Below are 54,201 nucleotides of genomic sequence, written 5' to 3' on the forward strand. Positions count from 1 at the left end.
TTGACCGCCAGGATGTCGACGTCCTTGTCGGAGGCGATCTCGACCGATTGCTGGTGCAGCACGCGCGACAGCGCCGACATCTGGTTGCGCAGCTCGGCCGCCTGCTCGAATTCCAGCTTTTCGGCGTGCGCCATCATGCGTGCCTCGAGCTGGGTGAGCACGGCCTGCGTGTCGCCCATCAGGAAGGCCTCGGCGTTGGCCACGTCCTGCGCATAGGCCTCGGGCGTGATGTAGCCCACGCAGGGGCCGGTGCAGCGCTTGATCTGGTAGAGCAGGCAGGGCCGCGTGCGGTTGGCGTAGACGGTGTCTTCGCAAGTGCGCAGCTTGAACACCTTCTGCAGCAGCTGGATCGACTCCTTCACCGCCCAGGCGCTCGGGTACGGGCCGAAGTAGCGATGCTTGCGATCGACCGCGCCGCGGTAGTAGGCCAGGCGCGGGAAGGTGTGCGATGCGATCTTGAGATAGGGGTAGCTCTTGTCGTCGCGAAACAGGATGTTGTAGCGCGGCTTGAGCGTCTTGATCAGGTTGTTCTCGAGCAGCAGCGCCTCGGCCTCGGAGCGCACCACCGTGGTCTCCAGGCGGGCGATCTTCGAGATCATGTGGCCGATGCGCGTGCCGGCGTGGTTCTTCTGAAAGTAGTTGGCGACGCGCTTCTTGAGATTGCGCGCCTTGCCCACGTACAGCACGGCGCCTGCCGCGTCGAAGTAGCGGTAGACGCCCGGCAGTTGCGGCAGTGCCGCCACCTCGCTGAGCAGTTGATCGGAATGCGTCTCGGACATCTGTAGAGTATCTCGCGATGCGCTGGGACATCTTCTGCAAGGTCATCGACAACCACGGCGACGCCGGCGTCTGCTGGCGGCTGGCCCGCGGACTCGCCGCCGGGGGTGAAACGGTGCGGCTCTGGATCGACGACCCGTCGGCGCTGGCCTGGATGGCGCCGGGGGGATGCAAGGGCGTCGAAATCGTCACCTGGAACAGGAGGGATGCCGCGCAACGGGCCGCCGCCGGCCCGCCGCCGGATGTGCTGATCGAGGCCTTCGGCTGCGATCCCGAGCCCGAGCTGATCGCGCGTTTTGCCGAGCCCGTGCGCCCGGGCGGCGCACGCCGCGTGTGGATCAATCTCGAATACCTTTCGGCCGAACCCTATGTCGAGCGCCTGCACGGCCTGCCCTCCCCCGTATTCAAGGGGCCAGGTACCAGCCTGACCAAGCACTTCTTCTACCCCGGCTTCACGCCCGCGACCGGCGGGCTGCTGCGCGAAGGGGACCTGCTCGAACGCCGCCAGCGCTTCGACCGCGCCGCCTGGCTCGCGCAGCAGGGCATCGCATGGCACGGCGAGCGCCTTGTCTGCCTGTTCTGCTACGAGCCACCGGCCCTCGATGCACTGCTCGCGCAGTTCGAGAGCGCCGGCGAGCCCACGCACCTGCTGGTGACCGCCGGCCGCGCGGCCCGTGCCCTGCCGCCGGGCCCGGCCCGGCGCGGCGCGCTTTCCATCACCTGGCTGCCGCATCTGCCGCAGACCGACTTCGACCACCTGCTCTGGGCCTGCGACCTGAATTTCGTGCGCGGCGAAGACTCGCTGGTGCGGGCTCTCTGGGCCGGGTCGCCCTTCGTCTGGCAGATCTATGCGCAGGACGACGACGCCCACCACACCAAGCTGGGCGCCTTCCTCGACTGGCTGGAAGCCCCGCCTTCGTTGCGCCGCTTCCACCACCTGTGGAACGGGATGGCCGAGGGCGAACTGCCGGCGCTGGACGATGCGGCGCTGGCGTCCTGGGGCGCCGCCTGCGCCGCCGCGCGCGCGCGCCTGCTCGCGCAGGATGATCTTCTGACCCGCTTGCTGCGATTCGTCGCCCAAAAAAGCTAAAATTGTGGGCTTTGCGGATTTCCGGCCGGGGTCAGCCCCGTTTGCCGCACCTTCCGCTGAACCCGCCGCGGTGAATGTGTCAAAGGGATATACGAACCCGATGGCACACCGAGCGGCCAACATCCAGAGACCCTGATTATGAAAATCGCTCAAGAAATCCGCGCCGGCAACGTGATCATGCACGGCAAGGACCCGATGGTCGTCCTCAAGACCGAATACAGCCGCGGCGGCCGCAACTCCGCAACCGTGCGCATGAAGCTCAAGAGCCTGATCGCCAACTTCAACACCGAAGTCGTGTTCAAGGCCGACGACAAGATGGAGCAGATCGTGCTCGACAAGAAGGAGTGCACCTACTCCTACTTCGCCGACCCGATGTACGTCTGCATGGACACCGAGTACAACCAGTACGAAGTCGAAGCCGAGAACATGGGCGACTCGCTCAACTACCTCGAGGACGGTATGCCGGTCGAAGTGGTGTTCTACGACGGCAAGGCGATCTCGGTCGAACTGCCGACCAGCGTCGAGCGCGAAATCACCTGGACCGAACCGGCCGTCAAGGGCGACACCTCGGGCAAGGTCATGAAGCCGGCCAAGATCGCAACCGGTTTCGAGATCGGCGTGCCGCTGTTCGTTGCCCAGGGTGACCGCATCGAAATCGACACCCGCACCGGCGAATACCGCAAACGCGTCTAAACGCCTGCTGCGCCGACAAGGAAGGCTCCCGAGGGAGCCTTTTTTGCGTACGCTTCGTGCCATGAGCACAGCTTCTGTTCGCACCGAGATCGACGGCCCCGTCAGCACCATCGTCATGAGCCGCCCGCGGCAGCGCAATGCGGTGGACCGTGAGATGGCAAGGCAGCTGCGCGAGGCCTTCGAGCGCTTCGAGGCCGACGACAGCCAACGCGTGGCGGTGCTCTGGGGCGAACACGGCGTGTTCTGCGCCGGCGCCGACCTGAGCGCGGTGAACGACCCGGCGCGCCGCAACGAGGTGGATCCCGAAGGCGGCGGCACCGGACCGATGGGGCCGACGCGCATGGCACTGGCCAAACCGCTCGTCGCCGCCATCAGCGGCCATGCCGTGGCCGGCGGCCTCGAACTCGCCCTGCTGGCCGACCTGCGCGTGGCCGAAGACAGCGCCGTGCTCGGCGTGTTCTGCCGCCGCTGGGGCGTGCCGCTGATCGACGGCGGCACCGTGCGGCTGCCGCGCATCGTCGGCATGGGGCGGGCGCTGGACCTGATCCTTACCGGCCGGGCCGTGGCCGCCAGCGAAGCGCTCGCCATGGGCCTGGTCAATCGCGTGGTGCCCGACGGCGGCGCGCGGCAGACGGCTGAACAGCTTGCGCGCGAACTGGCGGCCTTTCCGCAGCAATGCATGCTGGCCGACCGCGCATCCACCTATGCCCAGTGGGACCTGCCCCTGGCCCAAGCCTTGCAGCAGGAAGGCCGACTGGGCGCACCGATCGTCGCCACCGAGGGTGCGGCCGGCGCGGCCCGCTTCGTCGGCGGCGCGGGCCGGCACGGCCGGTTCTGAGCGACCGCGCGCACAATCCAAGAAAAACCCTTCGCCAGACCATGCACAACAGCACGCACGACCTCCACGACAAACGCCTCGCCGACGCCTGGGCCACCCTTCAGTCCCACGCTGACAAGGGCCTTCCCCTCCATTCCGATCCTTCGCGCCTCGCCTTTGCCGACCCCGAGTTCCTGCTGCGCCGCGAAACGCGCGGGCTGCGCATGCAGCTCGAGCTGATGAAACCTGACCTCGAGATGCGCGCGCACGGCATCGAGAACACGGTGGTGGTGTTCGGCAGCGCCCGCTTTCGCAGCGAGGAGGAATCCGGTGCCCTGATCGCCCAGGCCGATGCCGCCGGCGACGCGGTGGCGGCGGCCCGCTGGCGCAGGCTGGCGCGCAGCTCCCATTACTACGAGAAGGCGCGCGCCTTCGGCAAGCTGGTCGCACAGTACAGCGACGACAAGGATCCGGCGGACAAGCTCTTCGTCTGCACCGGCGGCGGCCCCGGCATCATGCAGGCCGCCAACCGTGGCGCCTACGAAGGCGGCGGGCTCTCGGTCGGTCTTGCGATCGCATTGCCGATGGAAGAGGAAGCCAATCCCTACGTCACGCCGGCGCTCAGCTTCAAGTTCCATTACTTCGCGATCCGCAAGATGCATTTCATGATGCGGGCGAAGGCGCTGGTCGCGTTTCCGGGCGGTTTCGGCACCCTGGACGAACTGTTCGAGGTGATCACGCTGGTGCAGACGCGCAAGGCCAAGCCGGTGCCGATCGTGCTCTTCGGCTCGGACTACTGGAAGCAGCTGATCAATTTCGACTTCCTGGCCGAGGAGGGCGTGATCTCGCCCGAGGACGTGAAGCTGATCGAGTACGTGGACGCGCCGCAGGACGCCTGGGACGCGATCAAGCGCTTCTACAAGCTCTGATCGTGCCGGGGCAGCTGCAAGCCCCACACCGCTCGCGCGCCCAGGGCCACTGCCCCGCCGACCAGCCAGAACACGCCCGCGACGCCGATCAGCGCACCGACCGAGCCGAACAGCATCGGCATCGCGACGCTCGAGGCATTGATGGCCATGAGCCGCAGCCCGAGCGCTTCGCCGTGGCGTGCGTGCGGGGTGATCTGGTGCAGCATGCTCATCACCATCGGCTGCACGGCGCCGAGCGCGAAGCCCAGTACCACCGAGCACACGCCCATCGCCAGCGCCGACGACAACAGCGGATAGACCGCGAACACCAGCGCGGTGACGACCGTCGACGCGGCAATCACGCTGCGCTCCGACGCACGCGAGGCCACGAGCGGCAGCACGATCCGTATCACCGCGGCCGCGATCGCGAAGGCGCCGAGGATCGAGCCGATCACCGAAGCGCCCAGCCCGCGCTCGTGGCCGAGGATGGGCAGCACGAAAGCATGCACGTCCCAGGCCGAAGACTGCAGCCAGTTCACGAACAGCAGGCGCCGGAACATCGACTCGCGCAACAGATCCCAGGCGCGCGGCCTGGCGCCGCCGGCCGGCAAGGACACGCGCGGCAGCTCGGGGGTCTTGCGCGCGAAGAACCAGCCCGCAAGCGGCAAGAGCGCCAGCGCCGCGAATGCGATGCGAAAGCCTGGCAGGTCGGCCGGGGTTCGGCCTGCATGATCGATCAGCAATCCGGCGCAGAAGGGCCCCACGAAGTTGGCCACGGCCGGCGCGATCGCGAGCCAGCTGAACACCTTCTTGAGCTGCCCCGGATCGGCCGCGGCCCGTCCGACATGGCGCTGCAGCGCGATGACGGCCGCACCGGTGGCGCCGCCGGTCATCAGCGCCGCGAGGCACATCACCGAAAACCACGGAACGACGGCCACGAGCGCCGTGCCCACGGAGGCGGCGATCACCGACAGCATCAGCGGCCGCTTGAGCCCATGCCGGTCGGCAAAGCGACCGGCCGGGAGCGCCAGAAAAACCTGCGTGAGCGCGAACAGCGCGATCAGCAGGCCCACCGCCGCCGCGCTGTAGCCCTGCTGGAGCGCGAGCAAGGGGCCCGCCAAGCGCAGGCCGGTCATTGCCGCATGCAAACAGATCTGGGCCGCGATGAGCTTCAGCAGCTCCGGGGTCATGCAGTCTTGGGGCTCACGGGGCTCCGTCGTCGGTGTCTTCGGGCGATGGCAGCAAGGCCTGCGACTGGGCCTCGGGCAGCGCCTCCACCTTGCGCAGCGCCAGGCGCATCTGCTTGGCGCGCGTGTCGGCCTTGTCGAGCGTGTCGGAGGCCTTGGCCACCTGCTCCTTGATGCGCGCGACCCATTCGCCATAGCGCTCGAACTCGGTCTTGACCGCGCCGAGCACCTTCCACACTTCGGAAGCCTGCTGCTCCAGCGCCAGCGTGCGGAAGCCCATGTGCAGGCTGTTGAGCATGGCCAGCAGCGTGGTCGGGCCGGCCAGCGTCACGCGGTGCTGGCGCTGGATCGCGTCCATCAATCCGGGGCGGCGCAGCACCTCGGCATACAGGCTCTCCACCGGCAGGAACAGGATCGCGAAGTCGGTGGTGTGCGGCGCGGCCAGGTAGTTCTCGGCGATCGATCGCGCCTCGCTGCGGATGCGCGCCTCCAGCGCCTTGGCCGCGAGATCGGCGGCGCCAGGGTCGACGCGCTCGTGGGCATCGAGCAGCCGCTCGTAGTCGTCGCGCGGGAACTTGGCATCGATCGGCAGCCAGACCGGCGCGCCGTCGCCGCCGCGGCCCGGAAAGCGGATCGCGAAGTCCACGCGCTGCCCGCTGCGCGGCTTGGTCTCGACCTGCTTCGCATACTGGTCGGGCGTGAGCACCTGCTCGAGCAGGGCCTCGAGCTGCACCTCGCCGAACACGCCGCGCGTCTTCACGTTGGTCAGCACGCGCTGCAGGCTGCCGACGCCGACCGCGAGGGTCTGCATCTCGCCCAGGCCCTTGTGCACCTGTTCGAGCCGCTCGGCCACCTGCTTGAAGCTCTCGCCCAGGCGCGCCTCGAGCGTGCTTTGCAGCTTCTCGTCGACTGTCTTGCGCATCTCGTCGAGCTTGGCGGTGTTGCTCTGCTGGAGTTGCGCGAGCTGGGTTTCCATGGTGGCGCGGACTTCGGCAAGCCGCCGTGCATTCGACTCGGAAAGGCCCTGCAGCTGGGTATTGAGCGTGTCAGCCAAGCTCTTCTGCAGCAGCGTGAGTTGCTGCGCGAAGGCATCGATCTGGGCGTTCTGTGTGCGCGTGGCTTCGGCGCTCTGCTGCACCAGCGCCTGCTGAAAGGTCGCGAAGGACTGAGCAGTCTCCTGCCGCGCGCCGCGCGAGGACTCGCCGATCTCGTGGCGCAGCTCGCGTTCGATGCGTTCGTTGGCCGCGCCCAGCGTGGCGATCAGCGTGCTGTGGTCGAGCGCCGGCGGCTTGCGCAGCAGCAGCCAGACGACGAGGATGAAAGTCAGGGCCGCGAGGGCCAGGAGGATCCAGGGTTCCAACGGGGGCATTGCGTCTACTTGCTCGCAAGCACTGCAGGGTTGAGCGGCGTCACCGGCTTGTTGTGGACCAGGAAGCCGATCAGGTTGTCCACCGCCAGATCGGCCATCGCGCGCCGCGTCGGCACGGTGGCGCTCGCGATATGCGGCGTGAGCACGACGTTCGGAACCTGGAGCAGTTCGGGATGCACCTTGGGTTCGCCCTCGAACACGTCGAGTCCCGCCGCGGCGATGCGCTTGTCGCGCAAGGCAGCGGCGAGCGCCGCGTCGTCGACGATGCCGCCGCGCGCGATGTTCACCAGCGTGGCCGTCGGCTTCATCAGCGCGAGCTCGGCGGCGCCGATGGTGTGGTGCGAGGCCGGCGTGTAGGGCACCACCAGCACGACGTGGTCGGCGGTCTTGAGCAGCTCTTCCTTGCTCACGTAGCTGGCCTTGCATTCGGCTTCGAGCTTCGCCTCGAGCCGCGAACGGTTGTGATAGATCACCTTCATGCCGAAGCCCAAGGCACCGCGACGCGCGATGCCCTGCCCGATGCGCCCCATGCCGACGATGCCGAGCGTGGCGCCGTGGATGTCGGAGCCGGCGAACATGTCGTAGCTCCACTTCTCCCACTTGCCTGCGCGCAGGAAATGTTCGCTCTCGGTGATGCGGCGCGCGGTGGCCATCAGCAGCGCGAAGCCGAAGTCGGCCGTGGTCTCGGTCAGCACGTCCGGCGCGTTGGTGGCGAGCACGCCGCACGCGGTCATCGCATCGACGTCGAAGTTGTTGTAGCCCACCGCCATGTTGGCGCAGATCTTCAGCTCGGGGCAGGCCGCAAGCACCTCGGCATCGATGCGCTCGCTGCCGGTGGTGAAGGCGCCCTGCTTGCCCTTGAGCTTGTCGATCAGCTGGGTCTTGCTCCAGCTCTGGTCGCCCTGGTTGGACTCGACCTCGAAGTGTTCTTCGAGGCGTGCGATGGTCTCGGGAAAGATCGAACGTGCAACAAGGATTTTGGGTTTGCTCATGATCAACGGAAGAAGATGAAGGTGGAGACGACGAACAGCGGCACCAGGATGGCACCCGACCACAGCATGTAGCCGAAGAAGCTCGGCATGCGCACGCCGCGGCTTTCCGCGATGGCCTTGACCATCAGGTTGGGCGCGTTGCCGATGTAGGTGTTGGCGCCCATGAACACGGCGCCCGCCGAGATGGCGGCCAGCGTGGTGGCGTAGGTGGTCATCAGCGCCTGCGGATCGCCGCCGGCGGTATTGAAGAACACCAGGTAGGTGGGTGCATTGTCCAGGAAAGAGCTCAGCACGCCGGTGCCCCAGAAGTACATCGCCGGATCGGGCTGGCCGTCGGGGCGGGTCACGGCGGAGACGACTGCGCCGAAGGGTCCATTCACGCCCGCCTTGAGCATCGCGATCACCGGGATGATGGTCAGGAAGATGCCGGCGAACAGCTTGGCTACCTCGGCCATCGGCTCCCAGGCGAACTGGTTGGCGGCGTGCACCTGGGGCGCCGTGATCTTCAGCGAGAGCAGCGTGATCGCGATCAGGCCCGCATCGCGCACGAGGCCCGGCAGGCCGACCTCGGTGCCGTGGACGTCGAAGCTGACGGGCGACTTCCAGAAGCCGCTGAGCAGCACGAAGAAGATCACGCCCGCCAACAGCCAGAAGTTGACCGCGCCGTCGAAGCCGATCTTGCGCGTGTCGGGCGTGGGGTCGATCGTCAACACGCCTTCCTTGCGGTAGTACCAGGTGTCGATCGCATAGAACAACGCGAGCAGGAGGCCGACGATGAACAGCGTGTCGGCAAGGATGTTCTGTGCGGTCCAGAAGAAGTCCACGCCCTTGAGAAAACCCAGGAACAGCGGCGGATCGCCCAGCGGCGTCAGCGAGCCGCCGACGTTCGACACGATGAAGATGAAGAACACGATCACATGAGCCCTGTGCAGGCGGTTGTCGTTGGCGCGGATCAGGGGGCGGATCAGCAGCATGGAGGCGCCGGTCGTGCCCATGAGGCTCGCAAGCACCGCGCCGATGGCGAGGATCGCCGTGTTCAACCCCGGCGCACCGTGCAGGTTGCCGCGCACATGGATGCCGCCGGCCACGGCGAACAGCGCGGTGAGCAGGATGACGAACGGGATGTACTCGGCCAGCAGCGCATGGACGAACTGCGCCCCCGCCAGCGCGACGCCGTAGATCACGGCAAAAGGCAGCAGGAAGGCCAGCGCCCAGCCGGCAGAAACCTTGCCGTAGTGGTGGTGCCAGAACGACGGCGCCAGCAGCGGCATCAGCGCGATCGACAGCAGGATGCCGGCGAAAGGCAGGCCCCACAGGGGCGACAGCACGCTGCCGTCGAAATCGGCAGCGAAGCTCGTTGCGGGGGCCAGCGCCAGCAGCGCGATGGCCATCGGCCGGTGCAGAACGCCTCTCATCGCGCCGAGCCAGGCCGCTCGGCAGGCTGGGCAATCTCGAACACCTGCCGCAGATAGGCCAGGTACCTCTCGTCGTCGCACATGTTCTTGGAAGGCGTGTCGGACAGCTTGGCCACCGGCTGGTCGTTGCAGCGGACCATCTTGATCACGATCTGCAGCGGCTCGTAGCCCAGGTCGTTGGTGAGGTTGGTGCCGATGCCGAAGGCCAGCTGGCAGCGCCCCCGGAACTGCTGGTAGAGCTCGATGGTTCGCGGCACGGTGAGGCTGTCGCTGAAGATCAGGGTTTTGGTGCGCGGATCGACGCGATTCGCAATGTAGTGGGCCAGCATGCGCTCGCCCCACTGGAAGGGGTCGCCGCTGTCATGGCGCGCGCCGTCGAACAGCTTGCAGAAGTACAGGTCGAAGTCGCGCAGGAAGGCGCTCATGCCGTAGACGTCCGACAGCGCGATGCCGAGGTCGCCGCGGTATTCGCGCGCCCACGACTCGAAACCGAAGACCTGGCTGTCGCGCAGCCGGGTCCCGAGCGCCTGGCAGGCCTGGAGGTACTCGTGCGCCATGGTGCCCAGCGGGATCAGGCCGAGCTTCATGGCGTACAGCACGTTGCTGGTGCCGGCGAACTGCGGCAGCTTGGCGGCCCGCTGGGGCGGCGAACTCACGGCGCCGAGCCTGGCGCTCAAAGTGCGCAGCACCTCCTCGTGCCAGTCCTTGGAGAAACGCCGGCGCGTGCCGTAGTCGGCGATCTTGAGGTCCTCCAGCCCATCACCCTGCAACTGCGCGATCTTGGTTTCGAGGCGCCGGCGCCCTTCGGCAATGTCCGGCTTCGGTTGCGTGTTGCGGAAGTAGACCTCGTTGACGATCGCCAGCACCGGGATCTCGAACAGAATGGTGTGCAGCCACGGCCCCTCGATGCGGATGTCGAGCTCGCCCGAGGCCTGCGGGATGATCTTGATGTACTTCTCGTTCAGGCGGAACAGGCCGAGAAAGTCGACGAAGTCGCTCTTGATGAAGCGCATGGAGCGCAGGTAGCTCAGTTCGGGATCCCTGAACTGGAGCGAGCAGAGATCGCGGACCTCTTCGCGGATCTGTGCCGCGAACTGCGCCAGGTCGACGCCGGGGTTGCGGCACTTGAAGCGGTACTCGACGCGGGCGCCCGGAAAGTGATGCAGCACGACCTGCATCATCGTGAACTTGTAGAGGTCGGTGTCGAGCAGGCTTTGAATGATCATGGTGCGGCGCGCTGGTGTCCGGGTTCGGCGTGCGGTCGATTATCACGGGCCGCGTCGGCATGTGCCTACGGCCCCTTCCCCGAGCGTCCTACCGTTCGATCCACCCCCCCACGCCAGAGTCATTTCACGCCGGCCACAAGCATTCGGGCAGGCGACAAAACCCGCTTATCTGAAGGAGATACGTCGATGAACAAGGACACCGTCGAAGGCAACTGGAAACAGCTCAAAGGCAAGGTGAAGGAGCAGTGGGGCAAGCTCACCGACGATGACTTCGACGTCATCGCCGGCAAGCGCGACCAGCTGCTGGGGCGCATTCAGGAGCGGCACGGCATCAGCAGGGAAGAGGCCGAGAAGCAAGTCAGCGAATGGGAGACGCGCGATGGCCGCAAGCCCGCTGCGCTGTGGTTCGAGAAGTATTGAGTTCGATAACGCCAAAGGAGTACATCCCATGAAAAAACATCTGCTCATGCTCGCGGTCGCATCCTCCTGCCTTGTTGCAACGCAAGCCGGTGCGATGAGCCAGGACGAGTACAAGGTCGCCAAGGAAAAGATCGAAGCCGACTACAAGGTCGACAAGACCAAGTGCGATGCCATGAAGGACAACGCCAAGGACGTCTGCGGGAAGGAAGCCAAGGGCAAGCAGAACGTTGCCAAGGCGGAACTCGAACAGCAGTTCAAGCCCAGCGAGAGCAATTCCCGCAAGGTAGCTGAAGAGAAGGTGAAGGCCAGCTACGAAGTCGCGAAGGAAAAGTGCGACGACCAGAAGGGCGACGCCAAGAACGCTTGCGAGAAGGAAGCCAAGGCCGAGGAAGCCAAGGGCAAGGCCGACATCCGCGCGATGGCGAAGCCCGCCAAGATGCAATAAGCCTTCAAGCCGGTTGCCGGGCCGAGCGGCGTCTGCGGACGCCGCTTTTCTTTGGGCGACTCAGGCGCGCAGTTCGTCGACCACAGCCAGCAGCGCCGCCGGCAGCTTGACCGGACGTTGCGTCGCCCGGTCGACGTACACGTGGATGAAGTGGCCCTGCGCTGCCGCGGTCTCGGCCCCCTCGGCGAACAACGCGATTTCGTAGCGCACGCTGGAGCCGCCCGCATGCGCGACCCTGACGCCCGCCTCCACCGTCTGCGGGAACGCGAGCGGCGCAAAGTAGTTGCACTGGGTTTCGACCACGAAGCCGATGGTGTCGCCGCCATGGATGTCGAGCGCGCCGCGCTCGATCAGGAGCGCATTGACGGCGGTGTCGAACCAGCCGTAGTAGACGACGTTGTTGACATGGCCGTACATGTCGTTGTCGGCCCAGCGCGTCGGGATGCTGCGAAAGGCGCGGTAGCTGCTGCGGTGGTGGGGCGTGGGTCTGGCGCTCATGGGTGCGATCTCGGCGCGGCATTCTGCCACCGCCGCCAGTAGTCGAAGGCCACGCGGAAGGTGCCGAGCTGCACCTGCACGGTCTCCGCAATGTCGCTCGCATAGCCGCCGGCCATCGCGAACGCGAGCGGAATCCGGCGCTGCCAGGCAAAGTCGAACACGCGCCGGTCGCGCGCCTCCAGGCCATCGAAGCTCAGCTTGAGGCGTCCCAGCCGGTCGCGCTCGAAGGGATCGGCGCCCGCGAGGTAGATCACGAGGCCGGGCGAGAAGCGCCGGTCGAGTTCGTCGAGCGCGTGCTCGAGCGCTGCCAGGTACTCGACATCGCCACAGCCGTCGGGCAGTTCGACGTCGAGATCGCTCGCCTCCTTGCGGAACGGGAAGTTCTTCTGCCCATGCATCGACAGCGTGAACACGCTCGGATCCTCTCGGAAGATGCGCGCGGTGCCGTTGCCCTGGTGCACGTCGAGGTCGATCACCGCCACCTGGAAAGGCAGGCGCCCCCGCCTGCCGTGCTCCGCCTGCATGAGCCGCGCGGAGACCGCCGCATCGTTGAAGACGCAGAAACCCTCGCCCCTGTCCGCGCTCGCATGGTGGGTACCGCCGGCCATGTTGGCCGAGATGCCTTCCGCCAGGGCCGTCCGGCAGGCAGCGATGGTGGCGCCGGCCGATCGGCGCGAGCGCTCTGCCATCGCCTCGCTCCATGGAAAACCGATTTCGCGCATGGCCTGCGGATCGACACTGCCGTCGCTGATGGCGGCAATCCATTGCGGCGTGTGGGCCAGCGCCAGTTCGCCGTCGCTGGCGCGCGGTGCCTCGAACATCTGCACTGCGGGCAAATGCTGCTGGAGCCGCTCGCGCAGCAGCGCGTACTTCCCCATCGGAAACCGGTGGCCGCTGGGAAGCGGCAGCACGAAATGGCCTGAGTAAAACGCACGCATCGGAACATTGTCGGCGGCGCCTCTGCCTTTTAGAAAGCGCGTTCTAAATTGCTGCATGGCAACAAATTTTCACTTGATCGAAACGCTTGGCTGCCTATACTTCAGGCCATGCTGCACCGCAACAAAATAAAGAGGGGCAGCTCATCCGCGACCGACCTCTTTCATTCATCAACTGGAGCATCCACATGGCACTGACCGCTGACCAACTCATCGCTTCCCACAAAGCCAACCTCGAAACCCTGTTCGGCCTGACCACCAAGGCCTTCGAAGGCGTCGAGAAGCTGGTCGAACTGAACGTGACCGCCTCCAAGGCTGCGCTGGTCGAAGCCGCCGGCACCACGCAAGCGATTCTCAGCGTCAAGGACGCGCAAGAGCTGCTCGCCCTGCAAGCCGGCCTGTTCCAGCCCCTCGCCGAGAAGACCGCTGCCTACAGCCGTCACCTGTATGACATCGCCCAAGGCACCGGCGCCGAGTTCACCAAGGCTTTCGAAGCGAAGACTGCTGAAGCCCAGCAAGCCTTCGTCGGCCTGGTCGACAGTGCTGCCAAGAACGCCCCCGCCGGTTCGGAAACCGCCGTCGCCGTGATGAAGAGCGCCGTGGCTGCTGCCAACAACGCTTTCGAATCGGTCCAGAAGGCCGTCAAGCAAGCGTCCGACGTCGCCGAAGCCAACTTCCAGGCCGTTTCGACCACGGCCGTGAACGCTGCCAAGAGCACCGCTCAAACCGCTTCCCGCAAGCGCTGATTGTCTCCTTGGGTCCTTCGGGATCCAATTCAGGGCCCTGTTCTCGGACGGGGCTTTTTTTTTGCGCTCTATGATCGCCGGCAACGTTTTTTCAGGAGACATCCCATGCAGATCGACGGCAAGGTTTTCATCGTCACCGGCGGCGCGTCGGGCCTCGGCGAAGGCACCGCACGCATGCTGGCGGCGAACGGCGGCAAAGTGGTCATCGCCGACATGCAGGCCGACAAGGGCGAAGCGGTCGCCAAGGAAATCGGCGGCACTTTCGTCAAGTGCGACGTGAGCCAGGAAGCCGACGGCCAGGCCGTGGTGGCTGCCGCCCAGAAGCTGGGCAAGCTGATGGGGCTGGTCAACTGCGCAGGCATCGCGCCGGCCGAAAAAACCGTCGGCAAGACCGGGCCGCACGCGCTCGCCGTGTTCAGCAAGACCGTCACGGTCAACCTGATCGGCAGCTTCAACATGATCCGGCTGGCGGCCGACGCCATGAGCAAGAACGAGCCCGAGGCCACCGGCGAGCGCGGCGTGCTGATCTCGACCGCCTCGGTCGCGGCCTACGACGGCCAGATCGGCCAGGCGGCCTACAGCGCCTCCAAGGGCGGCGTGGTCGGAATGACGCTGCCGATCGCACGCGACCTGGCGCGCAACGGCATCCGCAACATGACGATCGCACCCGGCATCTTCGGCACGCCGATGCTGTTCGGGATGCCGAAGGAGGTGCAGGATGCGCTGGCCGCCAGCGTGCCCTTCCCTTCGCGCCTCGGCACGCCCGAGGACTACGCGAAGCTCGCCAAGCACATCATCGAGAACGACATGCTCAACGGCGAGGTGATCCGGCTCGACGGGGCGATCCGGCTGGCGCCGCGCTGACCTTCGCGATCTCGGCCGGCAGCGGAGTCGCGTTGCCGGTGCGCTCCAGCCGCTCGTACTGCGCGATCACCTGGGCGCCGAACAGCACCAGCGTGGCGGCGATCTCCAGGCTCAGCATCACCACGATCGCGGTGGTCAGCGAGCCGTAGACCACGTTGACCTGCGACAGCGTGGCGAAGTAGAGCACCAGCACGCGGCGCGTGCCCTCCCACAGCAGTGCCGCGGTCACGCCGCCCAGCAGCGCGTGCCGCAGCCGCAGCCGCCCCACCGGCATCACCAGGTAGAGGGAGGTCAGCATGAAGATCTCGCCGCCCAGCCCGAGCAGGTACAGCAGCACCCCTGACACGCCCGACAGCGACCAGCTGCGGCCGAACAGCTCGACGCTTTCCTGCCCGATCACCTGCAGCGCGCCGGACACCAGCGTCACCAGCAGCAGCCCGACGCACAGGCACAGGATGTAGATGTAGGGCATCACCGCAGAGATCAGGAAGTGGCGGGAATGGTCGGCCTTGCGGTGGTGGAAGATCACCGCCATGGCGCTTTCGAGCACGGTGAAGGCGAGCGAGCTGAAGAAGATCATCGTCACCAGCAGCACCGGCCCCAGCACGTCCCGATGGGCCAGGAAGTTCGACAGCTCGGCGACGATGGCCCGCGACTGGCCCGGCAACAGCCACTCCAGATAGCGTCCGACCGCGCTCAGCAGTTCTCCCTGGTCGATGAAATGCGACAGCGCGATCACGCTCACGATCAGGAGCGGCACGATCGACAGCAGCGCGTAGTAGGCGACCGCGCCGGCCAGCAGCAGGCCCTGGTTGGCCCGGAAGGCCTTGAGCGCCTCCCAGGCGAACCGGAGGGGATGGCGCAGCAAGGGCACTGCGTGGCGGACGGTGTGGCGAATCATGCGGATGCGGCGCGGGATTCGAAGCGACCAGTATGCCGCCGGCCCGCGGTGGCATGAGGTCTTGCGTATGATTTGCCGCTCTCCGCCTACATGACCATCCCCGCCTCTTTCATCCAGGAACTGATCGCGCGCGCCGACGTGGTGGAAATCGTCGGCCGCTATGTCCAGTTGAAGAAGGCCGGCGCCAACTTCATGGGCCTGTGCCCGTTCCATGGCGAGAAGTCGCCTTCGTTCTCGGTCAGCCCCACCAAGCAGTTCTATCACTGCTTCGGCTGCGGAGTGCACGGCAACGCCATCGGCTTCCTGATGGAGCACGCCGGCATGGGCTTCGTCGAGGCGGTGCACGACCTGGCCGGCCAGTACGGCCTGCAGGTGCCCGAGGACGACGCCTCGCCCGAGGAGCGCGCCCGCGCTGCCGGCCAGCGCCAGAAGCAGGCCACCCTGTCCGAGGTGCTCGAGAAGGCCGGCGACGCCTACAAGAAGCAGCTGCGCCAGTCGCCCGCGGCCATCGACTACCTCAAGGGCCGCGGCGTCTCGGGCGAGATCGCCCGGCAGTTCGGCATCGGCTACGCCCCCGCGGGCTGGCGCACGCTGGCCGGCGTGTTCCCCGACTACGACGATCCGCTGCTCGCCGAGAGCGGGCTGGTGATCGCCGGCGAGCCGGACGACAACGGCGACGGCAAGCGCTACGACCGCTTCCGCGACCGCGTGATGTTCCCGATCCGCAACGTCAAGGGCGAGTGCATCGGCTTTGGCGGGCGAGTGCTCGGCGACGAGAAGCCCAAATACCTCAACTCGCCCGAGACCCCGGTGTTCAGCAAGGGCCGCGAGCTCTACGGCCTCTACGAAGCCCGCGCCGCCTTCCGCGAACGCGGCTACGCGCTCGTGACCGAGGGCTACATGGACGTGGTGGCGCTGGCGCAGCTGGGCTTTCCGAACGCGGTCGCGACGCTGGGCACCGCCTGTACGCCGGAACACGTTCAAAAGCTGTTCCGCTTCACGGAATCGGTCGTGTTCAGCTTCGACGGCGACGCGGCCGGCCGGCGCGCCGCCCGCAAGGCGCTCGACGGCGCCCTGCCCTATGCCAGCGACGTGCGCAGCGTCAAGTTCCTGTTTCTGCCGGCCGAGCACGACCCCGACAGCTTCATCCGCGAGTTCGGCGCCGATGCCTTCGCGCGCTTCGTGAACGAAGCCACGCCGCTGAGCCGCTTCATGCTCGAAGCCGCGCGCGAAGGCTGCGACCTCGGGACGGCCGAGGGGCGCGCCCACATGGCCAGCAATGCGCGGCCGCTCTGGAGCGCGTTGCCGGAAGGCGCGCTCAAGCGCCAGCTGCTCGGGGAGATCGCCGAGATGGTCCAGTTGAGCACCCAGGAGCTGTCTGAACTGTGGACGCCGGCGGCTGCCGCACGCGCCCCGGCCTCCTCGCCTCGCGAGCGGGGCGAGCGCGAGGGCTATGGCCGGCCGCGGGAGGGCCGCCGCGCTTCCGCCCCCCGGCGGCCCTCCCGCGGCCGCACGCTGCCGCCCGGCCGGGCGGATGTGGCCGCGCGGCTGCTGCTGTCGAACATGGCCGAATGGGAGGGGCTTTCCCATGAGCTGCACGGCCTGCTGTGCGACCTGCCGGGCGAGCACGGGCAGCTCTTCGCCTGGCTCGACAGCCAGTTGCACGAGCACGGCGTGCAGCCCTGGGCCGCGCTGCGCGAAGGCATGCGGGGCACGGCCTTCGAGGCCTTGGCCGAGCGCGTCATGACCAGCCCCGACGGCGGGCCCATCGGCGAGGCGGAGGGCGAACAGGCGGCCGATGCCGCCCGGGAACTGCGCAACGTGCTCGACTTCATGCTGGACGACCTGCTCAAGGCTCAGCAAAGCGAGGCCATTGCCGCCGTAGGGAGCGATCCGCGTGCCCTGGAGCGGTACAAGGCGTTGGAGGCGCGCCGCCTGGAGCTGCGCGCACGGCTCCAGGCCGGATCGAACCTTGCTTGAAAAATGCGCAACGCGCTATAATTTAAGGCTTCGCTATACGCGAAACGGCAAGAGCGACAGCAGCACCTCCGGGCCGACCCTCCAGCGCAACGCACTTCCCCACGGGAAAAGGGTCAATACACCGCAAGGACTGCACACCAAATGTTCGCCCGACATCTTGCCTTTTTGAAGCGTGCTTGAGGATTTGCCTCCTCTTCGCCCCATTGTTTGTGCTCCCGCCCGCGCCGGCTTGTAGGCGCCTGTGATTCCGCTTGTTCATTCTTGTTGTACCGAGGTTGTATGCCCAGTTCAAAGAAGCCTGCCGTGTCCGCCGCCAAGAAGCCCATTGCAGAAAAACCGTTGAAAGCGGCCGCCCTGGCGGCAACTAAGTCAGATGCCGCCGCGTCCAAGGCGACAGCCGCAACGAAAGTGAAAACCGTGCCCACGAAATCGACCCCCATCGCCGAAGCCCCGAAACCCGCCGCCAAGAAGGTCGGTCGTCCTCCCAAGGCCGCCGGCGCCCCCGCCGCTGCAGGCGGCGCCAAGCGCGGCCGCAAGCCCAAGGCCGGCAACGAGGCGCCGGCGAGCGACGTCGACCTGTCCGACATCGAAGACGAGTTGATCGGCGACGAACCGGCGGCGACGACCGAAGAAAAGGTCAAGCCGCTGCGCATGAAGATCAGCAAGGCGAAGGAACGCGCCTTGATGAAGGAGTTCGGCCTCGACGAGACCGTGCTCTCCGAGGAAGACCTGGCCAAGCGCCGCTCGCGCCTGAAAACCCTGATCACGCTGGGCAAGACGCGCGGCTACCTGACGCACGGCGAAATCTCCGACCACCTGCCCGACAAGCTGGTCGACGCCGAGACCATGGAAGTCGTGGTCACCATGCTCAACGACATGGGCGTGGCCGTCTACGAGCAGACGCCGGACGCCGAAACCCTGCTGCTGAACAACACCGCGCCGACGGCGACCACGGTCGAGGAAGCCGAGGAAGAAGCCGAAGCGGCCCTCTCGACCGTCGACAGCGAATTCGGCCGCACCACCGACCCCGTGCGCATGTACATGCGCGAGATGGGCACGGTCGAGCTGCTGACGCGCGAAGGCGAAATCGAGATCGCCAAGCGCATCGAGGGCGGCCTGATGGCCATGATGGAAGCCATTTCGGCTTCGCCCGCGACCATCGCCGAGATCCTGCGCCTGGGCCAGGAGATCCGTGACGGCAAGGTCGTCATCTCGACCATCGTCGACGGCTTCTCGAACCCGAACGAGGCCGACGACTACGTGGCCGAAGAAGACTTCGACGAGTTCGACGAGGAAGACGACGACGACGGCAAGGGCGGCTCCAAGGCGCTGACCAAGAAGCTCGAGGAACTCAAGCGCGACGCGCTGGAGCGCTTCGATCGCATCGCCACGCTGTTCGAGAAGGTCCACAAGATCTACGACAAGGAAGGCTACGGCACGCCGGCCTACCAGAAGGCGCAGCATTCGCTGTCCGAAGAGCTGATGACCATCCGCTTCACGGCCCGCACGATCGAGAAGCTGTGCGACCTGGTGCGCACGCAGGTCGACGACGTCCGCAAGAAGGAGCGCGAGCTGCGCCGCATCATCGTGGACAAGTGCGGCTTCCCGCAGGAAGAGTTCATCCGCGACTTCAGCGGCTACGACAAGAACGGCAACCGCGTGGCCTCCAACCTGCTCAACCTCAAGTGGGTCGAGAAGCAGGCGGCCGCCGGCAAGCCCTGGAGCACGGTGCTGGCACGCAACATCCCGCCGGTGCAGGAGCTGCAACAGAAGCTGACCGACATCCAGTCGCGCGTGGTGGTGCCACTGGCCGAGCTCAAGGACATCAACAAGCGCATGAACGAAGGCGAATCGTCCTCGCGCGATGCCAAGAAGGAAATGATCGAGGCCAACCTGCGCCTCGTGATCTCGATCGCCAAGAAGTACACCAACCGCGGCCTGCAGTTCCTCGACCTGATCCAGGAAGGCAACATCGGCCTGATGAAGGCGGTCGACAAGTTCGAATACCGCCGCGGCTACAAGTTCTCGACCTACGCGACCTGGTGGATCCGCCAGGCGATCACGCGCTCGATCGCCGACCAGGCGCGCACCATCCGCATCCCGGTGCACATGATCGAGACCATCAACAAGATGAACCGCATCAGCCGCCAGCACCTGCAGGAGTTCGGCTTCGAGCCCGACGCCGGCATCCTGGCCGCGAAGATGGAGATCCCGGAAGACAAGATCCGCAAGATCATGAAGATCGCCAAGGAGCCGATCTCGATGGAAACCCCCATCGGCGACGACGACGATTCGCACCTGGGCGACTTCATCGAGGACAGCAGCAACACGGCGCCCATCGAGGCCGCGATGCAGGCCGGCCTGCGCGACGTGGTCAAGGACATCCTCGACAGCCTGACGCCGCGCGAAGCCAAGGTGCTGCGCATGCGCTTCGGCATCGAGATGTCGACCGACCACACGTTGGAAGAAGTCGGCAAGCAGTTCGACGTGACGCGCGAGCGCATCCGCCAGATCGAAGCCAAGGCGCTGCGCAAGCTGAAGCATCCGAGCCGTTCCGACAAGCTGCGCAGCTTTATTGATACGCTCTGATCCTTCAGCGGATCTTCGAGCCCAAACGCCCGCTTTGCCTTCACCGGCGGCGGGCGTTTTCTATTCCCGCGCACAACAAGCAAGAACGGAGACCTCTCGCATGAACCCCGACGCAGACAAACTCTGGCACGCTCCGCGCTGGGCGCTCGCCGTGCTGCTGGCGGTGCTGGGCATGCTCGGTCCGTTCTCGATCGACACCTACATCCCGGCCTTCTCGGGCATCGCCAGCAGCATCGGCGCGACGCCGGCCCAGATGCAGCAGACGCTGTCGGCCTACCTGTTCGGCTTCGCCTTCATGAACCTGTTCCACGGCGCGCTGTCGGACAGCTTCGGCCGCCGGCCCGTGGTGCTGTGGGGCCTGGCCGTTTTCACCATCGCCTCGCTGGGCTGCGCGCTCGCGCAGACCATCGGCCAGCTGGTGCTGTTCCGCGCGCTGCAGGGACTGTCGACCGGCGCCGGCATCGTGGTCTCGCGCGCCGTGATCCGCGACATGTTCCCGCCGGCCGAAGCGCAGCGGGTGATGAGCCAGGTCACGATCTATTTCGGCATCGCGCCCGCGATCGCGCCGATCGTGGGCGGCTTCCTGTTCGTGCACCTGGGCTGGCACAGCGTGTTCTGGTTCCTGGTGGCGGTGGGCGTGGTGCTGTTCGCCGCCAATTGGAAGCTGCTGCCCGAAACGCTGCACCAGAGCCAGCGCCAACCCTTCGAGGTGCGGCACCTGATGCGCGGCTACTGGGACCTGTGTTCCGATCCGCGCTTCCTGCTGCTGGCGCTCGCGAGCGGCGTGCCTTTCAACGGCATGTTCCTCTACGTGCTGGCCGCGCCCGCCTTTCTCGGCGACCACCTGGCGCTCGCGCCCACCCAGTTCTTCTGGTTCTTCCTGCTGACCATCGGCGGCATCATGGCCGGCGCCTGGGCCAGCGGCCGCATGGCAGGCAAGGTCGCGCCCAAGCGGCAGATCCGCGACGGCTTCGTGATCATGCTGGCGACCTCGCTGCTCAACGTGGTGGCCAATGCCTTGTTCGAGCCGCACCCGGCCTGGGCGCTGTGGCCCATCGCGGTGTTCGCCTTCGGCTGGGCGCTGATGGTGCCGGTGGTGACGCTGCTGGTGCTCGACCTGCATCCCGAGCGCCGCGGCATGGCCTCCTCGCTGCAGGCGGTGATCGGCTCGACCGCCAATGGCATCGTGGCCGGCGTGATTGCGCCGCTGGTGATGCATTCGACGCTGGCGCTGGCGTTGACCTCGCTCCTCATGATGAGCGTGGGCCTGGTTGCCTGGGTCTGGCTGCACGGGCGCTGGCCCGAGATCGGGCGCAGGGTCGTCGGCGAGGTGGCCTGACAACGATGCGCTGGGACGATCTGCGGACTTTCGCGCGCGCCTGGCTGCCGGCGCGCACCAACGTCAACGCACGCGAAAGGCTGCGCGCCGTCGCCGGCGCGGGGCTGGGGCTTCTGCTCACGGCGCTGCTCTCCCAGATGACAGGCTCTTCCATCGACAGCCGCTGGCTGGTCGCCCCGCTGGGCGCCAGCGCAGTGCTGGTGTTCGCGCTGCCGGCCAGTCCGCTGGCCCAACCCTGGTCCGTGATCGCCGGCAACACGTTCTCGGCGCTCGTCGGCGTGGCCTGCGCACGCTGGATGCCGGACCCGGTATGGGCCAGCGCACTCGCGCCCGCGCTGGCCATCGCGCTGATGTTCGCGATGCGCTGCCTGCACCCGCCCGGCGGCGCGGTGGCGCTGTTCGCCGTGCTGAGCCACACGACGCATTTCCCTTTCTCGCTCTATCCGGTGCTGGCCAACTCCGTGCTGCTGGTGCTCGCCGGCGTGCTCTACAACAGCCTGACCGGCCGGCGCTACCCGCATGTGCAGCTCGCGCCGCGCGAACCCAAGGCCGATGCGCGCTTCAGCTCGGCCGACATCGATGCGGTGCTCGCGCGCTACAACCAGGTGCTCGACATCAGCCGCGACGACCTCGAATCGCTGATCCGGCAGACCGAGCTCGAGTCGTACAAGCGCCGCCTCGGCACCGTGCGCTGCGCCGACATCATGTCGCGCGACCCGGTGATCGCCGAGTTCGGCACGCCGCTGCAGGAGGCATGGTCCTTGATGCAGCAGCGGCGCATCAAGGCGCTGCCGGTGATCGACCGCACGCGCCGCGTGGTCGGCATCCTGACGCAGGCCGACTTCTTCCGCCACATCGACCTGGAGCATCACGAGGGGCTGGGCGGACGGCTGCGCGATTTCGTCCGCGCGACGCGAACCGTGATGTCGAGCAAGCCCGAGGTGGTCGGCCAGATCATGACGCGGCAGGTGCGCGTGGCGAGCGAGGAGCGGCCGATGGTCGAACTGGTGCCGCTCTTCTCCGAGGGCGGCCACCACCATATCCCGATCATTGATGGCGAAAGGCGGCTCACCGGCATGATCACGCAGTCCGATTTCGTGCGCGCGCTGTACCGCGCCGTCGGCCCGGAAAGCTGAGCCGGCTACTCCAGCGTCACGTTGGCCTTCTTCACGAGCGCAGCGTACCTGGCGGCCTCGCTGCGGAAGTACTTCGCGGCCTCTTCCGGCGTGCTCGGCTTGATGATGTTGCCCTGCTTGGCCATCGCCTCCTGCACCTCGGCGCTGGAGAACGCGGCCACCACCGCATCGTGCGCGCGCTTCACTTCCGCCGCCGGCAGCTTGGCCGGTCCGATCAGCGCGAACCAGCCTTCGACGCTGTAGTTGGGCAGCCCCTGCTCGGCAATCGTCGGGATGTCGGGCGCGGCCGGCGAGCGCGCGGGCCCGCACAGGCCGATCGCGCGCAAGGCGCCGCTCTTGATGTGCTGCTGCACCGCCGGCAGCGCGACCACGCCGATCTCGACCTGGCCCGCGATCATGTCGGTCACCATCGGGCCGGTGCCCTTGTAGGGGATGTGACGCGCCTTGACGCCGGCCTCGTCCATGAACATCTCGCCGGCCAGGTGAATGATGGTGCCGTTGCCCGAGGACGCGTAGTTGTAGCCGTCGGGCTTGGCCTTGAGCAGCGCGACAAGTTCCCTCACGTTCTTCGCCGGCACCTTCGGGTTCACCAGCAGCACCAGCGGCGTCGCGCCGACCACGCTGATGGGCGTGATGTCGTTGATGGCGTCGAAGGGCATCTTCTTGTAGACGCTCGGGTTGATCACGTGGTTGTTCGACACCATGCCGAGCGTCTGGCCATCGGGCGCGGCCTTGACGACGACCGAGGCGCCGGTGATACCGCCGGCGCCCGGCAGGTTCTCGATCACCACCGGCTGGCCGAAGGCCTTGCCGAGCGCCGGTGCGACGGCGCGCGCAATGGTGTCCACGCCCGAGCCGGCGCTGATCGGCAGGATGATGCGCACCGGCTTGTCGGCGCCTTGGGCGAATGCGGGAAGCGCCGCGGCCGCCAGCGCGGAAGCGCCAAGGCCGAGCACCGTGCGACGCGAAAGGGTGGGGTTCATCTTTTGTCTCCTTGGTCTCGAAAACCTATGTCAGGCAGCTTCGCGTGCCGCCAGTTGCGACAGCACTTCCTCAGTGTGCTCGCCCACGCGCGCCAGCGCTTGCCGCACGCCGGGGCGACGGCCGCCCATCAGCAGCGGCAGCAACACCACCTCGGTCATGCCGCCATCGTCGCACTCCATCGGTACCAGGCCGCCGCTGGCCTTGAGGTGCGGATCGTCCGTCAGCTGGTCGGGCCGCACGATCGGCGCGTAGGGAATGCCGGCTTCCTCGAGCTTGGGCGCCAGTTCCTCGACGCGATGCCGCGCGAGGATCTCGCCCAGCCGCTTCAAGAGCGCCGGCCGCACCGCGACGCGCAACGCATTGTTGGCCAACGCCGGATCCGCGGCGAGTTCAGGCGCATCGATCACGCGGCACAAGGTCAGGAACTGCTTGTCGCTCACCGCGCCGATGAAGAGCTGCTCGCCTTCGGCCAGCGTGAAGACGTCATAGACGCTCCAGGCCGACACGCGCGAGGGCATCGGCGGCGGCGGCTCGCCGGTCATCGCGAACTGCTGCATGTGCTGCGAGGAGAGGAACACGCAGTTCTCGAACAGGGCGCTCTGCACCTCCTGCCCCCTGCCGGTGCGCTCGCGCTCGCGCAGCGCGGCCAGCACGCCGATCGCACCGAACATCCCGCCCATGATGTCGTTGACCGAGGTGCCGGCGCGTAGCGGCCGGCCTTCGGGGCCGGTCATGTAGGAGAGCCCGCCCATCATCTGCACCACCTCGTCGAGCGCCAGGCGGTTCTCGTAAGGCCCGGGCAGGAAGCCCTTGTGCGTGACGTAGATCAGGCGCGGGCATTTCGCCGAGAGCGTCTGGTAGTCCAGGCCGAGCTTGCCCATCAGCCCCGGGCGGAAGTTCTCCAGCACCACGTCGCATTGGCCGATCAGCTCGGTTGCGGTCGCCCGGCCTTCTTCCGTCGTGATGTCGAGCACCACGCTCTTCTTGTTGCGATTGAAGGAGCGGAAGAAGCCGATGCCCAGACCCGGCAGCTTGCGCGTCTTGTCGCCGCCGGGTGGCTCGATCTTGATCACCTCGGCGCCGAGGTCGGCCAGGATCATGCCGCAGGTCGGGCCCATCACCATGTGCGTGAACTCGACGACGCGGACGCCGGCGAGCGGGAGCTTGTTGTCTTCAGCGTTCATGAGGGGCTTTCGGTCAGGCGAGCGCGGTTTCGGTGGCAAAGGTCTTGGGCAGGCCGGCGCGCCAGAGCGTGCCGTGCAGCGTCTCGCCGCCGAGCCACTCGGCCACGCGCTGGCGCAGCGCGAGCAGCTCGTCGATGTCGACCCCGGTGGCGATGCCCATGCTGCCCAGCATGTAGGCCAGGTCCTCGGTCGAAACATTGCCGCTGGCGCCCGGCGCATGCGGGCAGCCGCCGATGCCGGCCAGGCAGGCATCGAAGCGCGCGACGCCGACTTCGAGCGCCGCATAGACGTTGGCCAGGCCCAGGCCGCGCGTGTCGTGGAAGTGGCCGCACCAGAAGCGATCGCCCGCGATCTTCAAGGCCTCCTCGAACAGCTCGCGCACCATGGCCGGATCGGCATAGCCGACCGTGTCGGCCAGGCTCACGCGGTCGGCCCCGGCATCGAGCAGGGCCTGCATGAGGCGCAGCACCTCGCGCTTCTCGACCAGGCCCTGGATCGTGCAGCCGAAGGCCGTGCCTACGCCGCCTTCGATCAGCGTCTTCGAGCCGGCCGCGTCGCGCGCCGCGCGGATGCGGGCGACTTCCGCCACCACTTCGTCGGGCGTCTTGCGCAGGTTGGCAAGGCTGTGGGCATGGCTGGCCGACAGCGGCACGATCATCAGGTCGGCCTGGCCGGCAATGGCGCCCTCGGCGCCGCGCAGGTTGGGCACCAGCACCGAGACGAAGAGGCCCGGCAGCGTCTTCGCGAACGCGAGCAGTTCGGCCGTGTCGGCCAGTTGCGGCAGGAGCCTCGCCGGCACGAAGGAGCCGACCTCGATCTCGCGCTGGCCGGCGGCATGCGCCGCGCGGATCCATTCGCGCTTGTGCTCGGTGGGCAGGATGGTCGCGATGCTCTGCAGGCCGTCGCGCAGGCCGACTTCGCGAATGACGGCGGCGCGCGGCAGCCGCGGGTTGGGCATTGGCATGAGTTCTTGTCTCCAGGCGCATCGGCACGGGCGCCGATGTGATGCGTGGACTTTAGACATTCCGTATTGCTTGCAAAAGCGGTAATCTGGAACGCCCAACATTCCGAACTGGAACTTCATGCGCGACCTGGACCTCACCAGCCTGCGCCTCTTCGTCGCGGTCTGCGAAACCCGCAACATCGCCCGCGCCGGCGAGCAGCAGCACATCGTGGCCTCGGCGATCAGCAAGCGCCTGGCGCAGCTCGAGGACGTCGTGGGCGAGACGCTCTTCGAGCGCCGCCGCCGCGGCGTGACGCCGACCGCCGCCGGCGAGATCCTGCTGGAACACGCGCGTGCCATGCTCGCGAGCGCCGACCGGGTGGCGCGCGACATGGCCGACCATGGCCGCGGCGTGAAGGGACAGGTGCGCGTGCTGGCCAGCATGTCCTCGATCGCCGAGTTCCTGCCCGACGACATCGCGGACTTCCTCCAGACGCCGGCGCACCACGACATCCGCGTCGACATCGAAGAAGCCGTGAGCCGCGACTTGGTGCGCGCGTTGCGCGAAGGCTCGGCGCCGGTGGGCGTGTGCTGGGATGCGGCGGATCTCGAAGGGCTGCAGGCCTGGCCCTACCGGCGCGACCGGCTGGCCATCGTTGCGCATCCTTCGCACGCCATCGCGCGCCGGCGGCGCTGCAGCTTCGAAGAGACGCTGGCGTTCGATCACGTGGGCCTGCCCGCCTCCACCGCGGTCCACACCATGCTGGCGCGGGCGGCCGCGATCATCGGCCGGCCGCTCAGCTACCGCGCGGCGGTGTCGACCTTCGACGCGGCGCTGCGCTGCGTGCGCGCGAACCTCGGCATCGCCGTGGTGCCGCGCGAGGTGATCGATCCGCTCGCGGCCAGCTTCGGCCTGCGCGTGGTGCCGCTCTCCGACGCCTGGGCCGAGCGCCGCTTCGCGATCTGCTTTCGCAGCGAGGCCAACCTGTCGCCCGCCGCCAAGCTGCTGGTTGCGCATCTGCGCGGCCGCGCCGCGGCGTCTGCGCTCAACGCTTCTTCCTGAGCGTCGCGGCTGCGGCCGGCGGCCAGTAGCGCGCGTCGGCAAAGCGCGCCGCCAGAAAGTCGAGCATCGCGCGCAGCGCGGCCGGCATCTGGCGGCGTGAGCTGTAGACGCCGTAGACCCCCATCGTCTGGGGCTGCCAGTCGGACAGGAGCGCGACCAGCCGGCCGCTTGCGATCAGCGGCGCGGCCGAGTACTCCGGCTGCATCGCGATGCCCGCGCCTTCGAGCACCGCCGTCAGCAGCACCGACGATTCGTTGGCGCTGAGATTGCCGCCCACCGGCACCGCGATCTGCCGGCCCTTGTGCTCGAACTGCCACAGGCTCTTGCCGAAGTACGAATAGGTCAGGCAGTTGTGAAGGGCAAGCTCCTGCGGCGCGCGCGGCGTGCCGTGCTCGGCAAGGTAGGCCGGCGTCGCGCACACCACCGAGCCGCAGCTTCCCAGCGGCCGCGCGATCAGGTTGGGATCGAGGTCGTTCGTGATGCGGATCGCGAGGTCGATGCGCTCTTCCACCAGGTTGACGGTGCGGTCGCTGATGTGCAGGTCGATGGCGGTTTGCGGATGGCGGCGCAGGAAGTCCGCCACGGCCGCGGCCAGCACGTCCTGCGCGATCGACTGGGCGCAGGTCAGGCGCAGCAGGCCTTGCGGCACATCGGCCTGCGCATCCACGGCAACCTGCATCTGCTCGGCGACCTCGAGCATCTGCCGGCAACGCGACAGGGTCTGCTCGCCTGCGGAAGTGAGGCTGATCCGCCGCGTCGTGCGATGCAGAAGGCGCGCGCCAGCCCATGTTTCCATGTGCGCGAGGTAGCGCGTGACCATGGCGCGCGACATGTCGAGCGCCTCGGCCGTGGCCGTCATGCTGGCGCGCTCGGCGACGTTCACGAACACTTTGGCGGCGGTGATGCGGTCCATGATTTGATCGATTCAAGCAATAAACATTTGCATCGTATGCGGTTTTTTGATCGGATTAAGAAACATAAGATTCCGTCCATTCCCACCCATCAGGCGCCACATGATTCGCAGAACCCTCCTCGCCGCAGGCATGGCCTCGCTCGCAGCCGTTCACACCCTGCCGGCCTCGGCCGCCGAAGCTGCATTGCAGCTCGAGGTCTACAACCCGGGCGACAAGGCCATCTTCCCGGTGTCCTCGGAAATCGTAAGCGGCCGCAACGAGGCCGTGCTGATCGACGCGCAGTTCCAGCGCAACGACGCCGAAGCCCTGGTGCAGAAGATCAAGGCCGGCGGCAAGACGCTCAGCACCGTCTACATCAGCCACAGCGACCCCGACTTCTACTTCGGCCTGGACGTGATCAAGGCCGCCTTTCCCGACGCGAAGATCGTGGCCACGCCGCAAACGGTGGCGGCGATCAAGGCCTCGATGGACGGCAAGCTCGCGTACTGGACGCCGATCCTCAAGGACAACGCGCCCAAGGCGCTGGTGCTGCCCGAGCCGCTGGAAGGCGACACCATCCTGCTCGAAGGCCGCAAGCTCGAAGTGAAAGGCCTCCAGGGCCCGAGCCCGGCGCGCAGCTATGTCTGGATTCCTTCGCAGAAGACCGTGGCCGGCGGCGTGCCCGTGTTCCACAACACCCATGTGTGGGTGGCCGACACGCAGACGCCGGCCTCGCGCCAGGCCTGGCGCAAGACGCTCGACAGCATCGCTGCGCTCAAGCCCGTGACCGTGGTGCCGGGCCACTACCTGGGCGATGCGCCGAAGGGGCTGCAGGCCGTGAAGTTCACCGCCGGCTACCTGGAGACCTTCGAGCGCGAAGCCGCGAAGGCCAAGGATTCGGCAGAACTCATCGCCGCCATGAAGAAGCACTACCCCGGCCTGGGTCAGCAGTCGTCGCTCGAGCTGAGCGCCAAGGTCATCAAGGGCGAGATGAAGTGGCCGGCGCAATGAGCCGCCGGGCCGTTCCCAAGGCGAATACCGTAGCGCGCAGCGCGGAGGTTGTTCAATGAGCGACAGCCCCATCCTGCACTACCTGTTCGACCCGCTGTGCGGCTGGTGCTACGCGGCCGCGCCGCTGGTCCAGGCGGCACGCACGGTGCCGGGCCTCGCGATCGCGCTGCATGGCGGCGGCATGATGACCGGCGCCAACCGCCGGCCGATCACGCCCCAGTGGCGCGACTACGTGATGCCGCACGACCGGCGCATCGCGCAACTCACGGGCCAGCCCTTCGGCGAGGCCTACTTCGAAGGCCTGCTGCGCGACACCACGGCGGTGATGGATTCCGAACCGCCGACCACAGCCATCCTCGCGGCCGAAGCGCTCGGCGGCCGCGGGCTCGATCTGCTCCAGCGCCTGCAGCGTGCCCACTACGTCGAGGGGCGCCGCATCGCCGACACGGCGGTGCTGCATGAACTCGCGATCGACATCGGGCTCGACGGCGACGCGTTTGCGGCCCTGTTCGCACAACAGGCGGGCGAAGGCACCCGGCAACACATCGCCGACAGCCGTGCGCTGCTGGCACGCGTCGCCGGCGGCGGCTTTCCGACCTTCGCGCTGGCGCGCGGCGACGGCCGCCTCGAACGCATCGACGCCAGCGCGTGGCTGGGCCGGCCCGAGGCCTGGCGAGGGCAGCTGGCGCAGATGACGCAGCAAGCAGCCTGAGCCCTCGACTTTTTCCGTTTTCGTTCAACCAGGAGTCATTTCATGAGCAACATCGCCATCCTCGGCATCACGGGCCGCGCCGGCTCGCGCATCGCTACCGAACTGCTGCAACGCGACCACACCGTCACCGGCATCGCGCGCAACACCGCGAAGGCCGAAGCCAAAGCGGGCCTCAGCCTCCAGCAGGCCGACGCCACGCAGCTCGACGCGCTGGTGCCGCTGCTGCGCGGCCACGACGCCGTGATCAGCTCAACCCACTTTGCGGGCGGCATCGATGCAGCAAGCGCCATCGCTGCCGCGAAGAAGGCCGGCGTGCCGCGCCTGCTGGTGGTCGGCGGCGCCGGCAGCCTCGAAGTAGCGCCCGGCAAGGCGCTGGTGGACACGCCCGAATTTCCCGCCATCTACAAGACGGAAGCGCTGGCGGGCCGTGCGTTTCTCGAGGCACTGCGCGCCGAAAAGGAGCTGGACTGGACCTTCATCTCGCCCTCCGCGTTCTTCGAGCCCGGCGAGCGCACCGGCAGCTACCGCCTCGGCGGCAACCAGTTGCTGGCCGACGCCAACGGCAAGAGCTGGATCTCGATGGAGGACTACGCGATCGCGATGGCCGACGAGATCGAAAATCCGAAGCATCCGCGTCAGCGGTTCACCGTGGGGTATTGACCAACCCCCAGGCTTGCTCGCTTCGCATAGCCGCCAACCCCCTTCCAGGGGGCGCCGCCTGCGGCCCGGCGAAGCCGGTTCCGCGGCGGCTCCCGATGGGAGCGCGCCGCTAAGCCTCCAGCGTCATCTTCATGACGCGCATGCCCTCGTCGATCATCGCGCCGATCGCGCCTGCCGCCTCGTGCGGCAGCAGATCGGCGATCCAGACCATCCGGCTGCGCTGGTCGCCCTCGGCGAACACCTGCATCGATGCGTTGTAGTGCGTGAGCTGGCCGCCGGTCGCCGACCACGCCAGCCGGCGCGCGGCATCGTCGAGATCGACGATCGCCTCCCGCACCACCAGGCCGTTGCCGAAGGTGACGATGCGGGCCTCGCCCTGGCTCTCGAGCCGGCAGTCGGTCACGAAGCCCGGCACCAGGCGGTGGTGAATTTCGCCGATGTCGCGCACGACTTCCCAGATCTGCTCGGCGCTCGCCGCGACCTGTATTTCGCGTCGAATGGATGCCATGGACGTTCTCCTTTCAGTTGCATGCGAAGGATGTCTCATTCCAGAAACACCGCGGAACCGGCTCCGCCGGGCCGCTGGTGTTGCCCCCCGGCGAGGGGGTTGGCGGCCACGCGAAGTGGGCAAGCCTGGGGGTGAGCCTCACCTCAGCAGTTGATCGACCAGGCGCTGATCTTCGTCGTAGATCCAGCACTCGGCGAGCCGGCCGTCGCGCACGCTGTATCGCAGCAGCCGCTCCAGCACATGCGTCGCGCCGTCGCGCTCGAACTGCTCGACCGCGACGATCACCCCGAAGTGCTCGCCCGCGAGCACGTCGCGGATGGACACAAGCCGCCGGTTCGTCTTCTCCTTCACCTGCTTGAGCAAGGCCAGGCAGGCCGCCTTGCCCTGGTGAACGCCAGCCAGCGGCCCGCCGCCGAAATAGTGGAAGACCACCTCGTCGTGGTAGCAGTCGAATATGGTCTTCAGATCGTTGGTCGCCCAGGCGTCTGCGTAGCGCCTGACAACCTCGCGCACCGCGCTTTCGGATGACGAGCTCATGAATCCTCCAGACGGATGAACCGATCCTAGGCGTGCAGGGCCAGGCGTTCTTGGAAAATCTTGCGGTCGCCGCGCGCCGCCTGCCTGAAGCGCCGCGGCGACACGCCGGCCGCGCGATGAAAGCTGCGCACGAAGTTCGAGAGATCGCTGAAGCCGACGTCGAGCGCCACCTCCGTGACCGGCCGCGCGCCCGTTGCCAGAAGTTGCGCGGCATGCCGAAGGCGCGTGCGCACCAGGTACTGGTGCGGCGTGACGCCGAGCACGCGCGAGAACAGGCGCAGGAAATGGAAGGAACTGAGGCCGACCTGCTGCGCTGCCTGGTCGAGATCGATCGCTTCGTGCGAGCGGGCCTCCAGCCAGAGCGCCGCCTCGACCGCCCGGCGCCGGTCGAGGGCAGTCACCTGAATCGCGCCGGGCTCGCGTTCACCGGCGAGTGCGACGAAGCGCGCGGTGAACAGCAGCGCGACCTCGTCGAGCCCGAGGTCGTTGCCGCCCTCGATCGCCGCCTGCGCCAGTTCCCCCAGCACCATCAGTTCAGGCAGCGGCGGCAGGCCGACGGTGCGCCAGATGCCGCGGCGTGAACCGATCTCGTCCATCAATTCCGGCGACAGATGAAAGGACAGGCACTCGTCGCCGCGCTGGTGGTGCTCGTGGGTGCAGACGTACTCGTCGCCCGAGCGGCCGACCAGCACCGAGCCGGCGACCATGTCGAACAAGCGGCCGCCGCAGCGGTAGCCGAAGCTGCCCTTGCGCACGTACGAGACCGAGTTGTTGCAATGCAGTTCGGCAAACACCAGGTCGGATGGACCCGCGTCGCAGCGGTAGTCGATGACCGAAATCGAACCTTGATGAAGCGCCTTCGTCGTGACCATGATCGAGCCAGTGTAGGCCCGATCATTGTTCAGCGCGCGACGCCCAGCAGCCGCTCCAGCACCTCGGGCTGCGTTCGCAGCGTGGCCGCGCGATCGGCATGCACCACCGTGCCGTGGTCGAGCACCACCGCCTCGTCGGAGATCGCGAGGATGGCCTGCGGATGCTGCTCGACGATGATCGCCGCCAGCCCTTCGTCCTGCGTGATGCGGCGGATCGCGCGCAGCAGCTCTTCGACGATGATCGGCGCCAGGCCTTCCAGGGGCTCGTCGAGCAGCAACAGCCGCGGGTTGACCACCAGCGCGCGCCCCACCGCCAGCATCTGCTGTTCGCCGCCCGACAGCTGCGTGCCGAGATTGCTCTTGCGCTCGGCCAGGCGCGGGAACATCTCGTAGACGCGTTGCGGGTTCCACTTGCCTGGTCGCTCGACTGCGCTCAGGTTCTCGTGCACCGTGAGCGACTTGAAGATGTTGCGCTCCTGCGGCACCCAGCCGATGCCGGCCGCCGCGCGCTGGTGTGGCGAGAGCTTGTGCAGCGCCACGCCGCCGAGCGCGATGCTGCCGCCATGCTGGCGTGTCGCACCGGCCAGCGTATTGATCAGCGTGGTCTTGCCGGTGCCGTTGCGGCCCAGGAGCGCCAGGGTCTGGCCTTCGCCGAGGGTGAGCGCGATGTCGTGCAGCACCACGGCTTCGCCGTAGCCGGCACTGAGCTTCTCGATGCGCAGCAGCTCAGACATGGACAGCCCCTTGACCCAGATAGACCTCCTTGACCTTCGGATCGTTCGCGATCGTGTCGGGGTCACCCTCGGTGAGCAAGGCTCCGTTGACCAGCACCGTCATGCGGTCGGCAAAACTGAACACCAGGTCCATGTCGTGCTCGATCAGCAGCACCGACACGTCGGCCGGCAAGGCCGCCACGGTCTGCAGCAGCTCCTCGCGCTCGCCGGCCGGCACGCCGGCCACCGGCTCGTCGAGCAACAGCACGCGCGGTTCGCAGGCCAGCGCGATCGCGATCTCGAGCAGGCGGCGCTTGCCGTAGGCCAGCTGCCGCGTCTGCTGCTGCGCAACGTCACCCAGATGAAACTGCTCCAGCAGCTGCGCAGCCCGCTCCGACACCCTGGACGAAGAGCCCAGCGGCCGCCACCACTGCGCGGCCAGCCCGGCCTGCTGCGAGATCACGAGCGCCAGCGTTTCCAGCGGCGTCATCGAGTCGAAGAGCTGGTTGATCTGGAAGGTGCGCACCATGCCGCGCGCCACGCGACGGTGCGGCGCCAGGCGCGTGATGTCCTCGCCCTCGAGCACGATGCGGCCGGCCGTGGGCGTGAGCACGCCCGTCAAGAGGTTGATCAGCGTGGTCTTGCCGGCGCCGTTGGGGCCAATCAGCGCGTGGCGCGCGCCGCGCTTCAGGTTCAAGGTCACGTTGTCGGTGGCCGTGATGCCGCCGAAGCGCATCACGAGGCCGGTGGCCGAGAGAACGATGTCGTTCATGGCTTGGCACTCCGGCGCGCGCCGAACCAGGTCCAGGGCTTCAACAAGCGGTCGCGTCCTACCAGCACCAGCAGCACCAGGATCAGCCCGATCCAGAACATCCAGTACTGCGGCGTCACCGCCGAGAGCCAGTTCTGCAGCAGCTTGAACACGATCGCGCCCGCCACGCCGCCATAGAGCCAGCCGACGCCGCCGATCACCAGCATCAGCAGCACGTCGGCCGAGCGGTCGAAGGCCAGCACGTCGAGCGAGGCGAAGCCGGTGGTCTGCGCGAGCAGCGCACCCGCGGCGCCGGCGACCGCGGCGGCCACGGTGTAGATCACCGCGATGCGCGAGATGACCGGAACGCCGATCGCCATCGCGCGCAGGCGGTTGTCGCGAATGGCCTTCAGCGTGGCACCGAAGGGCGAATGCACGATCCGCCGCATCAGCAGGAACAAGACCCCCATCACGGCCAGCGAGTACCAGGCCGCCGTGCGGCCGTAGAGATCGAACTCGAACAGTCCCAGCACCGGCCCCATCACCACGCCCTGCAGGCCGTCGGCGCCGCCGGTCAGCCAGTCGAGCTTGTTCGCAAGCTCGAGCAGCAGCAGCGCGGTGCCGAGCGTGACCATGAGCCGCGTGAGATCGCTGCCGCGCAAGATCGTGATGCTCGCCAGCGCGCCCAGCACGGCGCAGAGCAGCACCGCAACGACCAGGCCCACCGTCGGATCGGGCATCACGAGCTTGGCGAACAGCGCGGCCGTGTAGGCGCCGAAGCCGAAGAAGGCCGCATGCCCCAGCGAGACGATGCCGGTGTAGCCCAGGATCAGGTCGAGCGACATCGCGAACAACGCGACGATCGCGATCTCGTTGATCAGCAGCGCGTGCGACGGAAAAATACCCGGCAGCACGAAGGCCACGGCCCAGACCGCCAACTCCCACGGCCGCCAGCGCGCCTTCTGCACAAGAGACTTCTGGAAATCCATCACTTCCCTCCCCTGCGCGTGAACAGGCCCTGCGGCCGCCACATCAGGATCAGGATCATCAGCAGGTAGACCGTGAAGGCGCCCATCTTCGGAATGAAATACTTGCCCGCCACGTCGGCAATGCCAAGCAGCAGCGCGGCCAGCAAGGGCCCTGTGATCGACGAGGTGCCGCCGACCGAGACCACGATCAGGAAATAGATCATGTACTTGAGCGGGAAGGTCGGGTCCATGCCGAGAATCTCGGCGCCGAGCGCGCCGCCCAGGCCCGCGAGCCCCGAGCCGACCGCGAAGGTCAAGAGGAACACCACGTTGACGTTGATGCCGAGCCCGGCCGCCACGCGCGGATCGTCCACCGCCGCGCGCAGCCGGCTGCCGAAGCGCGTCTTCGACAGGATGAGCTGCAGCACCACGGTGAGCACCGCGCACACGGCGATGATGAAGAGCCGGTAGTGCCCCATGCCCAGCAGCCACGGATCGGCCCCGATCTCGGTGCGGCCGCGCAGCCATTCAGGCAGGTGGATGTTCTGCTGCGAGGAGCCGACGAAGTAGTCGATGGCGGCCACCGCCATGAAGGCCAGGCCGATCGAAAACAGCACCTGGTCCAGGTGCGGCTTGCCATACATCGGCCGGTAGAGCGTGCGTTCGAGCAGCGCGCCCGCCAGGCCGACGACGATGAAGGCAAGCGGCAGGCATGCCAGGAAGGGCAGGCCCAGCTTCTGCATCGCGAACACCGTGAGATAGCCGCCGGCCATCGCGAAGGCGCCGTGCGCGAGGTTGATGAAGTTCATCAGGCCCAGCGTCACGGCCAGGCCGACCGCGAGCACGAACAGCAGCATGCCGTAGGCGATGCCGTCGAAAAGAATGGTCAACATACAAAAGGCCGTTCGGGCTGAGCTTGTCGAAGCCTTCGACAGGCTCAGGCCGAACGGGGATGGGCCGAACGACGGGGCCTCACTTCGCCTTGCCCGGGTCTTTGACCGCCTTGATCACGTCGAACTCCACGTTGTAGAGCTGTCCGTCCTTCTTCTCGACCTTGCGCAGATACACGTCCTGCACGATGTCGCGCGTCTGCGCGTCGATCAGCACCTGGCCGCGCGGGCTCTCGAAGATCTGGCCCTTCATCGCGGCGAGCAGCGCATCGCCGCCGCCCTGGCCCTTGGTGGTCTTGAGCGCCTCGTAGATCACGCGCATGCCGTCATAGCCGCCCATGGCCATGAAGTTGGGACGCATGTTCTTGTTGGCCTTCTGGAAGGCCTCGACGTACTTCTTGTTGAGCGCCGAGGGGTGCGCGGCCGAATAATGGTGCGTGGTGACCACGCCCAGCGCGCCCTCGCCCATGTCGTTGAGCTGGTCGTCGTCGGTCACGTCGCCGGTGGCGATCATCTTGATGCCGGCCTTGTCCATGCCGCGCTCGATGAACTGCTTCATCACCGCCGCGCCGGCACCCGAGGGCACGAAGACGAACAACGCATCGGGCTTGGCATCGCGCACCTTCTGCAGGAAAGGCGCGAAGTCGGGGTTGCGCAGCGGCACGCGCAGCGAATCGATCACCTTGCCGCCGTTGAGCTGGAAGCGCTCCTTGAAGTACTTCTCGGCGTCGTTGCCCGGGCCGTAGTCGGTGACCAGCGTGACGACCGACTTGATGCCGTTCTTCGGTGCCCAGTCGCCCATCGCGACCGAGACCTGCGGCAGAGTGAAGCTGGTGCGCACGATGTAGGGCGAGGCCTCGGTGATGCTCGAGGTGGCCGCCGCCATCACCACCATCGGCGTCTTCGACTGGGTGGCGATGGGCGCGGTGGCCATGGCCGAGGGCGTGATGCCGAAGCCGGCCAGCACGTTGACCTTGTCGTTCACCACCAGTTCCTGCGCGAGGCGCTTGGTCACGTCGGGAAGGCTGGTGTCGTCCTTGACGATCAGCTCGATCTTCTTGCCCGCCACGGTGTCGCCGTTCTGCGCCATGTAGAGCCGGGCCGCGGCCTCGATCTGGCGGCCGGTGGTGGCCTGCTGGCCCGTCATCGGCAGCACCAGGCCGATCTTGAAAGTGTTGCCCTGGGCCTGGGCCAGCGGCATGGCCAGCGCAATGGCCGCAAGGCTCGCGGCCTGGACAAGGTGGCGACGTTGCATGGAAGTCTCCTTTTTGCTGAAAGCGGAATGCTGGCTATTGTGAACAAACGAAACTGCGATCGCGCCGAGGCAAACACCTAGCGCTGCGCTGGGGCTGCATGTTTCTGCGCGATTAGCCAACGGGGCGCGCGATGATCGCGCAAAGCCTTTCGGCGCTTCATGGACTTTCGGGACGCCATGCCGAATCGATGGTGATCGTTCCGACCGCGCGCGATACGCAGGCGCAGATGCGCTGGCCCTGCTCTTTCTCGTGCTCGCTCAGGAACACGTCGCGGTGGTCGATCTCGCCCTCGACCGCAAGCACGTCCATCGCGCACAGCCCGCATTCACCGCGCCGGCAATCCCAGAGGGTCTGCACGCCGGCGGCTTCGAGCGCCTCGAGCAGGGTGCCGTCGGCCGGCACGGTGATCGCCAGGTCGTGGCGCGGAATGCGCACCTCGAAGGCCTGCGCCGCCAGCCGGCCGCTGCTGCCGAAGGTCTCGAAGCGCAAGTCGGCCGGCACGCGGTCGGCGGCGGCCCAGGCGCGCTTGACGGCTTCGAGCATCGGCACCGGCCCGCAGGTGTAGAGCTGGCCGCCGGCCGGCAGGGCCGCGATCTCGGCGGCGAAGTCGATCGGCGCGCTGCCGGTGTGGGCCTGCACGTTGGCGCCCAGCGCCTCCTGCAGCGTGGGCAGGTAGGCCAGTTCCTCGGCGCTGCGCGCCCCGTAGAGCATGCGCACACGCACGCCGTTGCGCTCGGCCAGCGCGCCCAGGCGCTGCGCCATGAAGACCAGCGGCGTGATGCCGATGCCGCCTGCCACCAGCAGGTAGCCCGGCGCCGTGGTGTCCAGGCCGAAGTGGCTCTGCGGCTCGGCGACGAGCAATCGGTCGCCGATCGCCAAGCGCCACATCGCGAGCGAACCGCCGCGGCCATCGTCCAGGCGCTTGACCGCGATGCGCCAGGAACGTTCGTCGGGCTCGCCGACGACCGAGTAGGAGCGCGTCTGCATGCGCCCCGAGCCCGGTGCGCCGACCAGCACCTGCACCTGCAGATGCGCGCCGGGCTCGTGCGTCGCGGCAATGCCCGACTCGGGCGTGATCTCGAACTCGCGCACAGTCGGCGTCAGGTCGCGCAGGGCAGTGATGCGCGCGGGCATCCAGTGGGTATCGCTTTTCATCAGGCTCTGCGGCGAATCAATTGCACGCCGGGCAAGGGGTGGTTCTGCGCGCCGTGCAGCGCCTCGCGCAGGTTGCGCTGCGCGAGGCGGCTGTGCTCGCGCATCAGCGCCTCGGCGCGCGAGCCTTCGCGGTTCTCGATCGCATCGAGCACCTGGCCGTGCTGGTCCTGCGCGATCAGCAGCATGTCGCGCGCGGCCGGCGAGTTCGCCTGCACCACCACGAAACCCGAGGGCGAAGCGAAAGGCAGGTTGATCACGCGTTCCAGCTGCTGCGCGATCAGCGGACTGCCCGCCATCTCGGACAGAAGCCGGTGGAACTGCTCGTTGAAAGTCACATAGCGCGAGAAGGCCGCATCGTCGAGCGCGGGCTCCTTCAGCAGTTCGTCGATGCGCTTCAGGCAGGCACGCGCCTCGCGCAGCACCACCGGCGCCGCGCCGCGCTCGGCCGCGAGCCGCGCCGACAGGCCTTCGAGCGTGCCGCGCAGCTCGATGGCGTCGGACACGTCGCGCTCGGAAAAAGTGCGCACCGCGTAGCCGCCGTTGGGCAGGGCTTCGAGCAGGCCTTCCTGCTCGAGCCGCATGAGCGCGCTGCGCACCGGCGTGCGCGACACCCCCAGCAGCTCGGAGATCGCCACCTCGGCGATGCGCGCGCCGCCGGGCAGCTCGCCGGCCAGCACCATCTCGCGCAGCCGCAACTGGGCCTTGACGGCTTGCGAGCTGCCGACTTCCGAAGGCTCGGTTGCGACGATGCTCACGTGCGCTCCCCCGCCGCTTCGGCCGCGGGCCGGATCGGAATGGCAGCTGTTCGCGGCCTTTCCTTCGCGATCATCTGGTCGATGAGCCGTCGCGCCCACATCGCGCCGGCGTCGATGTTGAGGTTGTAGAAGCTGTAGTCGGGCCGCTCGTCGATGGCGCGCTGCTGGGCTTCGAGCACCAGCTCGTCCTCGCGGAAGATGCCGGCCACGCCTTCGCGCAGCTCGTGCGTGAGGCGCTGCTCGCCGATGCAGTAGTTGCGCGCGAAAGCCCAGAAATAGAGGCAGCTCTTGTCGGTCTCGGGCGTGATGGTGTTGAGCACGTAGCCGTTGACGCCCTGGCTGCGGTCGCCCGCCGCGCCGTCGCGCGGCACCGCGCCGCTGCCCGCCTCGGCCACGCCGACATCGATGTTGACGGTGCAGGGACCCTCGAAGCGGATGATCTGCCAGCGGTCGACCTTGCCCTGGTAGCCGTGGGCATGCCGGATCTGCGCGGCCCAGAAGGGCGGCGCATCGATGTTCTCCATCCAGCGCGTGACGGTGGCCGAGCGGTCGCCGTGGGTCGCGACGAAGGGCGCCTCCGCCACCGCGCGGTTGCCGATCGAGGAGCCGTGCACGAAGGTCTCGTGCGTGAGGTCCATCAGGTTGTCGACCACCAGCCGGTAGTCGCAGGCCACGCGGATCATCTTGCCGTCGCCGGCCCAGGCCGGGTCGTCGTTCCAGTGCATGTCGGGCACCAGCGCCGGGTCGGCCTTGGCCGGATCGCCGGGCCAGACCCAGACGAAGCGGTGCTTCTCGACCGCCGGGTAGGCGCGCACGCAGGCCGACGGGTTCAGCGTCTCCTGGCTCGGCATGTGGGTGCAGCGACCCTGGCTGTTGTAGACCAGGCCGTGGTAGCCGCAGACCAGCTCGTCGCCATCGAGGCGGCCCATCGACAGCGGCATCAGCCGGTGCCAGCAGGCGTCTTCCAGCGCGGCGACCTGGCCGTCGGTGCGCCGGTACAGCACCAGTTTCTGGTTGCAGACGGTGCGTGCCAGCAGCGCGTGCTTGAGCTCGACGTCGTAGGCGGCCGCGTACCAGGCGTTGAGTGGAAAAGGGCTTGAAGAGGTGCTCATGGGATACTCAATGTATACATTTGAACCGGTATTTCCAACACTTTTCGGCTAAAACGAGGGTAAATACCGACTCCGCTGTATCCAGCGCTGTCCATCGTCATGAGATTACGATCGACCGTACTTTTTCTGATTTCGACGGAGCACCCCATGTCCCAGCACGCCCGCCTGCCTGCCCGCTACGACCACGTCGGCAGCTTCCTGCGCCCCAAATACCTGCTCGAAGCCCGCGAGCAAAAAGCCAAGGGCGAGATCACGCCCGAACAGCTTCGCAGGGTCGAAGACAAGGCCATCACCGAGATCGTGAAGTTCCAGGAGGACATCGGCCTCAAGAGCATCACCGACGGCGAGTTCCGCCGCACCTACTTCCACATCGACTTCCTCGAGCAGCTCGGCGGCGTGAAGACCGACATCCCGGTCACCATCAAGAAGCCCGACGGCACCGAGGAGCTGGCACCGCCGGTGATGCGCGTCATCGACAAAGTGACGCACGCGAAGTGCATCCAGCTCGCGGACTTCGAGTACCTCAAGAGCCAGGTGTCGGCCGGCAACACGCCCAAGGTCACGATCCCCTCGCCCACCATGCTGCACTTCCGCGGCGGCCGCGCCGGCATCAGCAAGGTGGCCTACCCCGAACTCGACCCGGAGTTCTACGACGACGTGGCCAGGGCCTACGGCGACGAACTGCGCTCGCTGGCCGCGGCCGGCTGCACCTACGTGCAGATGGACGACACCAACCTCGCCTACCTGTGCGACGAGAAGATGCGCGAAGCCGCCCGCCAGCGCGGCGACGACCCCAACGAGCTGCCGCACCGCTACGCCGCCTTCATCAACAAGGTGGTGGCGCAGAAGCCCGAGGGCATGATCCTCGCGATGCACCTGTGCCGCGGCAACTTCAAGAGCACGCATGCGGCGGCCGGCAACTACGAGCCGGTGGCCGAGGCGCTGCTCAAGGAGATGGACCTCGACGCCTACTTCCTCGAGTACGACGACGCCCGCTCGGGCGACTTCCGGCCGCTGCGCTTCCTGCCCAAGGGCAAGACCGTGGTGCTGGGCCTGGTGACCACCAAGTTCGGCGAGATGGAAGACAAGGACGAGCTCAAGGCGCGCATCGAGGCAGCCGCCAAATACGTGCCGCTGGAGCAGCTCGCGCTCTCGCCGCAATGCGGATTCTCGAGCACGGTGCACGGCAACAACATCGCCGTCGAGGCGCAGCGCGCGAAGCTGCGGCTGGTCGTGGAAACCGCACAGGAGGTGTGGGGCTCCCTCTGAGGTGCACGCGAGGTGAAGTCGGGGCATGATCGCGCTCCATGAAGCTCTTCACCGGCCCCCTCAGCATGTTCGGCGCCAAGGCGCAGATCGCGGCGCTCGAAAAAAGCATCGCGATCGAAGCCGTGATGGTGCCCTTCGACCGCGACGACAACTACGAGCCCAGGCACCCCGAGGTGCTGCGCATCAACCCCAAGCGGCAGGTGCCGGTATTGATCGACGGCGAGGTCGAGATCTTCGACTCGACGCAGATCTTCGAGTACCTCGAAGACCGGGTGCCGGATCCGCCGCTGTGGCCGCGCGGCGTGGTCGAGCGGGCACGGGCGCGCCAGCTCGAGCACATGTCAGACGAGGTGTTCTTCCCGCACGTGATCAAGCTCATGGGCCTGCAGCACGACATGCAAAGCGAGGCCGCGGTGGCAGCCTGCGCCGCCTGCGCCCGTTTCTATGTGCAGATGGAACATCGGCTGGCGCACGGCGACCACCTCGCCGGCTCCTATTCGTTTGCCGACATCGCCTTCTACATGGCGCAGGTGTTCGCCGATCGCAAGGGCGCAGGCATGACCGGCGACACGCCGCGCCTTCTGGCCTGGCGCGAACGCGTGGGTGCGCGGCCCGCGGTGCGCGAAGTGGTCGGCCCGATGATGAGGTTCCTGGCCTCGCAAGGACGCCCGGTGCCCCTGGCCCTCCAGTCGCACCTCGCGTGAACCGCATCGACGACCTGCTCGACTGGCTGCCCTCGCCGTCGCAGCATTTGCTGGTCGTCACCTTCGCGCTGCTCGTCTACGTGCTGACGACGCGCGCAAGGCGCGAGCAGCGCGCGCCCAGCACCGCCATTTCATGGGTGATGGGTCTCGTGCTGCTGCCCTACTTCATCCTGCCGATCTACCTGCTGTTCGGCCAGCGCAAGCTGCGGCCCGCGGGCTCGCCGCGGCCGCGGCGCTCGGTACCTGCCGGGCACTGGGCTGCCGACCTGGTCGAAAGCTTCGGCCTCGCGGCGCCCGGACCTTGCGCGGTGCGCTTCCATGCCGACGGCGGCGCCGCGCGCGATGCGCTGTGGGAAGTGATCGAGGGCGCGCGCACGCGCATCGACGTCTGCACCTTCATCATCGGCGACGACGCGCTCGGGCACGAGGCGATCAACCGGCTCTCGCGGCGCGCGCGCGAAGGCATCAAGGTGCGGGTGCTGCTCGACGGCTTCGGCGCCTTGTCGCTGCCGCGAAGCCACTTCGACACGCTGCGCGATGCCGGCGCCGAGGTGGCCGTGTTCCGCCCGATCTTCAGCCTGCGCCGCGCGGGTCCGCGCAACCTGCGCAACCACCGCAAGCTCACGATCGCCGACGACGGCTGGCTCTGGTCGGGCGGCCGCAACATGGCGGGCGAATACTTCCTCGGCAACCACGACTACCCGGTGGGCTGGCGCGACCTGTCCTTCGATTTGAAGGGCAGCGTGGCCACCGCGGCGGCGCGCCAGTTCGACCATGACTGGGCCTCGGTGCGCGGGCGCAAGCCGCGCGCCATCGCGGCCGCGGTGGCGCCGCCGGCTGGCGGCCTGGCGCAATTCCTGCCGAGCGGCCCCGACCAGACCGAAGACACGGCGCACGCGCTCCTGATCGACGCCTGCTTCCGCGCCGAGCACCGCGTGCTCGCGATCACGCCCTACTTCGTGCCCGGCGACGGCCTGCGCGATGCGCTGCGCCTGGCCGCGCGGCGCGGCGTGCAGGTCACGATCGCGATTCCCGCGCAGTCCAACCACCGGCTCGCCGATTTCGTGCGTGCCCGCGCCATGCGCGACCTGGCGCGCGCCGGCGTGATCTTCCGCATGCTGCCCTTCATGGCGCATGCCAAGGCGGTGGTGGTCGACGAAGAGCTCGCGCTGTGCGGCTCGATCAACCTCGACATGCGCAGCCTGCTCCTGAACCATGAGGCGGCGGTTGTGTTCTACGACCGCAACGAAATCGACTGGCTCGCGCAATGGATCGAGGCCACCGCCTCGGCCGGCGAGACCTACCGCGCGCGCCGTCCGGGCATCGTGCGCGACGTGGCCGAAGGACTGCTGCTGACCATCGCGTTCCAACTCTAGGTCTTGTTGGTGTAGCTGGCGTTGCCAAGTCCGGTGCCGATGGTCAGCATCGCCCAGCGCTTCACGTCGCGCATGAAAGGCAATTCGCTCAGGCCCTGCACCACGGCATCGTTGTGCATCAGAACCAGGGCGGGCTCGCCGCCGATCGTCGGAATTTTTTTGCCCAGCTCGGTCGGCAGATGGAAGTGTTCGCTCTCCCAGTCGCCCGGCAGGTTCTGCGCGCCGCGCGCGATCGAGCCATCCTTGCGGATCAGGCCCGGGCAGCCGATGCCGATGAAGGGCGCCAGGCGGATGCCCTTCTTCGTGGCGTAGCGGATCTGATCGTGGAGCATGTCCACCAGGCGCTCGACCAGCACCTTGCGCGCCGGGCCGTCGTCCGCATGGCGCCACTTTTCGCGCCGCAGCACCTTCGCCTTCGACAGGTCCTTGGCGCGCTTGCGGCGCATCTTGACGATGCCGCAGCGCACGTTGGTGCCGCCGATGTCGATCGCGAGGATCGCGTCACGGCCTTTCAGCAGCGGCGGCGGTGCCAGGTGCAACCAGCCGAGCAATCCGCCGTCGTCGGTTTCGTGGCCGATGCGGCCCAATTGCACGTCGATGCCCATGCCCTGGAGGATGGCCGCCGCCTGCAGCACCGCGCGCTCGCCGACGTCGCTCTCCGGGAAGCCGCCGCCGATCACGATGCGCTCCACGCCCTGCCATGACGGCTGGCGCAGGAAGCGTTCGATGACCCAGGCCAGCTCCTCGGCGAATTCCTCGATGGCGCCATGAACCATGTCGGCGGCCTCGGAGGTCTGGCCGGCTTTGAGCGTGGCGTCCAGCGTGCTCTTGGGCAGGTCCTTCGAATGCTTGGCGCCCAACGGGTCCCTGCCCCTCTTCCGGCGGCGCCGTCGCCAGCGCTCCAGCAGTTCCCTGAACGCCGTCTGGCTGGCCTGGTCGCCGATGAAGCCGTCCTTGTCGCGCAACTGGAGGCTGTAGCCCTCGACCAGCACCGTAGGCAGTTCTCGCGCGCCATGGATCTCGGGTGGGGGAAGCGAAGCTTTTTTCTTTCTCTTGTGGGATGCCATTGCGTCTTTCACAAAAATTCAGTCGGCCGTGGTCTCGAGGATCAGGCGCGCGGTTTCCTCCGGCGCGTCCCAATGCGGAAAGTGGCCGCAGCGCTCGAACCAGTGCAGGCGCGCGTCGGGAAAAAGCCGCTGCGCCCGCGCGGCTTGCTGCGGAAAACAGACGCGGTCCATGCGGCCCCAGCCGATCACAAGCGGCTTGCGCATGCTGCCGATGGTCGCGCCTTGCGGCGGCGCACCGCGCACGAGATCGCGCAACACCAGGTTGAAGGACCGCGCAGCAGCACAGCTGCGCATTTCCTCGAGCACAAGCGACGGCGCCAGCATGGCCGACTGCGCCGAAAACTGCGTGAGAAGAAGCCTGCGCGACCATTCGTGGGCGGTGATCGTGGGCATCGCGAACTGCAGCGCACGCACCAGCCGCACCGAGAGCCAGATCGAAGCGTGGAAGACCTGGCGCTCCCAGCCCGCCCAGAATCCGCCGGGGTTGAGCGAGATGACGCAACCCAGCACACCGCCGCGGCGCGCCAGTTCGAGCACCAGGCGCGCGCCCATCGAACTGCCGACGGCGTCGGTGCCGATCAGGTCGTGCTCGCGCAGAAACTCCGTGATGGCATTGGCCAGGGTCTGCAAGGAGACTTCTCCTGCCAGCGGCGGGCTCTTGCCGAAACCGGGCAGGTCGATCGCGACCACCGCGCGCTTGGCAGCCAGCGGCTCCATGATGGTTTGCCACGAGCGCCAGCTGCTGCCAAGCCCATGAACGAGCAGCAGGGGCTTTCCTTGACCGCGTCGGACGTAATTGATCAGCACCGATTCAGCTTGCGTTCATTTGGTGCGGCGCAGCATCAGCCCCGCACACCAGCTGCTGTAGGAAACCGGCCTGTCACGCCGATACACTGCGCTCGATGCATCCCTCGCGCCGTGCGTGGCTGACCGCCTTGTCCTGCCTGGGCCTGCTGCTCTGCGCGGCCTCGTCCTCGCACGCGCAGGAGGGAAGCCTGCGCGTCGGCTCCAAGCGCTTCACCGAGTCGTACATCCTGGCGGAAGTGCTGGCGCAGACCGCATCGCCTCATACGGCGAGCCCGCCCGTGGTGCGGCAGGGCCTGGGCAACACGGCCATCGTCTACGAAGCCCTGCGCTCGGGCGGCATCGATCTCTACACCGAATACACCGGCACCATCGGTCTGGAGATCCTCAAGAACCCGCAGCCGATGACGCGCGAGGCCATGAACGCCGCGCTCGCGCCGCTCGGGCTCGGCGCCGCCATCCCGCTGGGCTTCAACGACGGCTATGCGCTCGCGATGCGCGCGGCCGATGCGGACCGGCTCGGCGTGCGCAGCCTGAGCGACCTGGCACGCCACCCTGAACTGCGGCTCGGGCTCTCGAACGAATTCATCGGCCGTGCCGATGGCTGGCAGGGCCTGGCCGCGCGCTACGGCTTCGGCCAGAAGCCGACCGGCCTGGACCACGGCCTGGCCTACGACGCGATCGCAGCCAAACAGATCGACGTGATCGACATCTACACCACCGACGCCAAGATCGACCACCTCGGCCTGCGCGTGCTGGAAGACGACCGCCGCTATTTCCCGCGCTACGACGCGGTGCTGCTGTATCGCCTGGACGTGCCCACGCGCTTTCCGCAGGCCTGGGCCGCGCTGCAGAAGCTCGAAGGCCGCATCGACGAGCGCGCGATGATCGCGATGAACGCGCGCGCCGAACTGCAGGGCGTGGCTTTCGACGTGATCGCGCGCGACTTCCTGGCGCAGGGCAAGCACAGCGGGCCGGCGGGCGCCGAGAGCGCCGCGCGGGGCTTTGCCGCCAAGCTCTTCGGCCCCGACCTCGGCCGGCTGGCACGGCAGCATCTGCTGCTGGTGGCGGTCTCGGTCTGGCTCGCGATCCTGATCGCGGTGCCCTTGGGCATCCTCGTGTTTCCGCACCTGCGCTTGCGCGCCGTGGTGCTCGGCCTCACGGGCTTGCTGCAGACCGTGCCATCGCTCGCGATGCTGGCGGTGCTGATCTCGCTGATCGGCGCGATCGGCACCCTGCCGGCGCTGATCGCGCTCACGCTTTATTCGCTGCTGCCGATCATGCGCAACACGGTGACCGGGCTGGCCGAGGTGCCTGTGGGCCTGCGACAGGCTGGCACGGCGCTCGGGATGACCGGCAGGCAGAGCCTGCGGCTGGTGCTGTTGCCACTGTCGCTGCCGACGCTCTTGGCCGGTGTACGGACGGCAACGGCGATCGCGATCGGGACGGCGACCATCGCGGCCTTCATCGGAGCCGGAGGCTTTGGAGAACGCATCGTGACCGGCCTTGCGCTCAACGACCGCGAGTTGCTGGTTGCGGGCGCGGTGCCGGCGGCGGTGCTGGCGCTGTTGAGCGAAGGGGTGTTCGAGCTGATCGAATACTGGCTGCGAAGGGGGCAACGACGCGCTTCATCTTGAGGCCTGGAGCCGGGGCGAACTCCCGGCTCCGGCGCCTCCAACCCCAACCCTCTCCCGGAGGGAGAGGGAGCAAGACAAGACGCTCAAGCCAGCGTGTAAGCCGTCTTCACCACGGTAAAGAACTCCTGCGCATAGCGCCCCTGCTCCCGCGGCCCATAGCTCGACCCCTTGCGCCCGCCGAAGGGCACGTGATAGTCCACCCCCGCGGTCGGCAGGTTGACCATCACCATGCCCGCCTGGCTGTGGCGCTTGAAGTGCGTCGCGTACTTCAGGCTCGTCGTCGCGATGCCCGCCGACAGGCCGAACTCGGTGTCGTTGGCGGTCGCCAGCGCCTCCTCGTAGTTCTTCACCCGGATCACGCTGGCCACCGGCCCGAAGATCTCTTCCTTGTTGATGCGCATCGACGCCACCGATTCGCTGAACAGCGCCGGCGACATGTAGTAGCCCTCGGTGTCCAGCTTCAGCCGCTCGCCGCCCGCGGCCAGCGTGGCGCCCTCGCCCTGGCCGATCTCGATGTAGTTCAGGTCCTGCTGCAGCTGGCTCTCGCTGGAGACCGGGCCGATGTCGGTGCCCTGCGCCAGCGCGTCGCCGACCTTGATCTTCGCCATCCGCGCCTTCATCGCCTCGATGAACGTCGGGTAGATGCCCTCGGTCACGATCAGCCGGCTCGATGCGGTGCAGCGCTGGCCGGTCGAATAGAAGGCGCTCTGCACGCTGAGCTCGACGGCCTGCTCGAGGTTGGCGTCGTCCAGCACCACCTGTGGGTTCTTGCCGCCCATCTCGAGCTGCACCTTCTTGTGCTTGGTCGCGCACTGCACCGCGATGTTGCGGCCGACGCCGACCGAGCCGGTGAAGCTGATGGCATGGATGCCGGGATGGTCGACCAGGGCGTTGCCGATCACGCTGCCGCGGCCCATCACGAGGTTGAACACGCCGGGCGGAATGCCCGAGCGGCTGATGATCTCGGCCAGCGCCCAGGCGCAGCCCGGCACCAGGTCGGCGGGCTTGAGCACCACGCAATTGCCGAAAGCCAGCGCCGGCGCGATCTTCCAGGCGGGGATCGCAATCGGGAAGTTCCACGGCGTGATGAGCCCGACCACGCCTACCGGCTCGCGCGTGATCTCGACGCCGATGCCCGGGCGCACCGAGGGAAGAACTTCGCCCGAGAGGCGCAGGCATTCGCCGGCGAAGAACTTGAAGATGTGGCCGGCGCGCGTGGCTTCGCCGATGCCTTCGGGCTTGGTCTTGCCCTCCTCGCGCGCGAGCAGGGTGCCGAGTTCTTCCTTGCGCGCCAGGATCTCGTTGCCGATCTTGTCGAGCGCATCGCTGCGCGCCTGGATGCTGCCGGTGGACCAGGCCGGGAAGGCCGCGGTGGCTGCCGCGACGGCCGCATCCACCTGGGCGGCATCGCCCTGGGCATATTGCCCGAGCACGTCGCCCAGGTTGCTCGGATTGGTATTCGGGCTGTAGCTGGCGCCGGCGCGCCATTCGCCGTTGATCAGGTTGTCGAAGTTCTGCATGGCAGTTCCTTGGAGGTCGGTCGGGGAAAAAAATGAAGGGCCGCAAGAGCGGCCCCGCGCAGTGGGGAACTCTACGCTCCCTGCAACGAGCGCACTCGGAAACGGCCTATTGCGGGCCGAGCTTGTCGATCAGCGCCGCCAGCGCGTCGTACTCCTCGCGCTTGAGCTCGGTGAGCGGCGTGCGCACCGGGCCGGCGTCGTGTCCCACGATCCTGGCGCCGGCCTTCACGATGCTCACCGCGTAGCCGTGGCCCTTGTTGCGGATCTCCAGGTAGGGCATGAAGAACTCCTTGAGCAGGCGATGCTGCGTGGCCATGTCGTCGTCGGCCACCGCCTTGTAGAAGTCCATCGCGGTCTTCGGGATGAAATTGAACACCGCCGAGGAATACACCGGCGTGCCCAGCGCCTTGTAGGCCGCCGCATAGACCTCGGCCGTCGGCAGGCCACCGAGGTAGGCGAAGCGGTCGCCCATGCGCAGGTGGATCGAGCTCATGAGCTCGATGTCGCCGATGCCGTCCTTGAAGCCCACGAGATTGGGGCAGCGCGCGGCCAGCTTCTCGAGCGTGGCCGGGTAGAGCTTGCTCTGGCCGCGGTTGTAGACGATGACGCCGAACTTCACGCTCTTGCACACGGCTTCCACGTGCGCGGCCAGCCCTTCCTGGCCGGCTTCGGTCAGGTAGTGCGGCAAGAGCAGGATGCCGTGGGCGCCGGCCTTCTCGGCCGCCTGCGCGCACTGGATCGCGAAGCGCGTGGGGCCGCCGGCGCCCGCGATGATCGGCACCTTGCCGCGGCAGGTGTCGACCGCGGTGCGGATGATCTGGGGATATTCGTCGGCGGTCAGCGAGAAGAACTCGCCGGTGCCGCCGGCCGCGAACAGCGCGCTCGCGCCATAGGGCGCCAGCCATTCGAGGCGCTCGATGTAGCCCTTCTTGTGGAAGTTGCCTTCGGCGTCGAAGTCGGTCAATGGGAAGGACAGCAGGCCGGAGCCCATGATGGATTTGAGTTCTTGCGGATTCATGCGATTGAAGTGAAGAAAGAAAAAGATGAGTCCTCAGCTCTGTTCGCCCTGAGCTTGGTCGAAGGGCCCCTCGTCCTTGCTCAAGACAGGCTTCGACAAGCTCAGCCCGAACGGCCGGGATAGTTGCTCTAGTCCAGCTTGATCTGGGCCGCATCGACGACCTTGGCCCAGCGCGCGCGTTCCTTGTTGAAGAACTGCTCCTGCTCGGTCGGCGCCATGGTCACAACCTCGGCACCCTGCCCGGCCAGGCGCGAGCGGATGTCGGGCGAACGGATGATCGAAACCAGTTCCTTGTTGAGGCGCTGGATCACCGCCTCGGGCGTGCCGCGCGGCGCCAGCATGCCTTGCCAGGTACCGGAGTCGAAGCCGGGCACGCCCTGCTCGGCAATGGTCGGCACATCGCCGATCAGCGGCATGCGCGTGGACTTGGAGACGCCGAGGATCTTGAGCTTGCCGCTCTGCACATGCGGCAGCGTCGCGAGCATGCCGTTCATCAGCACCTGGGTCTGGCCGCCCACCGTGTCCTGGATGGCCTGCACGCCGCCCTTGTAGGGCACGTACTGCCAGCGCGCGCCGCTGGCGCGTTCGAGCGCCACGCCGGCGAGGTGCGGCGCGCTGCCGGTGGCGGTGACGGCGAAGTTCAGGTCGGACTTCTTCGACAGCGCGACCAGTTCCTTGAGGTTGCTCACCGGCACCGACGGATGCACAACCAGCAGGTGCGGCGAATAGGCCAGCATGGTCACGCCGCGCAGGTCCTTCGACGGGTCGAACGGCAGCTTGGTGTAGACCGACGGGCTGATCGCGAGCGCGCCGACGTCGCACAAGAGCAGCGTGTAGCCGTCGGGCGACGCCTTGGACACCAGGTCGGCGCCGAGGTTGCCGTTGGCACCGGCGCGGTTCTCCACGATGACCGATTGCTTGAGCGCTTCCGACAGCGGCTGGCTGATCGAGCGCGCGATGATGTCGGACGACCCGCCGGGCGGATACGGCACCACGATGCGGATGGGTTTGGCGGGCCAGGCGTCGGCAGCCTGTGCGCCGCTTGCGGCCAGCAGCCCGGTGCCGAGTGCGCCGAGCACGAGATCGCGTCGATTCATGGTCATGTCTTGTGTCTCCTGAGGATGGGAATGGGCGACTGCCGCGCAGGCACGCACATGCATGCCGCTTCGGGCTTCGTCATCAGTCATCGTACAACTAGTTGGACGCCCTGTCCAGTCCTGCGCGCCGGCCGCTCAGGCCGGCGGCGTGCTATCGGCCGGATCGCCAGGCGGCGCGGCTTCGGCAGCGGCGCTCTTGGCCGCTGCCTGCGCGATCCGCAGCCGCTCGCGGCTGTTGGTCAGGTGGATGCGCATGGCCGCGCGCGCCGACTCCGGGTCGCGCCGCGCGATGGCGGCGTAGATCTCTTCATGCTCGCGGTTCACGCGGCTCAGGTATTCGCCGCGCCGGTCGTGGTTGCGGATGGCCGTGATGCGCGTGCGTGGAATGATCGTGGTGCCCAGGTGGCTCATGATGTCCGCGAAGTACGGGTTGCCGGTGGCCTGAGCGATCTGCAGATGGAAACGGAAGTCGGGCGCCACCGTGTCCCCCGCCACCGCCACGTTGCGCTCGAAATCGTCGAGCGCCTCGCGCATCGCGGCCAGCTGCTCGTCGGTGCGGCGCGTCGCGGCCAGGCCGGCGGATTCGGTCTCCAGGCTGATGCGCAGCTCGAGCACCGCGAGCACGTCGACCGAGGTCGCGATGTCCGAGGCATCGAGCCGGAACATGCCCGCGGCCTTGGGCTGCAGCACGAAGGTGCCGATGCCGTGGTGCGTCTCCACCAGCCCCCCCGCCTGCAGCTTCGAGAGCGCCTCGCGCACCACCGTGCGGCTCACGCCGTAGGCCTGCATGATGGCCGACTCGGTCGGCAGTTTGTCGCCCGGCTTGAGCTGCTGGCTGCGGATCTTCTCGCCCAGATCGTCGACCAGGCCATGGGCCAAACCGCGCCCGCGGCGGCGCGGGCTGCCGGTGAAGGTGGCGGCCTCGGCGCTAGCGATTGACCCCGTTGACAGGTTCGTCATGCGGTGATGATAATCGTCATCTCGTTGTACGACAACCGATAACTTACCACCAGAGACAAACAAGAGATGAGTGAGATTTCCAAAGCCAATCCGCCCCGCGTGGCCCGGCTGCTTCTGACGGGCGCCGCCGGCGGCCTGGGCAAGGTGCTGCGCGAACGGCTGCGTCCTTATGCGGATGTGCTGCGCGTCTCCGACATCGCGGCGCTCGCGCCGGCCGAGGGCAAGCACGAGGAAGTCGTGCCCTGCGATCTGGCCGACAAGGCCGCGGTCGATGCGCTGATCGCCGGCTGCGACGCGATCGTGCACCTGGGCGGCGTCTCGGTCGAACGCCCTTTCGAGGAAATCCTCGAAGCCAACATCAAGGGCATCTTCCATCTCTATGAAGGCGCGCGCCGGCATGGCGTGAAGCGCGTGGTGTTCGCGAGTTCGAACCATGTGATCGGCTTCTACAAGCAGAGCGAAACGATCGACGCCCACGCCGCGCGCCGGCCCGACGGCTACTACGGCCTGTCCAAATCCTTCGGCGAAGACGTGGCGCAGTTCTACTTCGACCGTTGGGGCATCGAGACCGTGAGCATCCGCATCGGCTCCTCCTTCCCCGAGCCGGCCAACCGCCGCATGATGAGCACCTGGCTCAGCTACCGCGACCTGACGACGCTGGTCGAGAGGTCACTCTTCACGCCCTCCGTGGGCCATACCTTGGTCTACGGCGTGTCGGCCAACCGCGATGTCTGGTGGGACAACAGCGCGGCCGCGCACCTGGGCTTCCAGCCGCAGGACAGCTCGGAAGTCTTCCGCGCCAAGATCGAGGCGCAGCCGCCCGTGGCACCGACCGACCCGAACGCCATCTACCAGGGCGGCGCCTTTACCGCCCAGGGCCCCTTCGGCGATTGAAGGCCATGTCCAGCAAAGCCGAGCTCGTGGTCGATGCTCGCTGCGGCACGGGCGAGAGCCCTGTGTGGTCGGCGGCTGACGAAGCGCTCTATTGGGTCGACATCCCGGGTCGGGCGCTGCACCGCTGGTCGGCGGCCGGCCATGTGAAGTGGATCGGTGAGGAGATGCTGGCCTGCATCGCGCCGCGCGCCGACGTGCCGGGCGCCTGGATCGCGGGCATGGAAAGCGGCCTGTTCTCGATTGCAGCGCAGGACGACGGCACGCTCGCCGCGACGCGGCTCGCCCAGGTGGAGCACGCCCTGCCCGGCATGCGCTTCAACGACGGCCGCTGCGACCGCCAGGGCCGCTTCTGGGCCGGCACCATGCTGATGGACATGGCAGCCGGCTCGCGCGTCGGGCACCTCTATCGCTATGACAAAGGCGCCGAAGCACCCACCGTGCAACTCGACGACCTGATCGTGCCCAACGGCCTGGCCTTCAGCCCCGACGGCCGCACGATGTACCTCTCCGATTCGCACCCGAGCGTGCAGACCATCTGGGCCTTCGACTACGACACGGCCAGCGGCACGCCCACGAACCGCCGCGTCTTCATCGATATGAAGCCGCTGCCCGGCCGGCCCGACGGCGCCGCGGTCGACGCCGACGGCTGCTACTGGATCTGCGGCAACGACGCCGGCCTGGTGCACCGCTTCACGCCCGCAGGCAGGCTCGACCGCTCGCTCGAAGTGCCGGTGAAGAAGCCCGCGATGTGCGCCTTCGGCGGCCCGAAGCTCGACACGCTGTTCGTGACCTCGATCCGCCCGGGCGGCGATCTCTCCGAGCAGCCGCTCGCCGGCGGCCTGTTCGCGCTGCGCCCCGGCACCCAAGGCATCGCGGAGCCCGCGTTCGGCACCTGACAACGTTCAATTTCCATAAACCACCACCAAAGAGGAAGACAAATGACATACACCCGCACCCTGATCGCCCTGGCGGCCGCCGCCTTGGGCGTGGCCGCGCACGCCGTCGAGTTCCGTTCGGCCGATGTGCACAACAGCGACGACTACCCGACCGTGGCCGCGGTCAAGTACATGAGCGAGCTGCTCGACAAGCGCAGCAACGGCAAATACAAGATCAAGGTCTTCAACAAGGGCGCGCTGGGGACCGAAAAGGAAACCATCGACCAGGTGAAGATCGGCGCGCTGGAGATGACCCGCGTCAACATCAGCCCGCTGAACTCGCTGTGCGCCAAGACGCTGGTGCCGACGATGCCCTTCCTGTTCGACTCGATCGCCCACATGCGCAAGTCGCTCGACGGCCCGGCCGGCGAGGAGATCCTGAAGAGCTGCGAGCCCGAGGGCCTGGTCGGCCTGGCCTTCTACGACAGCGGCGCGCGCTCGATCTACGCCAAGAAGCCGGTGAAGTCGCTGGCCGACACCAAGGGCATGAAGATCCGCGTGCAGCAATCCGACCTGTGGGTGTCGCTGATCAACGCCATGGGCGCCAATGCCACGCCGGTGCCGATCGGCGAGGTCTACACCGGCCTCAAGACCGGGCTGATCGACGCCGCGGAGAACAACATCCCGTCCTATGACGGCTTCAAGCACTACGAGGCCGTCAAGTTCTATTCGCGCACCGAGCATTCGATGGCCCCCGAGATGCTGGTGATGTCCAAAGCCGTCTATGACAAGCTGCCCAAGGCCGAGCAGGACATGTTCCGCGCCGCGGCCAAGGAATCGGTCGCGTTCCAGCGCAAGAAGTGGGACGAGCAGGAGGCCAAGTCGCTCGAGGTGGTCACCAAAGGCGGCGCCACCATCGTGTCCGACGTCGACAAGGCCTCGTTCCGCGCCGCCATGGCACCGGTGTACGCCAAGTTCATCTCCACGCCGGACCTGCAGCGCCTGGTCAAGGCGATCCAGGACAACAAGTGATCGACGGGCCGGCCGAATCCGAAACGTCGCGCCCGCCCTCGCGCCATGCGTACTCGCGCGTGTGCGCGCTGCTGTCCAAGGCCAGCCTGATGCTGGCGGTGGTGCTGCTGATCGCCATCATCGTGTGCGTGCAGTACCAGGTGGTCGGGCGCTACCTCTTCAACGACACGCCGGTCTGGGCCGAGGGCCTCGCGCTGCAGCTGGTGCTGTACGTCACCGCGCTGGGCGTGGCGGTCGGCGTGCGCGATGCCGGCCACATCGGCCTGGATTCGCTGGTCGCCCTGTTGCCGGAGTCGCTGCGCCTCAAGATCGAGATCCTGATCCACGCGCTGGTGGCGCTGTTCGGCGCCATCATGGTTTCCAGCGGCTGGCTCTGGACCCGGCTCAAGTGGAGCGACATCAAGCCCATGCTCGGCATTCCGGTGGGCATGGACTACCTGGCGCTCGTGATCGCGGGCATGTTGATCGTTCTGTTTTCGGTTGAACACATCGTGGCACTGCTGCGTGACGAGGAAGTGGTGCCGGCGTGGAATTGACTGTTCTCTCTCTTAGTTTTCTCGTGCTGCTGGTCCTCGGCGTGCCGGTCGCGTTCTCGATCGGCCTCGCCTCGGTCGCCACCGTGCTCTACGCCGGTCTGCCGGTGGCGGTGGTGTT

The 54,201-nt window shown here is 67.4% G+C and carries 55 protein-coding genes (2 of these 55 cut by a window edge); 25 read left to right on the forward strand and 30 right to left on the reverse strand.

Going from position 1 to position 54,201, the window contains the following annotated elements; translation table 11 throughout:
- Positions 1 to 779, reverse strand: partial view of an excinuclease ABC subunit UvrC gene (uvrC, locus tag ACSQ9I_RS19960; protein WP_436314199.1) — the beginning only. 1,183 nt of this gene lie to the left of the window's left edge; only the first 779 of its 1,962 coding nucleotides appear in the window; it begins with the start codon at positions 777 to 779; its stop codon lies beyond the left edge, outside the window.
- 17 nt (positions 780 to 796) lie between these two features.
- Between uvrC and earP the strand changes: the two genes are divergently transcribed.
- From earP to ACSQ9I_RS19980, 4 genes are all read left to right on the forward strand, one after another.
- Complete coding sequence (earP, locus tag ACSQ9I_RS19965; protein ID WP_436314200.1) at positions 797 to 1,867, forward strand: elongation factor P maturation arginine rhamnosyltransferase EarP; 1,071 nt, start codon at positions 797 to 799, stop codon at positions 1,865 to 1,867.
- A 138-nt stretch (positions 1,868 to 2,005) separates the two neighbouring features.
- Positions 2,006 to 2,560, forward strand: coding sequence for an elongation factor P (gene efp / locus ACSQ9I_RS19970; protein ID WP_093109866.1), 555 nt, complete (start codon positions 2,006 to 2,008; stop codon positions 2,558 to 2,560).
- Positions 2,561 to 2,621: 61 nt separating this feature from the next.
- Entirely contained in the window at positions 2,622 to 3,398 is a 777-nt protein-coding gene (locus tag ACSQ9I_RS19975; RefSeq protein WP_436314201.1) for a crotonase/enoyl-CoA hydratase family protein, read from the forward strand.
- A 41-nt stretch (positions 3,399 to 3,439) separates the two neighbouring features.
- Positions 3,440 to 4,306 (forward strand): TIGR00730 family Rossman fold protein, encoded by an 867-nt coding sequence (locus ACSQ9I_RS19980; RefSeq protein ID WP_093109868.1) that lies wholly within the window; start codon positions 3,440 to 3,442, stop codon positions 4,304 to 4,306.
- Here ACSQ9I_RS19980 and ACSQ9I_RS19985 read toward each other — a convergent pair.
- From ACSQ9I_RS19985 to pncB, 5 genes are read right to left on the reverse strand one after another with little or no spacing between them, the layout of a single operon-like run.
- A complete protein-coding gene (locus ACSQ9I_RS19985) occupies positions 4,294 to 5,475 on the reverse strand; it encodes an MFS transporter (RefSeq protein WP_436314202.1) in 1,182 nt (393 codons plus the stop codon). The two genes, ACSQ9I_RS19980 and ACSQ9I_RS19985, sit on opposite strands and share 13 nt — an antisense overlap.
- A 13-nt stretch (positions 5,476 to 5,488) precedes the next feature.
- Positions 5,489 to 6,841, reverse strand: coding sequence for a DNA recombination protein RmuC (rmuC, locus tag ACSQ9I_RS19990; protein WP_436304691.1), 1,353 nt, complete (start codon positions 6,839 to 6,841; stop codon positions 5,489 to 5,491).
- Between the two features lie 5 nt (positions 6,842 to 6,846).
- Positions 6,847 to 7,833, reverse strand: a complete 987-nt coding sequence (locus ACSQ9I_RS19995; RefSeq protein WP_436314203.1) for a 2-hydroxyacid dehydrogenase — start codon at positions 7,831 to 7,833, stop codon at positions 6,847 to 6,849.
- A 2-nt stretch (positions 7,834 to 7,835) separates the two neighbouring features.
- The gene (locus tag ACSQ9I_RS20000) at positions 7,836 to 9,224 is read right to left on the reverse strand and encodes a sodium:proton antiporter (RefSeq protein WP_436315787.1); all 1,389 of its coding nucleotides are present in this window, start codon (positions 9,222 to 9,224) and stop codon (positions 7,836 to 7,838) included.
- 20 nt (positions 9,225 to 9,244) lie between these two features.
- Positions 9,245 to 10,474 carry a nicotinate phosphoribosyltransferase gene (gene pncB / locus ACSQ9I_RS20005; RefSeq protein WP_436314204.1) on the reverse strand — a complete coding sequence of 410 codons (1,230 nt, stop codon included), beginning with the start codon at positions 10,472 to 10,474 and terminating at the stop codon, positions 9,245 to 9,247.
- A 186-nt stretch (positions 10,475 to 10,660) separates the two neighbouring features.
- Between pncB and ACSQ9I_RS20010 the strand changes: the two genes are divergently transcribed.
- Both ACSQ9I_RS20010 and ACSQ9I_RS20015 read left to right on the forward strand, forming a co-directional pair.
- Entirely contained in the window at positions 10,661 to 10,894 is a 234-nt protein-coding gene (locus ACSQ9I_RS20010; RefSeq protein ID WP_436304695.1) for a CsbD family protein, read from the forward strand.
- A 28-nt stretch (positions 10,895 to 10,922) separates the two neighbouring features.
- Positions 10,923 to 11,339, forward strand: coding sequence for a hypothetical protein (locus tag ACSQ9I_RS20015; protein WP_436314205.1), 417 nt, complete (start codon positions 10,923 to 10,925; stop codon positions 11,337 to 11,339).
- 60 nt (positions 11,340 to 11,399) lie between these two features.
- On the opposite strand, the gene ACSQ9I_RS20020 is transcribed toward ACSQ9I_RS20015, so the two are convergent.
- Both ACSQ9I_RS20020 and ACSQ9I_RS20025 read right to left on the reverse strand, forming a co-directional pair.
- Entirely contained in the window at positions 11,400 to 11,837 is a 438-nt protein-coding gene (locus tag ACSQ9I_RS20020) for an acyl-CoA thioesterase (protein ID WP_436314206.1), read from the reverse strand.
- Positions 11,834 to 12,775, reverse strand: a complete 942-nt coding sequence (locus tag ACSQ9I_RS20025; protein ID WP_436314207.1) for a histone deacetylase family protein — start codon at positions 12,773 to 12,775, stop codon at positions 11,834 to 11,836. The genes ACSQ9I_RS20020 and ACSQ9I_RS20025 overlap by 4 nt, the downstream gene beginning before the upstream one ends.
- 185 nt (positions 12,776 to 12,960) lie before the next feature.
- Between ACSQ9I_RS20025 and ACSQ9I_RS20030 the strand changes: the two genes are divergently transcribed.
- Both ACSQ9I_RS20030 and ACSQ9I_RS20035 read left to right on the forward strand, forming a co-directional pair.
- Entirely contained in the window at positions 12,961 to 13,518 is a 558-nt protein-coding gene (locus ACSQ9I_RS20030; RefSeq protein ID WP_436304698.1) for a phasin family protein, read from the forward strand.
- A 105-nt stretch (positions 13,519 to 13,623) separates the two neighbouring features.
- On the forward strand, positions 13,624 to 14,382 hold the full coding sequence (locus ACSQ9I_RS20035) for a 3-hydroxyacyl-CoA dehydrogenase (protein ID WP_436314208.1): 759 nt from the start codon (positions 13,624 to 13,626) through the stop codon (positions 14,380 to 14,382).
- On the opposite strand, the gene ACSQ9I_RS20040 is transcribed toward ACSQ9I_RS20035, so the two are convergent.
- The gene (locus ACSQ9I_RS20040; protein WP_436314209.1) at positions 14,330 to 15,283 is read right to left on the reverse strand and encodes a YihY/virulence factor BrkB family protein; all 954 of its coding nucleotides are present in this window, start codon (positions 15,281 to 15,283) and stop codon (positions 14,330 to 14,332) included. The two genes, ACSQ9I_RS20035 and ACSQ9I_RS20040, sit on opposite strands and share 53 nt — an antisense overlap.
- A gap of 90 nt (positions 15,284 to 15,373) precedes the next feature.
- Here ACSQ9I_RS20040 and dnaG point away from each other — a divergent pair, with 90 nt between their 5' ends.
- The 4 genes from dnaG (at position 15,374) to ACSQ9I_RS20060 (ending at position 22,327) form a co-directional block, all read left to right on the forward strand.
- On the forward strand, positions 15,374 to 17,263 hold the full coding sequence (gene dnaG / locus ACSQ9I_RS20045; protein ID WP_436314210.1) for a DNA primase: 1,890 nt from the start codon (positions 15,374 to 15,376) through the stop codon (positions 17,261 to 17,263).
- 279 nt (positions 17,264 to 17,542) lie between these two features.
- The gene (gene rpoD, locus ACSQ9I_RS20050; RefSeq protein ID WP_436314211.1) at positions 17,543 to 19,852 is read left to right on the forward strand and encodes an RNA polymerase sigma factor RpoD; all 2,310 of its coding nucleotides are present in this window, start codon (positions 17,543 to 17,545) and stop codon (positions 19,850 to 19,852) included.
- Between the two features lie 100 nt (positions 19,853 to 19,952).
- The gene (locus ACSQ9I_RS20055; protein WP_436314212.1) at positions 19,953 to 21,191 is read left to right on the forward strand and encodes a multidrug effflux MFS transporter; all 1,239 of its coding nucleotides are present in this window, start codon (positions 19,953 to 19,955) and stop codon (positions 21,189 to 21,191) included.
- A 5-nt stretch (positions 21,192 to 21,196) separates the two neighbouring features.
- On the forward strand, positions 21,197 to 22,327 hold the full coding sequence (locus tag ACSQ9I_RS20060; RefSeq protein WP_436314213.1) for an HPP family protein: 1,131 nt from the start codon (positions 21,197 to 21,199) through the stop codon (positions 22,325 to 22,327).
- Between the two features lie 5 nt (positions 22,328 to 22,332).
- Here the strand turns inward: ACSQ9I_RS20060 and ACSQ9I_RS20065 are convergent, their stop codons facing one another.
- Genes ACSQ9I_RS20065 through ACSQ9I_RS20075 form a run of 3 tightly spaced genes read right to left on the reverse strand, consistent with a single transcriptional unit; the run spans position 22,333 to position 25,459 of the window.
- A complete protein-coding gene (locus tag ACSQ9I_RS20065) occupies positions 22,333 to 23,310 on the reverse strand; it encodes a tripartite tricarboxylate transporter substrate binding protein (RefSeq protein ID WP_436314214.1) in 978 nt (325 codons plus the stop codon).
- Positions 23,311 to 23,340: 30 nt separating this feature from the next.
- A complete protein-coding gene (locus tag ACSQ9I_RS20070) occupies positions 23,341 to 24,495 on the reverse strand; it encodes a CaiB/BaiF CoA transferase family protein (RefSeq protein WP_436314215.1) in 1,155 nt (384 codons plus the stop codon).
- 13 nt (positions 24,496 to 24,508) lie between these two features.
- A complete protein-coding gene (locus ACSQ9I_RS20075) occupies positions 24,509 to 25,459 on the reverse strand; it encodes a hydroxymethylglutaryl-CoA lyase (protein ID WP_093109886.1) in 951 nt (316 codons plus the stop codon).
- 118 nt (positions 25,460 to 25,577) lie between these two features.
- Here ACSQ9I_RS20075 and ACSQ9I_RS20080 point away from each other — a divergent pair, with 118 nt between their 5' ends.
- Positions 25,578 to 26,501, forward strand: coding sequence for a LysR family transcriptional regulator (locus tag ACSQ9I_RS20080; RefSeq protein ID WP_436314216.1), 924 nt, complete (start codon positions 25,578 to 25,580; stop codon positions 26,499 to 26,501).
- Here the strand turns inward: ACSQ9I_RS20080 and ACSQ9I_RS20085 are convergent.
- Positions 26,485 to 27,414, reverse strand: a complete 930-nt coding sequence (locus ACSQ9I_RS20085) for a LysR family transcriptional regulator (RefSeq protein WP_436314217.1) — start codon at positions 27,412 to 27,414, stop codon at positions 26,485 to 26,487. The two genes, ACSQ9I_RS20080 and ACSQ9I_RS20085, sit on opposite strands and share 17 nt — an antisense overlap.
- A 100-nt stretch (positions 27,415 to 27,514) precedes the next feature.
- Between ACSQ9I_RS20085 and ACSQ9I_RS20090 the strand changes: the two genes are divergently transcribed.
- From ACSQ9I_RS20090 to ACSQ9I_RS20100, 3 genes are read left to right on the forward strand one after another with little or no spacing between them, the layout of a single operon-like run.
- Positions 27,515 to 28,405: an MBL fold metallo-hydrolase gene (locus ACSQ9I_RS20090; protein WP_436314218.1), complete on the forward strand. Its 891-nt coding sequence runs from the start codon at positions 27,515 to 27,517 to the stop codon at positions 28,403 to 28,405.
- 55 nt (positions 28,406 to 28,460) lie between these two features.
- Entirely contained in the window at positions 28,461 to 29,117 is a 657-nt protein-coding gene (locus ACSQ9I_RS20095) for a DsbA family protein (RefSeq protein ID WP_436314219.1), read from the forward strand.
- 42 nt (positions 29,118 to 29,159) lie between these two features.
- The gene (locus tag ACSQ9I_RS20100) at positions 29,160 to 29,777 is read left to right on the forward strand and encodes an NAD(P)-dependent oxidoreductase (protein ID WP_436314220.1); all 618 of its coding nucleotides are present in this window, start codon (positions 29,160 to 29,162) and stop codon (positions 29,775 to 29,777) included.
- Between the two features lie 109 nt (positions 29,778 to 29,886).
- Here ACSQ9I_RS20100 and ACSQ9I_RS20105 read toward each other — a convergent pair whose 3' ends face one another.
- The 11 genes from ACSQ9I_RS20105 to ACSQ9I_RS20155 form a co-directional block, all read right to left on the reverse strand.
- Positions 29,887 to 30,285, reverse strand: coding sequence for an SRPBCC family protein (locus ACSQ9I_RS20105; protein ID WP_436314221.1), 399 nt, complete (start codon positions 30,283 to 30,285; stop codon positions 29,887 to 29,889).
- 138 nt (positions 30,286 to 30,423) lie between these two features.
- On the reverse strand, positions 30,424 to 30,822 hold the full coding sequence (locus ACSQ9I_RS20110; protein WP_436314222.1) for a nuclear transport factor 2 family protein: 399 nt from the start codon (positions 30,820 to 30,822) through the stop codon (positions 30,424 to 30,426).
- Between the two features lie 26 nt (positions 30,823 to 30,848).
- A complete protein-coding gene (locus ACSQ9I_RS20115) occupies positions 30,849 to 31,694 on the reverse strand; it encodes a helix-turn-helix domain-containing protein (protein ID WP_436291062.1) in 846 nt (281 codons plus the stop codon).
- Between the two features lie 29 nt (positions 31,695 to 31,723).
- The gene (locus tag ACSQ9I_RS20120; protein ID WP_436291061.1) at positions 31,724 to 32,428 is read right to left on the reverse strand and encodes an ABC transporter ATP-binding protein; all 705 of its coding nucleotides are present in this window, start codon (positions 32,426 to 32,428) and stop codon (positions 31,724 to 31,726) included.
- Positions 32,421 to 33,179 (reverse strand): ABC transporter ATP-binding protein, encoded by a 759-nt coding sequence (locus ACSQ9I_RS20125; RefSeq protein ID WP_436304710.1) that lies wholly within the window; start codon positions 33,177 to 33,179, stop codon positions 32,421 to 32,423. Before ACSQ9I_RS20125 ends, ACSQ9I_RS20120 begins: the two co-directional genes overlap by 8 nt.
- Entirely contained in the window at positions 33,176 to 34,147 is a 972-nt protein-coding gene (locus ACSQ9I_RS20130; protein ID WP_436314223.1) for a branched-chain amino acid ABC transporter permease, read from the reverse strand. The genes ACSQ9I_RS20125 and ACSQ9I_RS20130 overlap by 4 nt, the downstream gene beginning before the upstream one ends.
- Complete coding sequence (locus ACSQ9I_RS20135) at positions 34,147 to 35,019, reverse strand: branched-chain amino acid ABC transporter permease (protein WP_093109898.1); 873 nt, start codon at positions 35,017 to 35,019, stop codon at positions 34,147 to 34,149. Before ACSQ9I_RS20135 ends, ACSQ9I_RS20130 begins: the two co-directional genes overlap by 1 nt.
- A 79-nt stretch (positions 35,020 to 35,098) precedes the next feature.
- Positions 35,099 to 36,271 (reverse strand): ABC transporter substrate-binding protein, encoded by a 1,173-nt coding sequence (locus ACSQ9I_RS20140; protein WP_436304711.1) that lies wholly within the window; start codon positions 36,269 to 36,271, stop codon positions 35,099 to 35,101.
- A 157-nt stretch (positions 36,272 to 36,428) separates the two neighbouring features.
- Entirely contained in the window at positions 36,429 to 37,427 is a 999-nt protein-coding gene (locus ACSQ9I_RS20145; RefSeq protein WP_436314224.1) for a PDR/VanB family oxidoreductase, read from the reverse strand.
- Complete coding sequence (locus tag ACSQ9I_RS20150; protein WP_093103233.1) at positions 37,427 to 38,182, reverse strand: GntR family transcriptional regulator; 756 nt, start codon at positions 38,180 to 38,182, stop codon at positions 37,427 to 37,429. Before ACSQ9I_RS20150 ends, ACSQ9I_RS20145 begins: the two co-directional genes overlap by 1 nt.
- Positions 38,179 to 39,294, reverse strand: a complete 1,116-nt coding sequence (locus tag ACSQ9I_RS20155) for an aromatic ring-hydroxylating dioxygenase subunit alpha (protein ID WP_093103232.1) — start codon at positions 39,292 to 39,294, stop codon at positions 38,179 to 38,181. Before ACSQ9I_RS20155 ends, ACSQ9I_RS20150 begins: the two co-directional genes overlap by 4 nt.
- A 147-nt stretch (positions 39,295 to 39,441) precedes the next feature.
- On the opposite strand from ACSQ9I_RS20155, the gene ACSQ9I_RS20160 reads away from it, so the two are divergent.
- Genes ACSQ9I_RS20160 through ACSQ9I_RS20170 form a run of 3 tightly spaced genes read left to right on the forward strand, consistent with a single transcriptional unit; the run spans position 39,442 to position 42,643 of the window.
- A complete protein-coding gene (locus tag ACSQ9I_RS20160) occupies positions 39,442 to 40,563 on the forward strand; it encodes a 5-methyltetrahydropteroyltriglutamate--homocysteine S-methyltransferase (protein WP_436314225.1) in 1,122 nt (373 codons plus the stop codon).
- 38 nt (positions 40,564 to 40,601) lie between these two features.
- The gene (locus ACSQ9I_RS20165; RefSeq protein WP_436314226.1) at positions 40,602 to 41,267 is read left to right on the forward strand and encodes a glutathione S-transferase family protein; all 666 of its coding nucleotides are present in this window, start codon (positions 40,602 to 40,604) and stop codon (positions 41,265 to 41,267) included.
- Positions 41,264 to 42,643, forward strand: a complete 1,380-nt coding sequence (locus tag ACSQ9I_RS20170) for a phospholipase D-like domain-containing protein (RefSeq protein ID WP_436291056.1) — start codon at positions 41,264 to 41,266, stop codon at positions 42,641 to 42,643. The genes ACSQ9I_RS20165 and ACSQ9I_RS20170 overlap by 4 nt, the downstream gene beginning before the upstream one ends.
- Here the strand turns inward: ACSQ9I_RS20170 and ACSQ9I_RS20175 are convergent.
- Positions 42,640 to 43,710 (reverse strand): ROK family protein, encoded by a 1,071-nt coding sequence (locus ACSQ9I_RS20175; RefSeq protein WP_436291055.1) that lies wholly within the window; start codon positions 43,708 to 43,710, stop codon positions 42,640 to 42,642. The genes ACSQ9I_RS20170 and ACSQ9I_RS20175 overlap by 4 nt on opposite strands.
- An 18-nt stretch (positions 43,711 to 43,728) precedes the next feature.
- Positions 43,729 to 44,517, reverse strand: coding sequence for an alpha/beta fold hydrolase (locus tag ACSQ9I_RS20180; protein ID WP_436304717.1), 789 nt, complete (start codon positions 44,515 to 44,517; stop codon positions 43,729 to 43,731).
- A gap of 95 nt (positions 44,518 to 44,612) precedes the next feature.
- Between ACSQ9I_RS20180 and ACSQ9I_RS20185 the strand changes: the two genes are divergently transcribed.
- Positions 44,613 to 46,151, forward strand: coding sequence for an ABC transporter permease/substrate-binding protein (locus ACSQ9I_RS20185; protein ID WP_436314227.1), 1,539 nt, complete (start codon positions 44,613 to 44,615; stop codon positions 46,149 to 46,151).
- 83 nt (positions 46,152 to 46,234) lie between these two features.
- On the opposite strand, the gene ACSQ9I_RS20190 is transcribed toward ACSQ9I_RS20185, so the two are convergent.
- The 4 genes from ACSQ9I_RS20190 to ACSQ9I_RS20205 form a co-directional block, all read right to left on the reverse strand.
- Entirely contained in the window at positions 46,235 to 47,671 is a 1,437-nt protein-coding gene (locus ACSQ9I_RS20190) for an aldehyde dehydrogenase family protein (RefSeq protein ID WP_436314228.1), read from the reverse strand.
- Between the two features lie 106 nt (positions 47,672 to 47,777).
- Positions 47,778 to 48,689 (reverse strand): 5-dehydro-4-deoxyglucarate dehydratase, encoded by a 912-nt coding sequence (gene kdgD / locus ACSQ9I_RS20195; RefSeq protein WP_436314229.1) that lies wholly within the window; start codon positions 48,687 to 48,689, stop codon positions 47,778 to 47,780.
- Positions 48,690 to 48,817: 128 nt separating this feature from the next.
- On the reverse strand, positions 48,818 to 49,792 hold the full coding sequence (locus tag ACSQ9I_RS20200) for a Bug family tripartite tricarboxylate transporter substrate binding protein (RefSeq protein ID WP_093103220.1): 975 nt from the start codon (positions 49,790 to 49,792) through the stop codon (positions 48,818 to 48,820).
- Between the two features lie 129 nt (positions 49,793 to 49,921).
- On the reverse strand, positions 49,922 to 50,746 hold the full coding sequence (locus ACSQ9I_RS20205) for a FadR/GntR family transcriptional regulator (protein ID WP_093103218.1): 825 nt from the start codon (positions 50,744 to 50,746) through the stop codon (positions 49,922 to 49,924).
- Between the two features lie 66 nt (positions 50,747 to 50,812).
- Here ACSQ9I_RS20205 and ACSQ9I_RS20210 point away from each other — a divergent pair, with 66 nt between their 5' ends.
- The 5 genes in view from ACSQ9I_RS20210 to ACSQ9I_RS20230 are tightly spaced (at most 42 nt apart) and all read left to right on the forward strand, a layout consistent with a single transcriptional unit that may run on beyond the window.
- Positions 50,813 to 51,640 (forward strand): NAD-dependent epimerase/dehydratase family protein, encoded by an 828-nt coding sequence (locus ACSQ9I_RS20210; RefSeq protein WP_093103217.1) that lies wholly within the window; start codon positions 50,813 to 50,815, stop codon positions 51,638 to 51,640.
- Positions 51,641 to 51,645: 5 nt separating this feature from the next.
- Positions 51,646 to 52,536 carry an SMP-30/gluconolactonase/LRE family protein gene (locus ACSQ9I_RS20215; RefSeq protein ID WP_093103215.1) on the forward strand — a complete coding sequence of 297 codons (891 nt, stop codon included), beginning with the start codon at positions 51,646 to 51,648 and terminating at the stop codon, positions 52,534 to 52,536.
- A 42-nt stretch (positions 52,537 to 52,578) separates the two neighbouring features.
- On the forward strand, positions 52,579 to 53,547 hold the full coding sequence (locus ACSQ9I_RS20220; RefSeq protein WP_093103214.1) for a TRAP transporter substrate-binding protein: 969 nt from the start codon (positions 52,579 to 52,581) through the stop codon (positions 53,545 to 53,547).
- Positions 53,544 to 54,083, forward strand: a complete 540-nt coding sequence (locus ACSQ9I_RS20225; RefSeq protein WP_436304721.1) for a TRAP transporter small permease — start codon at positions 53,544 to 53,546, stop codon at positions 54,081 to 54,083. The genes ACSQ9I_RS20220 and ACSQ9I_RS20225 overlap by 4 nt, the downstream gene beginning before the upstream one ends.
- On the forward strand, positions 54,074 to 54,201 hold the start of the coding sequence (locus ACSQ9I_RS20230) for a TRAP transporter large permease (protein ID WP_436314230.1). The gene runs 1,171 nt beyond the window's last position; the window shows 128 of its 1,299 coding nt (coding positions 1-128); its start codon is at positions 54,074 to 54,076; its stop codon lies beyond the right edge, outside the window. Before ACSQ9I_RS20225 ends, ACSQ9I_RS20230 begins: the two co-directional genes overlap by 10 nt.

The sequence above is a fragment of the Variovorax sp. LjRoot84 genome (assembly GCF_964254305.1).
Lineage (GTDB): Bacteria > Pseudomonadota > Gammaproteobacteria > Burkholderiales > Burkholderiaceae_C > Variovorax.

Excerpts from the sequence above, each read along its gene's own strand:
- earP (WP_436314200.1), top strand. The coding sequence starts at position 797 with ATGCGCTGGGACATCTTCTGCAAGGTCATCGACAACCACGGCGACGCC.
- efp (WP_093109866.1), top strand. The coding sequence starts at position 2,006 with ATGAAAATCGCTCAAGAAATCCGCGCCGGCAACGTGATCATGCACGGC.
- ACSQ9I_RS19975 (WP_436314201.1), top strand. The coding sequence starts at position 2,622 with ATGAGCACAGCTTCTGTTCGCACCGAGATCGACGGCCCCGTCAGCACC.
- ACSQ9I_RS19980 (WP_093109868.1), top strand. The coding sequence starts at position 3,440 with ATGCACAACAGCACGCACGACCTCCACGACAAACGCCTCGCCGACGCC.
- ACSQ9I_RS19985 (WP_436314202.1), bottom strand. The coding sequence starts at position 5,475 with ATGACCCCGGAGCTGCTGAAGCTCATCGCGGCCCAGATCTGTTTGCAT.
- rmuC (WP_436304691.1), bottom strand. The coding sequence starts at position 6,841 with ATGCCCCCGTTGGAACCCTGGATCCTCCTGGCCCTCGCGGCCCTGACT.
- ACSQ9I_RS19995 (WP_436314203.1), bottom strand. The coding sequence starts at position 7,833 with ATGAGCAAACCCAAAATCCTTGTTGCACGTTCGATCTTTCCCGAGACC.
- ACSQ9I_RS20000 (WP_436315787.1), bottom strand. The coding sequence starts at position 9,224 with ATGGCCATCGCGCTGCTGGCGCTGGCCCCCGCAACGAGCTTCGCTGCC.
- pncB (WP_436314204.1), bottom strand. The coding sequence starts at position 10,474 with ATGATCATTCAAAGCCTGCTCGACACCGACCTCTACAAGTTCACGATG.
- ACSQ9I_RS20010 (WP_436304695.1), top strand. The coding sequence starts at position 10,661 with ATGAACAAGGACACCGTCGAAGGCAACTGGAAACAGCTCAAAGGCAAG.
- ACSQ9I_RS20015 (WP_436314205.1), top strand. The coding sequence starts at position 10,923 with ATGAAAAAACATCTGCTCATGCTCGCGGTCGCATCCTCCTGCCTTGTT.
- ACSQ9I_RS20020 (WP_436314206.1), bottom strand. The coding sequence starts at position 11,837 with ATGAGCGCCAGACCCACGCCCCACCACCGCAGCAGCTACCGCGCCTTT.
- ACSQ9I_RS20025 (WP_436314207.1), bottom strand. The coding sequence starts at position 12,775 with ATGCGTGCGTTTTACTCAGGCCATTTCGTGCTGCCGCTTCCCAGCGGC.
- ACSQ9I_RS20030 (WP_436304698.1), top strand. The coding sequence starts at position 12,961 with ATGGCACTGACCGCTGACCAACTCATCGCTTCCCACAAAGCCAACCTC.
- ACSQ9I_RS20035 (WP_436314208.1), top strand. The coding sequence starts at position 13,624 with ATGCAGATCGACGGCAAGGTTTTCATCGTCACCGGCGGCGCGTCGGGC.
- ACSQ9I_RS20040 (WP_436314209.1), bottom strand. The coding sequence starts at position 15,283 with ATGATTCGCCACACCGTCCGCCACGCAGTGCCCTTGCTGCGCCATCCC.
- dnaG (WP_436314210.1), top strand. The coding sequence starts at position 15,374 with ATGACCATCCCCGCCTCTTTCATCCAGGAACTGATCGCGCGCGCCGAC.
- rpoD (WP_436314211.1), top strand. The coding sequence starts at position 17,543 with ATGCCCAGTTCAAAGAAGCCTGCCGTGTCCGCCGCCAAGAAGCCCATT.
- ACSQ9I_RS20055 (WP_436314212.1), top strand. The coding sequence starts at position 19,953 with ATGAACCCCGACGCAGACAAACTCTGGCACGCTCCGCGCTGGGCGCTC.
- ACSQ9I_RS20060 (WP_436314213.1), top strand. The coding sequence starts at position 21,197 with ATGCGCTGGGACGATCTGCGGACTTTCGCGCGCGCCTGGCTGCCGGCG.
- ACSQ9I_RS20065 (WP_436314214.1), bottom strand. The coding sequence starts at position 23,310 with ATGAACCCCACCCTTTCGCGTCGCACGGTGCTCGGCCTTGGCGCTTCC.
- ACSQ9I_RS20070 (WP_436314215.1), bottom strand. The coding sequence starts at position 24,495 with ATGAACGCTGAAGACAACAAGCTCCCGCTCGCCGGCGTCCGCGTCGTC.
- ACSQ9I_RS20075 (WP_093109886.1), bottom strand. The coding sequence starts at position 25,459 with ATGCCAATGCCCAACCCGCGGCTGCCGCGCGCCGCCGTCATTCGCGAA.
- ACSQ9I_RS20080 (WP_436314216.1), top strand. The coding sequence starts at position 25,578 with ATGCGCGACCTGGACCTCACCAGCCTGCGCCTCTTCGTCGCGGTCTGC.
- ACSQ9I_RS20085 (WP_436314217.1), bottom strand. The coding sequence starts at position 27,414 with ATGGACCGCATCACCGCCGCCAAAGTGTTCGTGAACGTCGCCGAGCGC.
- ACSQ9I_RS20090 (WP_436314218.1), top strand. The coding sequence starts at position 27,515 with ATGATTCGCAGAACCCTCCTCGCCGCAGGCATGGCCTCGCTCGCAGCC.
- ACSQ9I_RS20095 (WP_436314219.1), top strand. The coding sequence starts at position 28,461 with ATGAGCGACAGCCCCATCCTGCACTACCTGTTCGACCCGCTGTGCGGC.
- ACSQ9I_RS20100 (WP_436314220.1), top strand. The coding sequence starts at position 29,160 with ATGAGCAACATCGCCATCCTCGGCATCACGGGCCGCGCCGGCTCGCGC.
- ACSQ9I_RS20105 (WP_436314221.1), bottom strand. The coding sequence starts at position 30,285 with ATGGCATCCATTCGACGCGAAATACAGGTCGCGGCGAGCGCCGAGCAG.
- ACSQ9I_RS20110 (WP_436314222.1), bottom strand. The coding sequence starts at position 30,822 with ATGAGCTCGTCATCCGAAAGCGCGGTGCGCGAGGTTGTCAGGCGCTAC.
- ACSQ9I_RS20115 (WP_436291062.1), bottom strand. The coding sequence starts at position 31,694 with ATGGTCACGACGAAGGCGCTTCATCAAGGTTCGATTTCGGTCATCGAC.
- ACSQ9I_RS20120 (WP_436291061.1), bottom strand. The coding sequence starts at position 32,428 with ATGTCTGAGCTGCTGCGCATCGAGAAGCTCAGTGCCGGCTACGGCGAA.
- ACSQ9I_RS20125 (WP_436304710.1), bottom strand. The coding sequence starts at position 33,179 with ATGAACGACATCGTTCTCTCGGCCACCGGCCTCGTGATGCGCTTCGGC.
- ACSQ9I_RS20130 (WP_436314223.1), bottom strand. The coding sequence starts at position 34,147 with ATGGATTTCCAGAAGTCTCTTGTGCAGAAGGCGCGCTGGCGGCCGTGG.
- ACSQ9I_RS20135 (WP_093109898.1), bottom strand. The coding sequence starts at position 35,019 with ATGTTGACCATTCTTTTCGACGGCATCGCCTACGGCATGCTGCTGTTC.
- ACSQ9I_RS20140 (WP_436304711.1), bottom strand. The coding sequence starts at position 36,271 with ATGCAACGTCGCCACCTTGTCCAGGCCGCGAGCCTTGCGGCCATTGCG.
- ACSQ9I_RS20145 (WP_436314224.1), bottom strand. The coding sequence starts at position 37,427 with ATGAAAAGCGATACCCACTGGATGCCCGCGCGCATCACTGCCCTGCGC.
- ACSQ9I_RS20155 (WP_093103232.1), bottom strand. The coding sequence starts at position 39,294 with ATGAGCACCTCTTCAAGCCCTTTTCCACTCAACGCCTGGTACGCGGCC.
- ACSQ9I_RS20160 (WP_436314225.1), top strand. The coding sequence starts at position 39,442 with ATGTCCCAGCACGCCCGCCTGCCTGCCCGCTACGACCACGTCGGCAGC.
- ACSQ9I_RS20165 (WP_436314226.1), top strand. The coding sequence starts at position 40,602 with ATGAAGCTCTTCACCGGCCCCCTCAGCATGTTCGGCGCCAAGGCGCAG.
- ACSQ9I_RS20175 (WP_436291055.1), bottom strand. The coding sequence starts at position 43,710 with ATGGCATCCCACAAGAGAAAGAAAAAAGCTTCGCTTCCCCCACCCGAG.
- ACSQ9I_RS20185 (WP_436314227.1), top strand. The coding sequence starts at position 44,613 with ATGCATCCCTCGCGCCGTGCGTGGCTGACCGCCTTGTCCTGCCTGGGC.
- ACSQ9I_RS20190 (WP_436314228.1), bottom strand. The coding sequence starts at position 47,671 with ATGCAGAACTTCGACAACCTGATCAACGGCGAATGGCGCGCCGGCGCC.
- kdgD (WP_436314229.1), bottom strand. The coding sequence starts at position 48,689 with ATGAATCCGCAAGAACTCAAATCCATCATGGGCTCCGGCCTGCTGTCC.
- ACSQ9I_RS20200 (WP_093103220.1), bottom strand. The coding sequence starts at position 49,792 with ATGACCATGAATCGACGCGATCTCGTGCTCGGCGCACTCGGCACCGGG.
- ACSQ9I_RS20205 (WP_093103218.1), bottom strand. The coding sequence starts at position 50,746 with ATGACGAACCTGTCAACGGGGTCAATCGCTAGCGCCGAGGCCGCCACC.
- ACSQ9I_RS20210 (WP_093103217.1), top strand. The coding sequence starts at position 50,813 with ATGAGTGAGATTTCCAAAGCCAATCCGCCCCGCGTGGCCCGGCTGCTT.
- ACSQ9I_RS20215 (WP_093103215.1), top strand. The coding sequence starts at position 51,646 with ATGTCCAGCAAAGCCGAGCTCGTGGTCGATGCTCGCTGCGGCACGGGC.
- ACSQ9I_RS20220 (WP_093103214.1), top strand. The coding sequence starts at position 52,579 with ATGACATACACCCGCACCCTGATCGCCCTGGCGGCCGCCGCCTTGGGC.